The 57,671-nt window shown below is 60.9% G+C and carries 50 protein-coding genes and 1 CRISPR repeat array (1 of these 51 only partly in view); of the genes, 37 read left to right on the top strand and 13 right to left on the bottom strand.

Going from position 1 to position 57,671, the window contains the following annotated elements; genetic code table 11:
• Positions 1 to 179, top strand: the end of a protein-coding gene (locus HMPREF3162_RS01100; RefSeq protein ID WP_070776615.1) for a thioester domain-containing protein. 1,099 nt of this gene lie to the left of the window's left edge; only the last 179 of its 1,278 coding nucleotides appear in the window; the start codon falls outside the window, past its left edge; the stop codon is at positions 177 to 179.
• Between the two features lie 187 nt (positions 180 to 366).
• Here the strand turns inward: HMPREF3162_RS01100 and HMPREF3162_RS01095 are convergent, their stop codons facing one another.
• From HMPREF3162_RS01095 to cas3, 9 genes are all read right to left on the bottom strand, one after another.
• Complete coding sequence (locus HMPREF3162_RS01095; RefSeq protein ID WP_070776614.1) at positions 367 to 609, bottom strand: antitoxin VbhA family protein; 243 nt, start codon at positions 607 to 609, stop codon at positions 367 to 369.
• A 163-nt stretch (positions 610 to 772) separates the two neighbouring features.
• Positions 773 to 3,239: a CRISPR direct-repeat array (repeat unit 28 nt; unit sequence GGCTCATCCCCACGGGCGTGGGGAACAC).
• A 49-nt stretch (positions 3,240 to 3,288) separates the two neighbouring features.
• A complete protein-coding gene (gene cas2e / locus HMPREF3162_RS01090; RefSeq protein ID WP_070776613.1) occupies positions 3,289 to 3,660 on the bottom strand; it encodes a type I-E CRISPR-associated endoribonuclease Cas2e in 372 nt (123 codons plus the stop codon).
• On the bottom strand, positions 3,648 to 4,604 hold the full coding sequence (gene cas1e, locus HMPREF3162_RS01085) for a type I-E CRISPR-associated endonuclease Cas1e (protein WP_070776612.1): 957 nt from the start codon (positions 4,602 to 4,604) through the stop codon (positions 3,648 to 3,650). Before cas1e ends, cas2e begins: the two co-directional genes overlap by 13 nt.
• A complete protein-coding gene (gene cas6e / locus HMPREF3162_RS01080) occupies positions 4,601 to 5,305 on the bottom strand; it encodes a type I-E CRISPR-associated protein Cas6/Cse3/CasE (RefSeq protein ID WP_070776611.1) in 705 nt (234 codons plus the stop codon). Before cas6e ends, cas1e begins: the two co-directional genes overlap by 4 nt.
• A complete protein-coding gene (cas5e, locus tag HMPREF3162_RS01075; protein WP_070776636.1) occupies positions 5,305 to 6,009 on the bottom strand; it encodes a type I-E CRISPR-associated protein Cas5/CasD in 705 nt (234 codons plus the stop codon). Before cas5e ends, cas6e begins: the two co-directional genes overlap by 1 nt.
• Positions 6,010 to 6,016: 7 nt before the next feature.
• Entirely contained in the window at positions 6,017 to 7,138 is a 1,122-nt protein-coding gene (cas7e, locus tag HMPREF3162_RS01070) for a type I-E CRISPR-associated protein Cas7/Cse4/CasC (protein ID WP_070776610.1), read from the bottom strand.
• Between the two features lie 28 nt (positions 7,139 to 7,166).
• The gene (casB, locus tag HMPREF3162_RS01065; RefSeq protein ID WP_070776609.1) at positions 7,167 to 7,772 is read right to left on the bottom strand and encodes a type I-E CRISPR-associated protein Cse2/CasB; all 606 of its coding nucleotides are present in this window, start codon (positions 7,770 to 7,772) and stop codon (positions 7,167 to 7,169) included.
• Positions 7,762 to 9,420 (bottom strand): type I-E CRISPR-associated protein Cse1/CasA, encoded by a 1,659-nt coding sequence (casA, locus tag HMPREF3162_RS01060; RefSeq protein WP_070776608.1) that lies wholly within the window; start codon positions 9,418 to 9,420, stop codon positions 7,762 to 7,764. The genes casB and casA overlap by 11 nt, the downstream gene beginning before the upstream one ends.
• 20 nt (positions 9,421 to 9,440) lie before the next feature.
• Positions 9,441 to 12,311: a CRISPR-associated helicase Cas3' gene (gene cas3, locus HMPREF3162_RS01055; protein ID WP_226829243.1), complete on the bottom strand. Its 2,871-nt coding sequence runs from the start codon at positions 12,309 to 12,311 to the stop codon at positions 9,441 to 9,443.
• A gap of 510 nt (positions 12,312 to 12,821) precedes the next feature.
• Here cas3 and HMPREF3162_RS01050 point away from each other — a divergent pair.
• The 11 genes from HMPREF3162_RS01050 to HMPREF3162_RS01000 all read left to right on the top strand — a co-directional run bounded on the left by HMPREF3162_RS01050 (position 12,822) and on the right by HMPREF3162_RS01000 (position 24,317).
• On the top strand, positions 12,822 to 14,084 hold the full coding sequence (locus tag HMPREF3162_RS01050) for an aspartate aminotransferase family protein (protein ID WP_070776606.1): 1,263 nt from the start codon (positions 12,822 to 12,824) through the stop codon (positions 14,082 to 14,084).
• On the top strand, positions 14,059 to 15,132 hold the full coding sequence (locus HMPREF3162_RS01045) for a phosphotransferase (protein ID WP_070776605.1): 1,074 nt from the start codon (positions 14,059 to 14,061) through the stop codon (positions 15,130 to 15,132). Before HMPREF3162_RS01050 ends, HMPREF3162_RS01045 begins: the two co-directional genes overlap by 26 nt.
• A gap of 212 nt (positions 15,133 to 15,344) precedes the next feature.
• Entirely contained in the window at positions 15,345 to 17,030 is a 1,686-nt protein-coding gene (locus tag HMPREF3162_RS01040; protein WP_070776604.1) for an L-lactate permease, read from the top strand.
• An 83-nt stretch (positions 17,031 to 17,113) separates the two neighbouring features.
• A complete protein-coding gene (gene cls, locus HMPREF3162_RS01035; RefSeq protein ID WP_070776603.1) occupies positions 17,114 to 18,580 on the top strand; it encodes a cardiolipin synthase in 1,467 nt (488 codons plus the stop codon).
• Between the two features lie 59 nt (positions 18,581 to 18,639).
• The gene (locus tag HMPREF3162_RS01030) at positions 18,640 to 19,161 is read left to right on the top strand and encodes a MaoC family dehydratase (protein WP_070573243.1); all 522 of its coding nucleotides are present in this window, start codon (positions 18,640 to 18,642) and stop codon (positions 19,159 to 19,161) included.
• 23 nt (positions 19,162 to 19,184) lie between these two features.
• Positions 19,185 to 20,000, top strand: coding sequence for an HpcH/HpaI aldolase/citrate lyase family protein (locus tag HMPREF3162_RS01025; RefSeq protein WP_070776602.1), 816 nt, complete (start codon positions 19,185 to 19,187; stop codon positions 19,998 to 20,000).
• 48 nt (positions 20,001 to 20,048) lie between these two features.
• Positions 20,049 to 20,705 (top strand): peptide deformylase, encoded by a 657-nt coding sequence (locus HMPREF3162_RS01020; RefSeq protein WP_070776601.1) that lies wholly within the window; start codon positions 20,049 to 20,051, stop codon positions 20,703 to 20,705.
• The gene (locus HMPREF3162_RS01015; RefSeq protein WP_070776600.1) at positions 20,702 to 21,730 is read left to right on the top strand and encodes a hypothetical protein; all 1,029 of its coding nucleotides are present in this window, start codon (positions 20,702 to 20,704) and stop codon (positions 21,728 to 21,730) included. Before HMPREF3162_RS01020 ends, HMPREF3162_RS01015 begins: the two co-directional genes overlap by 4 nt.
• Positions 21,731 to 21,814: 84 nt before the next feature.
• A complete protein-coding gene (gene msrA / locus HMPREF3162_RS01010) occupies positions 21,815 to 22,336 on the top strand; it encodes a peptide-methionine (S)-S-oxide reductase MsrA (protein WP_070776599.1) in 522 nt (173 codons plus the stop codon).
• Between the two features lie 23 nt (positions 22,337 to 22,359).
• Positions 22,360 to 22,998 (top strand): nitroreductase family protein, encoded by a 639-nt coding sequence (locus HMPREF3162_RS01005; protein ID WP_256282508.1) that lies wholly within the window; start codon positions 22,360 to 22,362, stop codon positions 22,996 to 22,998.
• Positions 22,999 to 23,033: 35 nt separating this feature from the next.
• Positions 23,034 to 24,317, top strand: a complete 1,284-nt coding sequence (locus HMPREF3162_RS01000; protein WP_070776635.1) for an MFS transporter — start codon at positions 23,034 to 23,036, stop codon at positions 24,315 to 24,317.
• 11 nt (positions 24,318 to 24,328) lie between these two features.
• Here the strand turns inward: HMPREF3162_RS01000 and HMPREF3162_RS00995 are convergent, their stop codons facing one another.
• Both HMPREF3162_RS00995 and HMPREF3162_RS00990 read right to left on the bottom strand, forming a co-directional pair.
• Positions 24,329 to 24,970 carry a metal-dependent transcriptional regulator gene (locus HMPREF3162_RS00995; RefSeq protein WP_070776598.1) on the bottom strand — a complete coding sequence of 214 codons (642 nt, stop codon included), beginning with the start codon at positions 24,968 to 24,970 and terminating at the stop codon, positions 24,329 to 24,331.
• Positions 24,971 to 25,036: 66 nt separating this feature from the next.
• Positions 25,037 to 26,308: an Nramp family divalent metal transporter gene (locus HMPREF3162_RS00990; protein ID WP_070776597.1), complete on the bottom strand. Its 1,272-nt coding sequence runs from the start codon at positions 26,306 to 26,308 to the stop codon at positions 25,037 to 25,039.
• A 152-nt stretch (positions 26,309 to 26,460) separates the two neighbouring features.
• On the opposite strand from HMPREF3162_RS00990, the gene HMPREF3162_RS00985 reads away from it, so the two are divergent.
• From HMPREF3162_RS00985 to HMPREF3162_RS00935, 13 genes are all read left to right on the top strand, one after another.
• The gene (locus HMPREF3162_RS00985; protein ID WP_070776596.1) at positions 26,461 to 30,714 is read left to right on the top strand and encodes an efflux RND transporter permease subunit; all 4,254 of its coding nucleotides are present in this window, start codon (positions 26,461 to 26,463) and stop codon (positions 30,712 to 30,714) included.
• Positions 30,715 to 30,742: 28 nt separating this feature from the next.
• Positions 30,743 to 31,537, top strand: a complete 795-nt coding sequence (locus tag HMPREF3162_RS00980; protein WP_070776595.1) for a CPBP family intramembrane glutamic endopeptidase — start codon at positions 30,743 to 30,745, stop codon at positions 31,535 to 31,537.
• A gap of 374 nt (positions 31,538 to 31,911) precedes the next feature.
• Entirely contained in the window at positions 31,912 to 32,094 is a 183-nt protein-coding gene (locus tag HMPREF3162_RS11530; protein WP_141750148.1) for a thiocillin family RiPP, read from the top strand.
• Positions 32,095 to 32,185: 91 nt separating this feature from the next.
• Positions 32,186 to 32,362, top strand: coding sequence for a thiocillin family RiPP (locus HMPREF3162_RS11525; protein ID WP_141750149.1), 177 nt, complete (start codon positions 32,186 to 32,188; stop codon positions 32,360 to 32,362).
• A 76-nt stretch (positions 32,363 to 32,438) separates the two neighbouring features.
• On the top strand, positions 32,439 to 32,621 hold the full coding sequence (locus tag HMPREF3162_RS11520) for a thiocillin family RiPP (protein ID WP_141750150.1): 183 nt from the start codon (positions 32,439 to 32,441) through the stop codon (positions 32,619 to 32,621).
• Between the two features lie 137 nt (positions 32,622 to 32,758).
• Entirely contained in the window at positions 32,759 to 33,862 is a 1,104-nt protein-coding gene (locus HMPREF3162_RS00975; RefSeq protein WP_070776594.1) for a M50 family metallopeptidase, read from the top strand.
• Positions 33,862 to 36,324 (top strand): hypothetical protein, encoded by a 2,463-nt coding sequence (locus HMPREF3162_RS00970; protein ID WP_070776593.1) that lies wholly within the window; start codon positions 33,862 to 33,864, stop codon positions 36,322 to 36,324. The genes HMPREF3162_RS00975 and HMPREF3162_RS00970 overlap by 1 nt, the downstream gene beginning before the upstream one ends.
• Positions 36,321 to 37,181 (top strand): lantibiotic dehydratase C-terminal domain-containing protein, encoded by an 861-nt coding sequence (locus tag HMPREF3162_RS00965; protein WP_070573258.1) that lies wholly within the window; start codon positions 36,321 to 36,323, stop codon positions 37,179 to 37,181. Before HMPREF3162_RS00970 ends, HMPREF3162_RS00965 begins: the two co-directional genes overlap by 4 nt.
• Positions 37,182 to 37,455: 274 nt before the next feature.
• Entirely contained in the window at positions 37,456 to 38,541 is a 1,086-nt protein-coding gene (locus tag HMPREF3162_RS00955; protein ID WP_083318853.1) for a YcaO-like family protein, read from the top strand.
• A complete protein-coding gene (locus tag HMPREF3162_RS11515; RefSeq protein ID WP_141750151.1) occupies positions 38,520 to 39,179 on the top strand; it encodes a hypothetical protein in 660 nt (219 codons plus the stop codon). Before HMPREF3162_RS00955 ends, HMPREF3162_RS11515 begins: the two co-directional genes overlap by 22 nt.
• Positions 39,180 to 39,182: 3 nt before the next feature.
• Entirely contained in the window at positions 39,183 to 41,552 is a 2,370-nt protein-coding gene (locus tag HMPREF3162_RS00945; RefSeq protein WP_141750152.1) for a nitroreductase family protein, read from the top strand.
• Positions 41,552 to 42,502 (top strand): ABC transporter ATP-binding protein, encoded by a 951-nt coding sequence (locus HMPREF3162_RS00940; protein WP_070776590.1) that lies wholly within the window; start codon positions 41,552 to 41,554, stop codon positions 42,500 to 42,502. Before HMPREF3162_RS00945 ends, HMPREF3162_RS00940 begins: the two co-directional genes overlap by 1 nt.
• On the top strand, positions 42,495 to 43,277 hold the full coding sequence (locus tag HMPREF3162_RS00935) for an ABC transporter permease (RefSeq protein WP_083304062.1): 783 nt from the start codon (positions 42,495 to 42,497) through the stop codon (positions 43,275 to 43,277). Before HMPREF3162_RS00940 ends, HMPREF3162_RS00935 begins: the two co-directional genes overlap by 8 nt.
• Positions 43,278 to 43,679: 402 nt before the next feature.
• On the opposite strand, the gene HMPREF3162_RS00930 is transcribed toward HMPREF3162_RS00935, so the two are convergent.
• Positions 43,680 to 44,354, bottom strand: coding sequence for a VOC family protein (locus tag HMPREF3162_RS00930; RefSeq protein WP_070776589.1), 675 nt, complete (start codon positions 44,352 to 44,354; stop codon positions 43,680 to 43,682).
• Between the two features lie 213 nt (positions 44,355 to 44,567).
• Positions 44,568 to 45,053 (bottom strand): inorganic diphosphatase, encoded by a 486-nt coding sequence (locus HMPREF3162_RS00925; RefSeq protein WP_019174538.1) that lies wholly within the window; start codon positions 45,051 to 45,053, stop codon positions 44,568 to 44,570.
• 96 nt (positions 45,054 to 45,149) lie between these two features.
• On the opposite strand from HMPREF3162_RS00925, the gene dacB reads away from it, so the two are divergent.
• From dacB to HMPREF3162_RS00865, 12 genes are all read left to right on the top strand, one after another.
• Positions 45,150 to 46,649, top strand: coding sequence for a D-alanyl-D-alanine carboxypeptidase/D-alanyl-D-alanine endopeptidase (gene dacB, locus HMPREF3162_RS00920; protein WP_070776588.1), 1,500 nt, complete (start codon positions 45,150 to 45,152; stop codon positions 46,647 to 46,649).
• A gap of 2 nt (positions 46,650 to 46,651) precedes the next feature.
• Positions 46,652 to 47,755 (top strand): zinc-dependent metalloprotease, encoded by a 1,104-nt coding sequence (locus HMPREF3162_RS00915; protein ID WP_176747321.1) that lies wholly within the window; start codon positions 46,652 to 46,654, stop codon positions 47,753 to 47,755.
• Between the two features lie 29 nt (positions 47,756 to 47,784).
• Positions 47,785 to 48,822 (top strand): tRNA lysidine(34) synthetase TilS, encoded by a 1,038-nt coding sequence (tilS, locus tag HMPREF3162_RS00910; protein WP_176747320.1) that lies wholly within the window; start codon positions 47,785 to 47,787, stop codon positions 48,820 to 48,822.
• A gap of 85 nt (positions 48,823 to 48,907) precedes the next feature.
• Positions 48,908 to 49,459: a hypoxanthine phosphoribosyltransferase gene (gene hpt / locus HMPREF3162_RS00905; RefSeq protein ID WP_070573273.1), complete on the top strand. Its 552-nt coding sequence runs from the start codon at positions 48,908 to 48,910 to the stop codon at positions 49,457 to 49,459.
• A gap of 47 nt (positions 49,460 to 49,506) precedes the next feature.
• Positions 49,507 to 51,660 (top strand): ATP-dependent zinc metalloprotease FtsH, encoded by a 2,154-nt coding sequence (ftsH, locus tag HMPREF3162_RS00900; RefSeq protein WP_070776586.1) that lies wholly within the window; start codon positions 49,507 to 49,509, stop codon positions 51,658 to 51,660.
• Positions 51,660 to 52,223 carry a GTP cyclohydrolase I FolE gene (folE, locus tag HMPREF3162_RS00895; RefSeq protein ID WP_070573277.1) on the top strand — a complete coding sequence of 188 codons (564 nt, stop codon included), beginning with the start codon at positions 51,660 to 51,662 and terminating at the stop codon, positions 52,221 to 52,223. The genes ftsH and folE overlap by 1 nt, the downstream gene beginning before the upstream one ends.
• A gap of 5 nt (positions 52,224 to 52,228) precedes the next feature.
• Positions 52,229 to 53,071, top strand: coding sequence for a dihydropteroate synthase (gene folP / locus HMPREF3162_RS00890; protein WP_070776585.1), 843 nt, complete (start codon positions 52,229 to 52,231; stop codon positions 53,069 to 53,071).
• Positions 53,068 to 54,012: a 2-amino-4-hydroxy-6-hydroxymethyldihydropteridine diphosphokinase gene (folK, locus tag HMPREF3162_RS00885; protein WP_070776584.1), complete on the top strand. Its 945-nt coding sequence runs from the start codon at positions 53,068 to 53,070 to the stop codon at positions 54,010 to 54,012. Before folP ends, folK begins: the two co-directional genes overlap by 4 nt.
• A gap of 1 nt (position 54,013) precedes the next feature.
• Positions 54,014 to 54,472 (top strand): DUF3180 domain-containing protein, encoded by a 459-nt coding sequence (locus HMPREF3162_RS00880; RefSeq protein ID WP_070776583.1) that lies wholly within the window; start codon positions 54,014 to 54,016, stop codon positions 54,470 to 54,472.
• Positions 54,469 to 54,957, top strand: coding sequence for a PH domain-containing protein (locus HMPREF3162_RS00875; protein ID WP_070573284.1), 489 nt, complete (start codon positions 54,469 to 54,471; stop codon positions 54,955 to 54,957). Before HMPREF3162_RS00880 ends, HMPREF3162_RS00875 begins: the two co-directional genes overlap by 4 nt.
• Entirely contained in the window at positions 54,957 to 56,744 is a 1,788-nt protein-coding gene (locus tag HMPREF3162_RS00870) for a PH domain-containing protein (protein ID WP_070776582.1), read from the top strand. The genes HMPREF3162_RS00875 and HMPREF3162_RS00870 overlap by 1 nt, the downstream gene beginning before the upstream one ends.
• A gap of 10 nt (positions 56,745 to 56,754) precedes the next feature.
• On the top strand, positions 56,755 to 57,639 hold the full coding sequence (locus HMPREF3162_RS00865; protein ID WP_070776581.1) for a Rossmann-like and DUF2520 domain-containing protein: 885 nt from the start codon (positions 56,755 to 56,757) through the stop codon (positions 57,637 to 57,639).
• The last annotated feature ends 32 nt before the right edge of the window (positions 57,640 to 57,671 follow it).

Raw genomic sequence — 57,671 nt, 5'->3', positions numbered from 1 at the left:
GCGGTGAGTCTGACGACAAGGACCAGCCGGCGCCTGTTGTTGATGAGTCCAACGACAATGGATCGGGTGCTCTGCCGCGTACCGGTGCTGAGCTTTCTGGTGCACTTGCAGCTGCAGCCGCTCTGATTGCCGGTGGTGCGGCGACTGTGTTCGCTGTCCGTCGTAAGCAGAACAGCTGATGTAATCAGTCGAGCTGAACCTCAGCTCAAGTAGAAAGTGCCCGAGCATCCAAGGATGCTCGGGCACTTTCGTTACCCGCTGCGGCCGAAGCAGATGGGTTGTACGTGCACGAACCTACGATTCATCCCAACGCCCGTGGGGAGCACTTTCGCGGTAGCCGTATGAGGCCCACGTATCGAACAGCCGTCAGCTCACCGGCGGCTCCGTCTTCCGGTGCCGCTCGGCAGCCTCGTCTGAACGACGCAGATACTCGTCAAAATCAATGGCGCCGCGCACGTAATCAGTCAAGTTCTCTACGTCTTCACGATTCGGCTCCCATCCTTCATGCCAGGCAGCCGCAAACGACTGGACAACGTTACGCCGCTGCTTCTCGTCGAGCTGCGCGAACAGCTCCGGCCAGCGTTCCTCAATGTCCAGATGATCACTCATAGCATCCAACCTTCCCGTAGTTGCTTCATCCTATAGAGCACACTCAGGCGCGCCAGCCTGAGAATACAGTTCCTCGTACTCATCGAATCGGGCGATGTCATCGGCTGCACGGTTAACCTCTGCCAGGCCAGCCTGTAGCAGCTTCACAGGCGAAGCATCTCCGGGCTCATCCCCACGGGCGTGGGGAACACAGCCTCGACGCAGACGGCAAGATGCCCGGATGGGGCTCATCCCCACGGGCGTGGGGAACACGAAGCCGATCATTCGGGCGATGTTGCGGCGGTGGGCTCATCCCCACGGGCGTGGGGAACACGGCATCGAGATTATGAGGCGGCTGTCGGGCGTGGGCTCATCCCCACGGGCGTGGGGAACACGCTTCCCGCCGATTGGGTTGTCCGCAGAAAGCAGGCTCATCCCCACGGGCGTGGGGAACACATGAGGTGTACGGGGTCGATTTACACCAGTTAGGGCTCATCCCCACGGGCGTGGGGAACACATATCCGCTAACAGTCAACTGGCCCTGCCGTGGGGCTCATCCCCACGGGCGTGGGGAACACAGAGCCGGAATAACGCCGGATTCCAAGGGAATGGGCTCATCCCCACGGGCGTGGGGAACACGCTTCGATTGCTTCGGCGATGTGCTCACCCGCGGGCTCATCCCCACGGGCGTGGGGAACACCTGGGCGGTTGAGGTGTAGAACGTGCCACCGAGGGCTCATCCCCACGGGCGTGGGGAACACCTTACCCAAAGCGCGGTCGGGCTATCAGTACAGGGCTCATCCCCACGGGCGTGGGGAACACTTGCGGAGTGCGGCAACGTCTACGGTCTGCTTCGGCTCATCCCCACGGGCGTGGGGAACACAGGAGTGTTGATAATGTTGGGCCGGTCAAGAAGGGCTCATCCCCACGGGCGTGGGGAACACGGCAGGTTTTTTGTGGCGCTCATGCTTGCCTCTGGCTCATCCCCACGGGCGTGGGGAACACTCCTGAAACACCAGGGCTGACACGCCCCAGTCGGGCTCATCCCCACGGGCGTGGGGAACACATTAAGTCGGCTATCGGCGTGTTTGTGGAGTGGGGCTCATCCCCACGGGCGTGGGGAACACCCAGCTCGGCAGACAGAACCCTGGCCGTGTAGGGGCTCATCCCCACGGGCGTGGGGAACACCTGAATCTGCTTAATTCGCCTGGCATGCGCCGCGGCTCATCCCCACGGGCGTGGGGAACACGACAACGCGCAGGCTGTGGCGCAGGAACTCCGGGGCTCATCCCCACGGGCGTGGGGAACACACCGGGGGAACCATCTTCTTGTTCTTCGACAACGGCTCATCCCCACGGGCGTGGGGAACACCTACATCAGGGTGGCGTTGTTGCGGCCTTGGAGGGCTCATCCCCACGGGCGTGGGGAACACTCCGGGCTGGTTAGCACCTCTTCGATTTTTTCGGGCTCATCCCCACGGGCGTGGGGAACACTGGCGTCCGCCTGCGTGATTGCCTGGACGATGGGGCTCATCCCCACGGGCGTGGGGAACACGTCGACATAGTGTCGTCCTTTCGGTTGGGTGTGGGCTCATCCCCACGGGCGTGGGGAACACAAGCCCATGCACACACTCACCGACCACGAACTGGGCTCATCCCCACGGGCGTGGGGAACACTCCGAGATTTCACTGTCGGGGACACGATCGCGGGGCTCATCCCCACGGGCGTGGGGAACACCATCCATTAGAGGTGCGTCCGAAAGGCCGCCCAGGCTCATCCCCACGGGCGTGGGGAACACTCAGCTCATGGCGGACAGTGCCACACCGAAGCTGGCTCATCCCCACGGGCGTGGGGAACACCTTCCATGACGGCGCACTCGCCCTGCCTATGGCGGCTCATCCCCACGGGCGTGGGGAACACCGCCGGTAGGTGTCGGCCCAGTGCCGGCGGTCGGGCTCATCCCCACGGGCGTGGGGAACACGGCGGCCTATCCGGTTCAGTAGTGTTGATAATGGGCTCATCCCCACGGGCGTGGGGAACACTCCTTTTCGGGGTATGAAAAAAGACCCCGTTAGGGCTCATCCCCACGGGCGTGGGGAACACCCTGGGTTGCTAGTTTTAAGGACCCCCGAGAAGGGCTCATCCCCACGGGCGTGGGGAACACGCACCCCACAGCTGAGCGCGAGGGTCAGGCATAGGCTCATCCCCACGGGCGTGGGGAACACAACAAATCCGTCTCCGGTTTCTACAGCCGGAAGGGCTCATCCCCACGGGCGTGGGGAACACAGATAGACCTTGCCACCGGTGTAGGGGACGGTGGGCTCATCCCCACGGGCGTGGGGAACACGGTGTGGCACTGTCCGCCATGAGCTGAGCCGCAGGCTCATCCCCACGGGCGTGGGGAACACCGAAGCCTGGGGCCTGGGCGACACAATCACCGGGCTCATCCCCACGGGCGTGGGGAACACCGCATGTCCGCCGATGTGGGCCAGCTGCGTGCCGGCTCATCCCCACGGGCGTGGGGAACACTTGAGTTTCACGCCGACGTCGCCGAAAGCCTTGGGCTCATCCCCACGGGCGTGGGGAACACGAACCCCAGGCTGACGAAACCTACATCTGCGCGGGCTCATCCCCACGGGCGTGGGGAACACACTTGTTGACCAGTGCGAATACCGGCCCGCAAGTTGGTATGGGATCACTTTAGGTGCTTTTGCGCTTATTTCCGAACTTTTGGGCATTCCGCATGGCTCTGGCTTTGCTCCAGCCCGCTTTAAGGGTGGTGTTCCCGTATCCAGATTGTGCAGCTGGCCTGCGCATCAAGGTGACGCCGTCGAGGTCAACGGGCTCCCACTTGTGGTCCTTGACTCGATAGTCAAAGCCCTGTTCGTTGTTGGTGGACCAAATCATCAGCGCTTGACCTGTAGCGGAAGATTCGTCAATGCGCTCCCAAAGAAGCTCCCTGATTCGGGCGCTGATATTTCCAACGAACACTCCTGCCGAAATCTCAACGAGCCATTTGGTGACGTCTCCCCGCAGGCCTGCTGGGCAGCTCGACAAGACTACGATGACCATGATCCGTGATCTGCATGATTGAGTCCGCTGGAAAGCCGGCGTTCGCCCCGGCCAGCCCATACTGACAATTCATCGAGATACGCAACTTCCGGTTCAGCCGACGCATCCGCCGGGTTCAAGAACAGTCTGCGCAGTGTTTCCACAAGCTTCTCTACAGTCCCCTGCTGGAAGAAGCGCTCCCGCAGCAGCGCCCTAACAGCCCGTTCCGGTTCTTCATGATTGTCCGCAACAGCATCGAAAGCCGCCGGAATGCTGGTTTCGGCCTTCACAAGATCAGCCACATCGTAGGTGAAACTCTGATCGTGACCGACGTGCACAAAACCCAAACCCGGCGTCATGCCAAGCGCGTTGATGACCGCAGTTGACACTCCGTACAAGCAGGCGTTGGCCGCTGATAGAGCCTGATTAATCGCATCAGCGTCTGCAAAATTCGCCGGATCGTATGTCCGACCACTCCATGAAACCCCGGTCCTTTCTGATTCACTCCGGTAAATCCTGCGGACACGCGCTCCTTCACGGCCTCGCAGCTGCTGCATTGTCAGGCCCGATACGTCTTCTCCGGGGAAGCGCACCTCGTACATAGCCCGGGCCACTCGCAGACGTTCCGACTGGTTGGCGAAAGCCCGAGCCTGTGCTTCTAAAAGCCTGCTTGAACGAGCCATGGGCCTTCCAGTGGCATAGCAGCGCACCGCGCCATCACCAACCCACGCAACGGTCACACCGCATGTTCCCAAGAGCGCTATCGCAGCATGAGAGGCGCGCACACCCGGGCCAATAAGCAGGGTGCTGACCATAGCTGCCGGAATATGGATTGTGCCCCTGCTGTCGGTCGCGGTAACTGCATTGGAATCACGATGGAGCACGCACCTTTCAACATAGACAAACGAAAGTCTGTCAGTTGTTCGTCCGAGTTCCTGCGAACGAGGCGGAGCCTGGGAACTCATGGTTCCCCCAGTCGGGCCAAAGTCAGCAGACCACACCCGTGTGCTTTCCCACTGCCGATCCCGAAAGCAAGCGAACGCCGCAGAAGGTTGGGGTTCGTGACTTCTAAAACACCATCAAAAACAGCAATCCTGTGGGCTACCCGGTGCCTGCTGCCAGCCGCATCTGGTTTAGAAAATCGACTGTCTTCGCGTCGCACAACACAGAGTCCGTCCAGCTGACTTTCATCCCTGCTGGTGTCGGTTGACTCAGCGTGCCCCGGCTCATAGTCGGCATTGGAGGGAATCGCAAACCCCCACCCGTCAGCGCGGTCCAAGAACCAGCGCATTTGCTGCTTGACCGTAACGTGCGGCAAACGCTTGCCGTCTTTCTTTTTAACCGGGTTCAGCGCCGCACGAAACGCATACTGCTGCCCGCGCTGAAGCGAATCAAGAAGCCGACCGTAATCAGTTGTTTGAGCAGGTGCGCTCTGCCAGCCCAATTGTTCGACCACATGTTCAAACCGCGGCTGAACCGGGGTCACCGCGTATAACACCGTTTCGTGGTGCCCGCGGTCCACCCGCCACAGCAGTCGGCCCTCGTCTGTTGCCTGCTGATCCGGCGGAACAGTCTTCGTGATCATCCCGTGGATCAGATGAGGGCTTGCCAGCGCGGCTTTGGTCTTCCTCAGTGCAGGGTTGAGCTGGATTCGACTGAAGAACATCAAGCCTCCTGAGCCAAGTTGAGGTAGCGGTCGGTGTTTTCTGCCCCCAGATCGTTTTCGACCCGAACGGGGTCAGGACGGACAACAAGCCGCACCCGATATTGACGATGTTCAGGATTGAAGCTGACAGGGACGTCATACGCTGCTTCCCCGATTTCTCCGGGCTGAGCATCGCGTGCTAAGGGTAAGAACACCGTCCTTCCGAGCGACTTTCTGTAGTCCTCTGCGGCCTGCCAGGGGGCAGCATCGAGATCCCGCAGAACGTCCTCCGGCGCTACGCCATTGAATACCCCGCCAAAAAGATTCGGAGGGGCTGGACAACTGCGCCGCCCTAAATACAGCGGAAATTCAGGCTGCACAACGGCGTGGCTAAGCGCATCGATGAGGGCGTCCTCTCCAGCCACAGCGGCGGTATAGGCGGCGTCAGCTCTGTAATGTCGGTACGAAAGAACAGAATGCTTGGCCCCAGGCCGTCGTGCAGTATGGAAATCCTCAAGAAGCTGACCGGGACGGTCAACACGGACGGCCATAACCAGCTCCGCCAGGTCATCAACTTCTGCTGTTCGCGACCTGCCCTGCGCCGCGGCAAGCAGACCTATGACACCGGACTTACTGGGCTCAGTTTCTGTCGACCGTCGGCTAAAGCGAGAAGAAACACCCCAAGACTGCATCGGCCCCGAAAGATTGAGGACCATGGTCTTCATCAGCGGCTCACCTCTCATCCTCGGTGATCTGCGCGCGCACATGCTCTTCAAGTTGAGATACAAGTTCAGCAAAGCCCGTCTTCTGGCCGAGCGAATCGACGTCAGCTTCCAGGGCGTCAGAGGCAATCAACCACGAACGTTCGGGCGCAAGTCCATAGAGTTCTGTCACCTTGGATGCTTCATCTGCCATGGCCTCAGAAGCTGCTGCGATGGTCCCGCGTTCGTCTGGGGCAACAGCTTTTTCAAAGGCGTTGACATAGCTGACGGGACGCTTGCGCACTGCAACGTTTATGAGATCCGGCAGTGTGTGAGCGGCAAACGAGTTCTGGTACCCCGTGGGCAGAGAAAGGATGAAAGTTCTGGCGTAGGCGTCAATCGCCCGCACCAACGCCTCTTCCGAGCCGAGGTTCTCAAGCAGCTGATCTACGTTGAGGGTGGCGTAGCGGTAAAAGGTCGATGACATCATTTCGATGGTGCCCATCATCCCGGCCCCAGTTTCTTCCTCGGCCTTCGTGAAGTCATCAACAGCGGTGTAGAAGTCAAAATCGGGTGCAGCCTCCGACACCCCGATTGCATGAGCGGTTTGGACGGCAGCATCAACATTGAGCGCAGCGTCGTCGGCAATCATGCGGCCAAACAGCGAAACATCAACTGCGTGTTCAGTGTCGATGATTTCAAGAACTTCTTTCTTGGTGAACGCCTGATCCCGCTTTTCCACAATCGCCGCAGCCAGCCGGTCCAGCTGGTGGTTGCCCAAGAACACCAGGTAACCAGCCTGCTCGGGTTTGGGCTCTTCGTCCTTCTTAGCTTTGGGCTTGGCAACTTTGATCCCTGCTTTCCCGAAGGCAGCAGAAGACCACTTTTCAGCTTCGGTAGGGGAAACCTCTGGGTCGGCGGCGCATACCCGCGCCGCAGTCTCAGCAACGATCTGCTTGGTGCGAACGCCAAGCTCGTCGCGATTCAACATGTGTGCAAAATCCCGCCGCTGCGCGGCTTTCAACGCCTGCGATGAAATGCGCTGACGACGAGTGCCTCCGAACGCAGCTGTTTTCGGTGCTCCGTCTTCCCCGCGGTTGATGTTGGACGGTGGGAGCGTTTGGAGTGCATGGAAGTCGATGAACGTAGCCATTGGGAGTCCTTTCAAAGATGAGAGTGAATCAGTTGTTGGAAGGCTTAAAGCTGTAACCGTGATAGAAATCACGTCCCCACCCGCGCTGGACACTGCTGCGCTTGGCAGGGTTCTGCAACTGGAGGATGTCAGAAGCGAACTGACCGTAATCGAACGCCGTGCTCCGCTGTGGGGTGTTCTTGCTGCTGAGAAGTCCGATCAAAGACCTCAGATGATGGCGTTGCCCAGCGAAGCTAGTCGCTGTGATGATTGCGTCATAACGTCCTTTCAGAGACGCGCTGCCATCGCGCACCACCTTGCCGACGACCTGCGCGAACGGCACATCCGTTGTATGCATGGGGGCACTATTGCCGCGCTGATGCACTGCATACAGCGTCAGCGCCGTAAAAGCGGCCCATTCTCCGCGCGAGGCTTCATCCGTTTTCCCCTGCGCGTACTCCGGGAGGCTTTCAAGAACCATTGCCCAGACGCGGGGGTTCACCCCTGGTTCTTCGTCAACAGCTCTCCGAAGCTCTGCGAGGCTGCCGCGAGCGGCGGGCACTTCGTTGAGGAACTGCTGCTGAAGTGACTGGATATAACGGCCGACTGACGACCACACCGTCACCTTTTCTGTTTCTACACCTTCAGCGGTCATCAGATCCTCCTTTCTGTTCATTGTCCGAGGGGAGGGGAGCTGCTTGTTTGAGTTTCGCGAGCATCCACGATTCGTAGCGGGCAGAACTGTGGAAGTGCACGGTCCCGTTGGGATCGTGTTCAAGCCACCCGGCTGCGGCGTGCGGTCCGGCCTGGTCAACGGCTTCTATGACTGTTCGGTATGTGACCCGGCGCAGGGTTCGGAGCCAGTTCAGCTGCGACTCTTCAGCGGACTGCTCTGCAGACAGCTGGGCCAGCCACTGCGTAAATCCTTGTTCGAGTTCGGCAAGCCACGCCTGGGTTGGTGCTTCAGGTGCTTCTTCGGGTGATCCGCCTTGGCTGACTTCCAGCTGTTTGAAAAACCATCGCAGCTGACCGCGGAGGGTGAATATCCGGTCAATGGCGTCCAGAACCGTCTTCCTCATCTGAAAGCCGGCCTCAGTCATCAGACTGAGGTGTATGGGCAAGACTTCAGACATTTCATCTGCAAATGAGGACTGTTGCGGACCGTATTCAATCCCGCAGAGCCAAACGCCAACGTGTTTGCCTGCGTACGCGGTCTGTCTTTCCCGCCCGACAGGACCGGTGAACTGCTCAAGGACAGGAGCTCGCCGATTTTTGGTTTCGGCGATGGAGCCGTCAGCAAACATTGCCTGCACTCCACGCCAAACGGTCAGCGTGGGATCGAGTTCTTGCGCAAAGAACACACTGGTTTTTGCTTTTTTAGACTGAACGTCGGAATAACGCTGCGGAGAGTACGGTTCGGCAAACTGATTGCGCTCGTTGATTCTATCGCCGTTGCCGATCAGTACGTGCGTAACCGTTTCGGCGTCTTCTGACCAGAAAAGCCTGATCCGTCTCTGTTGCCATGTCAGTAGATCGACGATGCCGTTTGGCTCAACAGCGTCTGCGCTTCGGGGCATGGCAGTGTCGGGTTGCCGTTCCCACGGAGGCAGGTCTTCGTCATCGAACATGAGCTCTTCGGGAATCAGTTCCAGCATGGGCAGGCTGAGCATAAAAGTGTCTCGCAGCGTAGGCCCGGTGACCACGGTGTGTCCGAGCCGGCCCGCCCAGCCAGGTCCGGTCGGATACCCCTTCCCGCCCTTCACTCGGGGGTCTCCGACAATGCCGGATTTGATGCCCGAATAGTCATAGGCCTGGCGGTGGATCAGATATCTGGCTGCAACTGCTGGCTCAAGTTCAGACGCTGACGCTTCGGTCTGCGTGGAGAACAGTCCAGGGCCGGTGTCAGGGACCAAAGCCGCCGCTGACTCGTACACTTCTTTGCTTGTGTGGAGGTCTGCCACCTGGAAGAACGGAACCGCGTCTGAGGCAAGGTCGAAGCGATCATGGTGCGTTTCGAGGTAGTTGGCGATCAGCTCGGGGAAGTCGCCTGCCGCGTAGATTTCTCGCCACAGTTCGCCTTCGTCGTCGATGAATCCCCATTCGGGGTGCAGGCGGACTGTTCTGACCACTATCGCCATCAGCACGCGAAAGACCGCGGCGTTCTGTGTGGGAGTCTCACCGTCAAGCGTTGCGAACCTGTCCCATTGAGAAAAGAAGTCTCTGAGTCCCACTTCCGCAGGCTCTCCGTCGATCGTCTGGACTTTAATCCACGGACGATCGACCAGGTTGAAACCGTCAGACATGCTTTGTCACCATCCTTTCGTCACAGATCCTCATAGAGTTCTTCCTCCTGTTCATCCGCAGATGGACTTTCGCGCATTTCCTGCAGCTTGTATTGACTGAACTGTTCCTCTCTGAGGAACCCGTAGCAGGGGTGGAATCGGAAATGCGTGCCCAACACCTGCCCCCGAAAGTCACTGTCGATTGCGAGGACAAGCTGTCCCTTCAAGCGGAAATCTGATTGCCAGGCGCCTATCCGAGTTGCTTCAAGAGAGTCGATTGCCTCATCGACTTGGTAGGGCGGAACCAACCACCGGGGCAGGCGAACGGTTGAGTCCGCCAAAAGCTTCGACAGCCATGTGGGCGGAGCCTGGGTTTCGCTGATAGCGCTCGTCTGGCCGGGGGCCAGCCACGGCAGTGGGTATAGAAGGCCGTCGCACTGCATGACGAGAATCGCTTCGAGGCTGGGCTCAATGTCTCTGACGCTGGCCGCAACAATCTCTTCGCTGCGGTCGGCATCAAGCGTGTCTGCGCCGTCAAGTGCGCGTCCGAGGTTGTTGTTCGCTTTCCCGGGTGGGCTGATCTGGTGGGCTGATGCCCTCCGGCATGCGTTTCTCACAGCCTGCTTGTGGTCTCTTTGGGCCTGCCGGAATTCACTTTCCCACTCACTGGGAACAGCGATTGAGCCCGTTCCAACAGCTTCGACTTTCGGGTAGAGGTCGTGGCGAATACACCATGTCCCTCCATTGAAGTTCTCGCTCAGAGCTGCCGCGCTGGCCAACAGTATGTAGCTGCCGTAGATGGATTCGGAGCCGGGATCGAATAGAGGCGGTTGCGGTCCGCGCCGCGTGATGCCGCGCAGGAGCATGCGTGCGCAGCGCAATTGGCTTGGGCGGTCGCTGTCTGGTCGGTCGTGGCGGTGCAGGCGACCGGCTCGCTGGGCGAGAGCATCGACCGGCGCAAAGTCGGAAACCAGCAAATCGAAATCAACGTCGAGCGACTGTTCAAGCACCTGTGTGCCAACGACAATCCGACGGTAGGGCCGCTGCGACGCAGGATCATCAGAACTGCGTGCTGACTTCTTACCCAACTGGTCAGTCAGGCGAGCTTCGATCTGCGCGCGCTGCGCAGCTGTGAGCTGTGAATGCAGAAGCACAGTTTCCTCTGGCCAGAGATCGGAGAGAGTGCAGTAGGCATCCTGAGCGCGCTGGACGGTATTGCATACGATGCCAACAACGCCGCCGTCGTCCGTCAGCTGCTCAACTTTTCTTCGCAAGAACGCGAGGTTGTCATCAATGATGTCGAGGTGAACCTGACGGTGTTCGTCTACAACCTCTACGTCGTAGCGCTGTGTGCCTTCTGCGGTTGTCACTGACACCTGGGGATAGCTCGGCGACTGTGCCGCAGCGGCTGGGCGTCGGGGCCTCAGCCCGTGAGCGTAAGCGCGTTCCAGTCTGTCATGGACAGCGGAATCGAGGGTTGCGGAAAGCAATATGACGCTGGTTTGGTGGGCGGCCAGCCACATCAGCGTACGTTCCAGATACGCGGTCGAATAAGGGTCGAGGGAGTGCACCTCGTCGAAGATGATGACCTTGCCCGAAACACCCAGATGGCGGAGCGTGACGTAGCGGGATTTCAGTGCAGTCATGAGGATCTGGTCAACTGTCGAAACACTGAAATCTGACAGAAGGCTCTTGCGTCCGCTGAACCATGCGTGAGCAATGACGCCGTCGTCTGCAGTGTCATTCTGCTCAGCATTGACTGCTCTCGTGTGCCGAACGAGCCTTTCGAACTCGGAACTTAGGTGTGCACGTCCGTGAGTAAGCCGAAGGGAGTGCTGGTTCTCGGCTGTGCTGAACGATCGCAGCCAATCGGATATGCGCGGAAGCATGGCATTGGCTGTGACCTGTGTGGGCAATCCGAAAGCCAAGCCTCCGGCACCGCGGGCTTTCGCGATCTCTTCTGCGGCAAGGAGAGCGGCTTCTGTCTTCCCACGGCCCATTTCTTCGCTGATCACAACCAGTGCTGGTTCATTAAGGCCTTTAACAGCCGCCTGAGCGGTGCGCTGGCAAGCCCGAAGCGCAGCGCTGTCCGGCCAGCCGAAGCGTTTGCTGAAGGGGATCGGGCGGTCTGGTTCTGGCGACCACGACTGAGTGAGGTTGAGCTGATCGAGAGCCGCAGCAGCACGGGACTCGCTGCTGGAGTGTGCTCCGCTTTCCGTCAGCGGAAACAATTCCTGATTCGAGGCGATCCAGTCGGACATGCTGACGAAGCCGGCAATTGTCAGCTGGTCCGTAATTGTCAGCCCACCGGCACCGATGATCTTTTCAAGAGCGCTGTGAGCTCCGGTGCGATCGAGGATGTCGCGGGTCAAAGCTGCCCAGACTCGCGCGCATGAAGCGCCATGATTGTCGAGGTGCCGGTTGAGCGGCGGCAGTTCTGAGTCGTCACGCAGCAGTTCATGATAGGGAAGGTTGCTTGGAACTCCGTGGTGGCAGCCTGCCGATGCCGTGAGGGTGCAGATTGCGGTGTAGTCGGCCCCGGGAAAAAGCAGTGGTAACTGTCTGCGAAGAATCACGTCAGACGTCACGGAATGCTGCGGCTTGTAGGTGGGATCGCAGTGTTTCTGCGCTTCGTCGAACAGGCCGGACGACAGTGCCTTATCTGCCAGCCATGCTGCTGTCGGGGAATGCTCAAGTCTGCTTTGCCATGACGATTCTGCCTTGCCCAGGTCATGCGTTCCTGCAAGGAACCCCAGCAAGGCACAGACTTCGTCGTTGCACAGCGAATATCGGTTTGCAAGGCGTTCACTGATGGAACGGGGAAGCCAATCCTCCGCAAGTGCCATGCCCACATCCGCACTGTCGCGGAGATGTTGAGGCAAGGCGAGCCATAGCACTTCCTGTAAATGCATGAGTGCCGGGTCTTGTGTCCTGAAGCTTTTGGCTGGCAGGAGAAAGGCTGGCGCCAGATCGTCTGCACATTCTTCCGTCATGTTCCCGCCTCGAAGGTTGTGTCAGTGCCTCGCGGCACGATGTGGAGTGCCATGTTGGTATGAGTTTAACCACATAACGACAGTAAGGCAAACTAGTTCAAGACGACTACTATGACTGATTCTGCAACTTTTCTGGCGGCTGGAGGTGATCAGGCAGTCAAAAGGGCCGAGCCCTTGCAGAGCTCGGCCCCGGACATCCCCGCTGCTGCGGGGAACACATGTGCTCTAAGGCGAACTACGGCTCATACCCACAAAGCGTCCTGCGCGGCAGGGTGGTGGGTAGGCAGGCGTACATGTCTGCGAGCCGTCTAGGTCCAGGTTTGCAAAGCTTCGCTGCGTTTTACAAACCGCAGGATAGGGGGTGCCCCGGATAGCCGCCCGTTCCCGGGAACCATTCCCGCCCACACCCTTCTGTGACACAGTGACCTCATGCACGGTTTTCGCACATCGGGTTTCTTCGGGCCGAACTATCGGAGCTTCTATTCCCCGCCCTTGCACGTGGCTTCTGCACAGGGTGCGGTCATCACCGCCGATGACGGCACCGAGTATTTGGACGCCTATAACAACGTGCCGGTGGTCGGGCACTCCAATCCGGCTGTTGCAGTTGCGGTGCACACCGCACTCACTAGGGCAAACACCCACACCCGATACGCCGATGCCACTGTTGATGCCTATGCCGACAAACTCGGCGCACTTATGCCAGGCGGTCTTGGGCGGTTGATCTTCACCTGCTCTGGCTCCGAAGCCAACGACCTCGCACTCCAAATAGCCCGCAATGCCACAGGCAAAACGGGCGTCATTGTGACTGACGGCGCCTATCACGGCACCACAACAACAGCGGCTGCGATTTCGCCAAGCCTGATAGGCCTCGACGCGATTCCCGACTGGGTTGAAACCGTGCCCGTGCCGAACCTCGCCAGCTCAACCTTTGACGCCGAACTTGCAGCTTCCGTTGCTCAAGCTGCCGCGAAGCTCGACCAGCGCGGCCACGGGGCAGCCGCCCTCGTCCTCGACTCCGCGTTCACCAGCGACGGAATCCTGGCCGGAACATCCACATTCAGTCCCGGCCGCGACCAACCCCAAACCTCGGCCGCCAATCCCACCCTCACTCAGACAGCCGCTGCAATCCGCCAGGCGGGCGGACTGTTCATTGCCGACGAAGTCCAGGCAGGCTTCTGTCGCACCGGCACCTGGTGGGCAATCAGCGCCTTGGGCGTTGAACCCGACCTGCTAACCATGGGCAAACCCATGGCCAACGGCCTCCCACTGGCCGGACTTGCAGGTCGAGCCGACCTCATTGACGCCTTCGGCAGCAAACAGCGCTACTTCAACACGTTCGCCGCAGGCCCCGCAGTCTGTGCCGCAGGTGCCGCGGTGCTGGATGAACTCGACCGCATCGGCATGCCCGAACGCATCGGTCAGCTCGAAGAAGAGCTGCTGGGCCACCTCGCCCAGGCGCTGAGAGAGTGCCGCCGCCCCATCACGGTGCGCACTTTCGGGCTCATGATCGGCATTGACCTCAGCGCCGCAGACGTCACCGGTGCGGACATCAAACAGGCCATGTACGAAAACGGCGTGCTGGTCGGCACCACCGGCCCTGGCGGCAACACCCTCAAACTGCGCCCACCGCTTGCCATCACCCCTGGCCAACTGGAAAGGATAGCCAATGTACTGGCTGGGACGCTCGCCTGATCGCACACCGGTCACACAGGCTGATCTCGAATCCGTCTTCTCCGCTCTCGAGGTGCCGCTGGGCTGTTCTCTCACTGACCGAACACAGTTCCTAGGGGAGCGGGACCTCATCTTCCGCGCCCGAGCAGGCCAGGTGAGCCCCACCTCGGCAATTGAGGCGCAACAGAAGATCATGGTGAAGATCCTCGACCCCGGCTGGCAGCAGGGAGACCTCGACCTGCAAGATCAGATTGCGATAAAGCTCACCCGCGCACAATCAGATCTGCCCTTCCAGGTGCCGGGTGCCCTCGCTTTGCCCACAGGCGAGCCCGCCGGGGAAGCCGGCAGAATGCGCGTGGAAACGACAGGCGAGCAGTTCTGGGTGCGCATAGCCCCGTGGCTCGACGGTGAGCCCATGGCTTCCGCCGGTGTGCACAGCGAGGACATCCTCGTCCAGCTGGGCAGGGCGACCGCACAGCTTCACCAGGCCCTCAGCGGTGTCGACCCGCAGCTGTGCCCAACCGAACACGACTGGACGATGTACGGCTCCGATCGCCGCATTGAACGCAACCTCGAAGAACTGGGTGACCACGTCGACACTGAGGACCGGAATACCATCCACAGCTTCGTGCAGCACTTTCGGCAAACGGTTATCCCCGCGTGGAACGCACTGCCGACAGCCGTCATCCACCAGGACCTCCACGACGGCAACACCCTGTTGGATGCCAAAGGCAACCTCGCAGGAATCATCGACTTCGGGGACATTGCAACAGCGCCGCGGATTGTCGACTTGGGCATCACCGCATCAGCCGCAACAACACCGCGCACTCCGGGAACCCAGGTCCCACAGCTGCAGGATGTCATTGAGAACCTGTGCCGCGGATTCGAAGAAGTCCAGGCGCTGCGCGCAGACGAAAAGAACCTCATCTGGCCGCTAGCCGTTATGCGCCACTGCCTGGTGTGGACCAACTGGGCTCGAGTCCTGGTGCACGAAGACAGCCAGTACTCCCGCACCCGCTCCGAAAACCTGCTCGAAGTCGTCCGAAAGACAATTGCGGAAACACGCTGAGTGCAGATCGCCTTTGGCGTTGACACACCTGATGTTGACCTGGCGTTAAGGCGTGAGTTGCTTCACAATATGCTTGAACTCTGCGACTGAAAAAACAGCCGCAGGCTTGGGACAATTCGGCCCACGGTCGCTGCACCGCGGATGCGTCTTTCCCAGCATTCCGCCAGTGCCACCGCCAAGCGCGGCGCGCACCCTGACAGGTAAGAGACAAAATGGAGAAGTACACGCCCGCCGTTGACGCTGTCGCCGGCTCGGTTACTGCATCGGCCCTCGTGGGGCTCATTCCGCTGCTGGTGTTCTTTGCAGCGCTCGTCGTTCTCAAGCGCTCAGCCCACACATCGGGCCTCATCGCTCTGATCACCGCAATCGTGGTGGCAGTCGCCGGATTCAAAATGCCGGTCGGCTACGCACTCCTGTCCGCCCTGCAAGGTGCAGCGTTCGGCGTCATGCCGATTGCGCTCATCGTCATCTTCGCCATCTGGCTCTACCAGCTGACCGTCATCAACGGCCGCTTTGAAGATCTGCGCAATATCTTCGACCGCGTGGGCCACGGCGACATCCGCGTCCAGGCACTCCTGATCGCCTTCTGCTTCGGCGGTCTGCTCGAAGCGCTCGCCGGATTCGGCGCACCCGTCGCAATCACCGCAACCATGGTCATGGCCCTGGGCATCAAACCCCTGCGCGCAGCCGCCGCGGTCCTCGTCGCCAACACCGCCCCCGTCGCCTACGGCGCAATCGGCACGCCCATCACCACTGCGGGCAAGCTCACCAACATCGACCCCAACGTCATCGGTGCGATCATCGGCCGCCAATCACCCATCCTGGCGCTCATCGTGCCGCTGATCCTGCTGTTCATCATCGACGGCCGCCGCGGTATCAAAGACCTGTGGCCGATCGCGCTGTGCACCGGCTTCACCTTCGCCGTCTTCCAGTTCCTGTCGTCAAACTTCTTCAGCTACGAACTGACCGACATCGTCGCAGCACTCGGCGGACTGGGCGGCACCATCCTGTTCATGAAGATCTACGAACCCAAAGGCTCGATCGAGGCACGTGAGCGCCTGGGCGTGGCAGAACCGCCGAAGGCCGAAAAGATCAGCGGCGAACGCACCTTCTTCGCCCTGTTTCCCTACCTTGCGCTCATCGTGGTGTTCGGCATCGCCAAACTGGTTCCGCCGGTCACGGCCTTTCTCGCATCGACCGATGTCAAGATTCCCTGGCCGGTCATCCACGAAGCTCTAGTCGACGAAACGGGTGCCGTTCGCGACTCCACAGTCTTCAACTTCTCCTGGCTGTCCTCACCCGGTTCACTGCTGCTGATCACCGGCATAATCGTGGCGATCGTCTACCGCTTCTGCACCTCCGGCGGGAAGTTCCCCTCACCCCTGGGCGGAGCAGCCAAGGAGCTTGGCAACACGTTCTACCGCATGCGCTGGGCGGGTCTGACGATTGTGCTGGTGCTGTCGCTGGCCTACGTTATGAACTTCTCGGGACAGACCATTTCAATCGGCGTGTGGCTGGCCGGCACGGGTGCAGCCTACGCCTTCATTTCCCCGATTCTGGGGTGGGTGGGAACAGCTGTCACCGGTTCGGACACATCGGCCAACGCGCTGTTTGCCAAACTGCAGCAGACCGCGGCAGTGGAACTCAACCTGCACCCCGAACTCACGGTTGCGGCAAACACCTCCGGCGGTGTGGTCGGCAAGCTCATCAGCCCCCAGAACCTCGCGATTGCGGCCACCGCAGCCAATATGCCCGGCCAGGAGTCGGTCATCTTCCGCAAGGTGCTCGGCTGGTCCGTTGTGCTCGTTCTGTTCCTGTGCCTGCTCATCGGCCTGCAGTCCACCCCGATTCTCGGCTGGATGCTCGCAGGCCTCGACCTCGCTCCGATCGGCGGCTGACCGCTGAGGCACACAAGGGACGGCGCGGCCAACGCGCCGTCCCTTGTGTTTGAAATGTAAACTCGCGGTGGAAGGGAGGGCGTATGAGCATCTGGACGATCCTCTGGGTGATCTGGCTCGTGGTGTCCTACACCATCAAAATCATCGCCGTCGGCGTTGTGCCGGAAAACCGCCGCCCGGGAGCGTCAATGGGGTGGCTCATGGCCATCCTCTTCATTCCGCTGATCGGCGTGCCGATGTTCATCATGTTCGGCAGCCCCTACGTCAACGACCGCCGTCAGCGCATCCAAGCTGAAGTCAACAAGCTTCTCGACCAGGGAACGAAAGACGTTCCCGACTGGCCTGACGGCTACGAACCGCCCAGGGACTTCGCGCAGATCATTCAGCTCAACCGCCACCTGACCGGACTGCCGATGGTCGATGCGCGCAAGCTGAGCATGTCGACCGACTACAAGCAGGCCTTTCACGACATGGCCGACGCTGTTGACGCCGCCGAATCCTATGTGCACGTCGAGATCTACATCATGGCGCGTGACGCCCACACGGAGCCGTTCTTCCAAGCGCTCGGCCGGGCCGCACAGCGCGGAGTCAGCGTCCGCGTTCTCCTCGACCACCTCGGTTCGCGCAAGTATGAAGGCTTCCGCGACCTGCAGAAGTGGTTCGACAGCGTGGGCATCGACTGGGAGCTGATGCTGCCCTTCCTGCCGCTGCAGGGGAAGATGCGCCGCATAGACCTGCGCAATCACCGCAAGCTCGTGGTGGTCGACGGAAAGGTCGGCTTCATGGGCTCCCAGAACTGCATCGAGTCCGCCTACGGATCCCAGAAGAACCGAGACGCAGGCCGCCACTGGAACGACATCTGGGTCAAAGTCTCCGGCGAGGTCGTCGCTGAGCTCGAAGCGGTGTTCGCAACTGACTGGTACTCCGAAAGGGAAGAGGCCATCGACATCCGCCCCTACGACTACGAAGGTCGAGAGATTCCGGAATTCGAAGGCAAAGACGCGGCAGTCCAGCTGGTCCCGTCGGGCCCGGGCTTCAAAACCGAACCGAACCTGCGCTGCTTCACATCGCTGATGTACCTGGCCGAAAAGCGCCTGTCGATTGTCAGCCCCTACTTCGTGCCGGACGAAACGATCAAAGCCGCAATCATCACCGCCGCCCACCGCGGGGTCGAAGTCGAACTGTTCGTCAGCGAAAAAGCTGACCAGTTCATGGTCGAATACGCCCAGTCGTCCTACTACGACAGTCTCCTGGAAGCCGGTGTGCGCATCCACCGCCTGCCGAAACCGCAGATTTTGCACACCAAGTGCTTCATAGTCGACGACGACTACGCGGTCTTCGGCTCTTCAAACATGGACATGCGCTCTTTCAGCCTCAACTACGAAATCAGCCTCATGTGCGCCGAAGGTGACTTCGTGTCCGGCATTTCCGATGTTGTCGAGGAGTACCGGACCAGGTGCACCGAGCTGACCTTGGAAGAGTGGCGAGAGCGCGGATTCTTCCGCCGCTACCTGGAGTCGGTGTTCCGGCTGACGTCAGCACTGCAGTAACGCAGATCACCAGGACGCGATAGATTGAGGGCACTTCACATGCAAAGGAGCACAGAAACGTGAGCGAAGAAAACGCCCCAGTCATTCAGCAGCGCGGCCTCTACCTGGACGAAATGGAAGTCGGTGCGGTCTACAGACACGCCCCCGGACGCACCATGACGGAAGCCGACAACACGTGGTTCACCGCCGTCACCATGAACACGCAGGCACTGCACCTGGACGCCGCCTGGTCGGAACAGCAGCCTTTCGGACAGCGCCTGGTGAACTCGATGTTCACACTCGCAACCCTCGTGGGCCTGTCGGTTTCCCAGCTGACTCAGGGCACCATCGTCGGCAACCTGGGCTTCTCCGAAGTGTCGTTTCCCCACCCGATGTTCCACGGCGACACGCTGTACGCCGAAACGAAGATCCTGGACAAGCGCAATTCGAAGTCCAGGCCGGGCCAGGGCATCGTCACGCTTGAACACATCGGCCGCAACCAGGACGGCACAGTCGTCGCCCGGGCTGTGCGGCAGACGCTCATGTTCACCTCTGACCCCAACACGCAGGCGGGCAGCAGCGACAAAACCTCTGCCGACTGACCAAACAACCGAGGAGACCAAGCATGTCGACCATGAAACCCGCCTGGCTTTTTGTCCCCGGCGACCGTCCCGACCGCTACACCAAGGCCGCAGAACGCTCCGACATCGTCATTGTGGACTTCGAAGACGCGGTGGCACCCGATGACAAGGCGGCTGCCCGCCGAGCGTTCCTCGAATTCCAAAACGGTCCTGACCCCCTGGCGCCGGAGCGCACCGTCATACGCGTCAATCCTGCCGGTACGCAGGCCTTTGCCGAGGACCGCAAGCTCATCGGCGAACTGTCCGGCAGCTACAGCTGCATGCTGCCCAAGGTCGAAAGCGCCGAAGACGCCGACAAGCTCGCAGGCCTGAATGTGATTGCGCTGATCGAAACCGCGAAGGGCGCTCTCAACGTCAGCGACATCGCCGCGGCGCCTAATGTGACGGCCCTTATGTGGGGTGCCGAAGACCTCACCGCTGACCTCGGCGGAGGGTCATCCCGCAAGGCCGATGGAACCTATCGCGACTTTGCTCGCCTGGCGCGGGCCAACATGCTTCTGGCAGCCAAGGCTCACGGCAAATACGCGCTTGATTCGATCTGGGCGGACATTCCCAACCTCGAGGGTCTGCGCGCCGAAGCCGAAGACGCCGTGGAATCCGGCTTCGACGGCAAAGTGTCCATTCACCCCAGCCACATCGAGGTGGTGCGCTCTGCTTTCGCTCCAACCTCCGAGCAGATCCACTGGGCCCTCGGTGTGCTGAAAGAAGCTGAAACCTCCAATGGCGTCTTCCAGTACGAAGGGCAGATGATCGACGAGCCCCTGCTGCGCCAGGCTCGCCGCATACGCTCACGCGCCTGAGTCTTTGTGCCCCGTCCCATGTCAGCCGGATGGGGCACAATTGTGCATATGAACCCAATTGTCGAGCAGGTGGAAGCTGTTCTGCATGCAGCACAGGACAACAGCGGTGTGGCCCCCATCGTCCAAGCCGGCCACCCTGTGCTGCGCCGCCCAGCTGTCGCCTACTCCGGGCAGCTGTCAGACGAACAGCTTTTCGGCTTGCTGGAAGTCATGCGGGCAACCATGCACGCAGCCCCCGGCGTGGGTCTTGCCGCACCGCAGATCGGCATCGGGGTGCGCATTGCGGTGATAGAAGACCGGGTGCGACTGCCCGAAGACCAAGCCCGGGAAAGGGGACGCACGCCTCTGCCGTTCATGCCGCTGATCAATCCCAGCTGGCAGCCGCTGAGCAATGAGCGCGCGGCCTTCTTCGAAGGCTGCCTGTCCGTACGCGGCTATCAGGCCGTGACTGCGCGTTTTGCCCACGTGCGCCTGCGCTCAGAAGATCCCGACGGCAACGCGCACAGCCGCGATTTCCGCGGTTGGCCGGCGCGCATCATCCAACACGAACTCGACCACTTAGACGGCGCGCTCTACCTGGACCGCGCTGAAATCCGCTCACTGACAGCTGACGACAACCGAGGACTCACCCAGGGCGATCCCGTATCCGCAGCGCAGATGCTCGGATTCAGCCTTCCGCCCCACACACCACAGGAGAAACCATGAGCTCATTCATTTCTTCGCTGCGCCGCAGGGCAGCAGATTCTCTCGCCGGAACCGCCAGTTCGATTTCGCCGAGTCTTGGTCCGGTCGGCAGCCTGCGCACACTCGGCGCCGATGTCCTCTACAGTGTGGCCGCGGGACTGCGCCCGCGTCACGTGGGCGGCAGCGGTCTTGCCGGTGCGACCGTCTTCGGCGGTCTGCTGGCAGCCTCGGTCGCTTTGGAAGTACAGCAGATCCGCAAAGACACGGGGTTGGAAGTCTCCGACGATGACTTCGCCGTCATCGGATCCGCGGAGGAAATCGGCGTCGCCAAGTTCGACACCATCCTCAAGTGGGCCGCGCCCGTGGCTGGTGTGGCTTCTGCCGCCTTGTGGCCGGTCAATGCAAAAGCCAATGACTGGGTCGATGCCCGCCTTAGCCGCTGGGGTGTTGCTTCGCCAGCACTCGTCACGGGTCTTGCAACCTTCGCCCTCTTCAGAGCCCTGAGCGCTGTTGAAAGCGTTCTCGAAGACACGCAGTACCCGCTGCCTGACGGTGAACCGACCGTCGTGACTTTGCCGCCGGAAATTCTCGACCTTCTGCAGAGGATCGCCGACCCTGCGATCTCACCCCTGCCGCAGGTGGCTCGGGACATCCAAAAACAGCTGCGCACCGCCTCGTTTACCGTCTGGGCTGATGACGATGAGGGTGCCGCAGACGGCGTGCTCACAGGAGAGGCCCTGCTGAACCGCGAACTGGACTTCGTCACGGTGGAAAACGGCGACGACACCGCAGGCCCGATCGTTCCTCGCACGCACACCTACCCCGTGCGCGGCCGCGTTGCGGTTGACGGGACGGACTACTTGGTCGAGCTGCTCATCGAGGACGGCTGGCTGCGCGAAATCATATTCTTCATCGACTGGGACGAAGAAGGCGACGACTTCGAAGACGCCGAATCTGCGTACAGCCCTGACGACGAACCACAGCTGCTGACCGCCGCGCAGTGGGCAAAGGTCGCTGAGGACGTGCTGATCGAAGTCGAACAGTAGGCGAAGGCCGGGCAGCATCAGTGCCCCCCACCCTCGGCCGACTGATTGCGGAATAGCCGAAGCAGGTGCGAGGTTATGGGCAGTATGAAGACGCTGACGCTCGCCGCCGGATGCTTTTGGTGCTTGGAAGCCGTCTACAGTCGGACTCGCGGGGTCAGTCGCGTCGAATCCGGCTACATCGGCGGAGATATTCTCGATCCCACCTATGCGCAGGTGGCGTCGGGTATGTCAGGGCACGCAGAAGCAGTGCGAGTGACCTTTGACCCGGCTGTCGTACCCGAAGACGTCATCCTCGGCATGTTCTTCACAAGCCACGACCCCACGAGCCTCAACCGGCAGGGCAATGACGTCGGCACGCAGTACCGTTCGGCCATGTTCTACGAGGACGCAGAACGCAAGCAGCAGTTCCAAGACGCCATCGCACATTGGCAGGAGCTTTTCCCACGGCCGATCGTCACCACCCTGGAGCCCATGAGCCGCTTCTATGTGGCAGAAGACGTCCACCAGAACTTCTACGGGCGCAATCCGGGCAACGGCTACTGCATGTTCGTCATCGACCCCAAGCTGGCACAGGCTCGCGCTCGGTACGCCGAATACATGTATTGACAACACGCAAACGAACGGAAGCTATGACCACCCCACAAGAACCAACAGCGGCAACCCCTCGCCGCCTCGACCCCGTCGAATTCACCGACCCGGTCCTCACCGCGATGAAGAATCGCCGCTCGGTGTCCAAGGTCGGACCCGAAACGCCGACAGACGCACAGCTGCGCGATCTGCTGGCCGCAGTCACACCGGTGGCAGACCACAAAGCGCTGCGGCCGTGGCGGCTGATGACCCTGCGCGGCGATGACCGCCAAGGCCTTGCAGCAGCACTTGACGAAGCCGAAGGAACAGTCCGCCCGGCAGGGGAAGTCAACCCCAAGCCGTTTCGGGCCGAACTGCTCATTGCTGTCATCGCCGACCACATTGAGCACCCGAAAGTCCCCCAGTGGGAACAGCACGCAACAGCCGCCGGTGCTGCACACCTGCTGGAACTGGCCCTGTGGCAAGCAGGCTGGGGTGTTATGTGGCGCACCGGCCCGAATGCCAACGCCGAACCCATCCGCCGCTTCCACGGTCTGAAGGACAGCGAGCTCATGATGGGCTGGCTGTACGTGGGCAGCGTGGACGCGGAGTTCCACGAACGCCTGGCCTCGTCACACCGCCGGCCGCTGGATCCTGACGTCTTCCTCGACACCCGGCAGGGGTGGTCTTCACGTCTGTGAAGAAGAGAGCCAAGTGGCGCGGGCCGAAAGTCGCAATGCCCGCGGACATCTGGGTGCTCATCTGCGCTGCGTTCATCGTGGCGATCGGCTTTGGCATCATCGCTCCCGTTCTGCCGCAGTTTGCGCACTCCTTTGACCTGGGAGTCACTGCCACGACAATCGTCGTGAGCTCTTTCGCGTTCTTCCGCCTGCTCACAGCACCCGCCGGGGGTCGCCTGGTCAACAGGTTCGGCGAGCGGCCCATCTACGTTGTGGGGCTGCTGATCGTGGCCGCCTCGACCTTTGCCGTGGCCTTCGCCCAGTCCTATGAACAGCTGCTGGTGTTCCGTTCGCTCGGCGGCATCGGCTCGACCCTGTTCACTGTTTCTGCGATGGCACTGATTGTGCGGATCGCCCCGTACAATGCGCGGGCTCGGGCCACCGGCATGTACGCCACCGCGTTTCTGGTGGGCAATATTGCAGGTCCCGTGGTCGGCGGCCTCATGGCGGGCTTGGGAATGCGGGTGCCGTTCCTCATCTACGGCATCGGTCTGGTCATTGCCGCCCTGGTTGTGCACGTCAAGCTGACCACCGGGCGCAATGACGAGGTGGAGAGCTCGGATTCGCAGGAGGTTCACGAACCCGCCGGGGTCGGCTGTGACGATGCCGCCGATGGCCCCGTGTCACGGCAGGCAGCCGAAGCCGTGACCGCGAAAGAAAGCGCCGATCCGCTTCCGCCCATGCGCTTTCGCGAAGCGTGGGCCTTCAAGTCTTATCGTGCGGCACTTGTCGGCGCGATGGCCAACGGGTGGGGTGCTATGGGTGTGCGCACCGCCATATACCCGCTGTTTGCGATCTACGCCCTGCAGGCCGATGCCGCCGCAGCAGGCTGGGCGCTGGCCCTGTTCGCCGCAGGCACCGCTCTGTCGGTCAACACTCTGGGCAGGGCTGCCGATGTGTACGGCCGCAAACCGTTCATCATTGCGGGACTGCTGGTGTTGGGCGGCTCCACGATTGTGCTGGGCCTGTGGCAGTCGTTCCCCGTCTTTCTAGTTCTGTCGGTCATTGCCGGCATCGGGGCGGGAACTGTCAACGCACCCCAGCAGGCTGTTATAGCCGACATCATCGGGCCCGAAAGGGCAGGCGGCAAAGTGCTGTCGCGCTACCAGATGGGGATGGACGTCGGCGCTATCTTCGGGCCGATTGTCTCCGGCTGGCTGGCTGACGCCTACGGCTACGGAGTGGCCTTTGCCGCTGCTGGGGCTGTTGTTGTGCTTGCCGGAATCCAGTGGGTCTTTGCTGAGGAGACCATGCCTGCCCGGCAGAAGGACAACGCTTAGGCTGTGCGGGCTCAGCTGTCGTGCAGCGGAGTGACCCACACCGCCTCGGCAAGGTCGGGGGCTTGGTCCAGCAGGTCGCCGGGGACAATGTGCGCTCCGGGCACGCAACCGTGCTCTTCCGCTGCCGTGAGCACGTCGTTTTCGCTGTCGTCCACCCGATCTACCCGGTGCGGGGCATCAGCCTGGGCTTGAAGCAGCACAACAGCACGGTCGGGGTGATCCATGCGGCCTTCGGCGTCGGGAATCGGATCGCCGTGCGGGTCTGCCGTGGGGTGGCCCATGAGCGCATCGATGCGGGACACGAAAAGATCAGAGACAGCGTGTTCCAGCCGCTCCGCCTCGTCATGGACCTCGGTCCACGAATAGTCGAGCATGCTGACCAGATACATTTCGAGCAGGCGGTGCCTGCGAACCATCTGAACGGCGTGCCGACGGCCGACGTCTGTGAGTCTGACCGGCTTGTACGGGGTGTAGGTGACAAGGTCCGCGGCAGCTAAGCGCTTGACGGTGTCTGTCACACTCGCGGAGGACGTGCCGAACCTTTCGGCCAGAGCCTTCGTCGAAATGGGCCCGCCGCCCCACTCTTCGGCGCTCCAAATGGCTTTGAGGAAGTCCTGGGTGACAGGTGACAGGTGTTCCAGCTCAGTGCTCACGCTTTCACCCTATGCGCACGGGTGCATATGTTGAAAGGGTTGCAGGCTCACTGACGCGCGTGAGCTTCACACGTCGTAGCCCAAGCAGACCAGAACAATGAGCACCGCGTTGAGCGTGACGATGAGGGCTGTTGTCAGCCATGCCGCAGCCTGCAGCGGCAGGGGATTGGCAAACCGGCCCATGATGCTGCGCCTGCCGGTGTAGAACACCAGCGGAATGAGCGCGGCGGGAATGCCGATGGACAGCAGCACCTGCGATACGACCAGCGCGAAGGTGGGATCGATGCCAAGGGCTAGAATGATCAGAGCGGGAATGAGGGTTGTGAGTCTGCGCCACAGGAGGGGAATCTGCACGTGCAGCAGCCCCTTCATGATGGAAGCGCCCGCATAAGAGCCCACCGAGGTCGACGCAAGGCCCGAAGCCAGCAGACCGATGCCGAAGAGCACGCCTATGAACGGACCCATGGCAGTCGTGATGGCAGCGTGTGCGCCTTCTATGGTCTCGGTTCCCTCCACACCGGGCAGTGCTGCCGCCGCCAAGAGCAGCATGGCGAGGTTGACCCCACCGGCCAGGATCAGTGACAAGAAAACGTCCCAGCGACTGGCTTTGAGCAGCCGGGCAACAGTGCGTTCGGGGATGTCTGTGCCGAAGCGGTCGCGAATGAGGTCCGAGTGCAGGTAGATGGCGTGCGGCATGACGGTCGCCCCCAAAACGGCCGCAGCCAGCATGAGGGAGCGAGTGTCTTCAAAGCGGGGAATCATGCCCTGTGCCATGCCAGCGGGATCGAGGTCGCTGATGAGCAGGCCTGCGGTGAAGCCGATCGTGATGATCACCAGCAGCGCGGTCACCAGCAGCTCAAACAAGCGCTGGCCTGCGCGGTCGGCGGTCGCCAACAGCAGCATCGAGACTGCGCCGATGATCAGCCCGCCCCACACCAGCGGAATGTCAAACAGGATGTACAGGGCGATTGCGCCGCCGACGACTTCTGCGAGGTCGGTCGCCGCGGCAACGAGTTCAGCCTGCACCCAGAAGGTCAGGCGGGCGGGCTTCTTCAGCCTTCCGCCCAGCATGCTCGGCAGGCTTTCGCCGGTGACCAAGCCGAGCTTGGCAGACAGGTACTGCACGATCATCGCGGTGAGGTTGGCCGCAATGAGAACCCACACCAGCAGATAGCCGTATTCTGCGCCCGCGCTGAGGTTGGCAGCGACATTGCCGGGGTCCACATAGGCAATTGCCGCAACAAAGGCCGGCCCCAGCAGCCACACCAGGCGCTTGCGGTGAACGTGCTGGTGACGCGGATCGCTGCTTTCGCCGTTGCGACGGGTCGGTTCTGCCATGAAATTAAGTTAGCTTAACTTTCCTCGGCGGCCAAATTCATTCGCTGACTCTGCTTGGACGGGAAGCGGTGGGTGACTCCCGGAGATTCGCCTGCGCCCGGTGTTAATACGACCGTATTGTTGGGTTGAGGTGAATACGCTAGTCTTGCCGGGTGAAAACTCTGACCCGCCTGAGCCTGAAGCACCGTGCCCTCATCGGACTGATCACCGTAGTGGCGGTGATGTTCGGCTTCATTGCCACAGCCCAACTCAAAAGGGAGCTCTTCCCTTCCTTCGAGCTGCCGCAGGCGGTCATATCCGCTCAATACCCCGGCGCTTCACCCGAAGCCGTGGAGAGCGAAGTCACCGAAGTCATCGAAGAGGCGGTAAGCGCCTCCGAATCAGTCGAGTCAGTCAGCTCCACCTCGGCCTCCGGCAAATCCGATGTGACAGCCGAAGTTTCCTACGGAACGTCCTCAGACGACATCGTTCGCGAACTCGAAGGCGCGATTGCCAAAGTCAAAGACCAGCTGCCCGACGGGGTCGACCCCGTGGTCTTCAGCGGTTCAGTAGACGAGTTCCCCGTGGTGGTCATTTCAGCCTCGTCCGACGGCAGCAAAGAAAAGCTGGCCGATGACCTCAATTCGGTTGTGGTTCCAGAACTGAAGAAGCTGCCCGGTGTCAGAGCAGCCGCGGTATCCGGCGCCGACGTCAAACAGGTCAACATCACCGTCGACAAGAAGAAAGTCGAAGACAAAGGTGTCACCGTCGACGAGATCGTCGGAGTCCTTCAGTCCAACGGAGTGGCCGCCTCAGCCGGTGAAATAGAAGGCGACAACGGCGAAGCACCTGTCGAAGTCGGTGTGCGCATCACGAAACTCGACCAGATCCGCGATCTGCGCGTCACGGGCAAAGACGGCCCGGTCAAACTGTCCGAGGTCGCTGAAATCGAACAGGTGCCCGCTCCGGTTGAGAGCATTTCGCGCACCAATGGCAAAGAGTCGCTCACCCTGGCGGTGACGAAGACCCCCGATGCCAACACGGTCGATGTTGCGAACGCGGTTCACGACGCACTGCCGAAAACGCAGGAGAAGCTGCGGGGCAACCCCGAATTCACCACCGTGTTCGACCAGGCTCCGTTCATTCAGCAGTCCATTGACGACCTCGTCCACGAGGGTGTCCTCGGCCTGGTATTCGCGGTGCTGGTCATCCTGGTGTTCCTGTTGAGCGTGCGGGCGACGATCATCACCGCGATCTCCATTCCACTGTCGCTGTTGATCACAATGCTCGGTCTGTGGCTGACAGGCTATTCCCTCAACATGCTCACGCTGTCGGCCCTGACCATTTCGATTGGCCGCGTGGTCGACGACTCGATTGTCGTGATCGAGGCCATTCGAAGGCGTCACTCGATGGGCGGGACGAAGTTCAGCAATATTCTCGCAGCCGTGAGCGAAGTTGCCGGCGCAATCACCGCGTCGACACTGACAACCGTCGCGGTGTTCCTGCCGCTGGTGTTCGTCACCGGCCAGACGGGTGAGCTGTTCCGCCCGTTCGCGCTGACCACCTCGATTGCCCTGCTGGCATCGCTGTTGGTGGCGCTGACGATTGTGCCGGTTCTGGCGTTCTGGTTCCTGCGCTCGCGCGAATCGAGAGTTCGACTCAGCCGCGAACAGAAGAAGGAAATCGCCGCCCGCCGCAAAGCAGGGCTGCGCGGTCTGCGGGCAAGGCGCAAGAAGCGCCGTCAAGCGGCGAAAGAGAACCCGGCGGCAGTATCCGGTGCTGACGAGTCGGGCACTGCCGACGCTCAGCCGGTTGCTGAAGAAGATTCGGCTGGCGAGGTGGAGCCCGCTTCCGCGGAGAGCTCGGCAGCCGGGGCAGAAAAGGGTGCCGAGGTGAGTTCGGCTGTCGATGAGGGTCAGGCTTCTGAGGCGGGGCCCGCGTCCGAAGCTGGACACAGTGGTACCGACCAGGAAATCGACGAGCTCGAAAGCCTGCGATCACCGGTCACCCGGCTGCAGAAAACGTACACCCCGGTTATCGGCTGGACGGTGCGCCACCCCGTGATCACGCTGGTCGCAAGCGTTCTCGTGCTGGTGCTCACGCTGGGCATGGTGCCAATGCTCAAAACTGACTTCCTCGGTGACATGGGCGCCGACACGCTGGAGGCTCGGCAGCAGTTCCCCGCCGGTGTGGGGCTGGAAGAAGCCGGGGAGATCGCCGAACCGGTTGAGAAGGACATCCTCGCCACAGAGGGAGTCGATGATCTGAGCTTCTCTGTCGGTTCAAGCCAATTCGACTTCGGGGAGGTCTCCGGTTCCGGTCAGCTCAGCGGCATGTACTTCATCAACCTGTCCGAAGGGGCGAGTGCCGACGAAGTCTCGGAGCGCCTGACAGAGAAGTTCAAAGACATGGACCCGGACGAATCCGGAAACTTTGAAGTCGTCGACAGCGCCGCTCCTGGTGGGTCAACCATTGACATCAAACTGACCTCAAATGACACTGCAGCACTGAAGAAATCCGCAGAAAAGCTCACCAAACAGCTTGAGAAGACCGACGGGGTCAAGAAGGTCGACAACAGCCTGCGCGACGTCGGCAACGTCATCCACATTGACGTCAAACGCAAAAAGGCCGCCGAGTACGGCTTGTCAGAAGTGCAGCTGGGCCAAATCGTCACGCGCGCCATCAACGGCCAGATGATCGGCCAGGTGGTTCTCGACGACGTGACCAACAGCGTCTATGTGTTCGACGGTGACGCAGAGAGCATCAGCGACCTCGAAGACATGGAACTGACCGTCACGGTCATGCCCGATGGCTCTCCCGTCACCGGCGGAGCTGGTGGTGCCGGAGGAGCCGGCGGAACAGGAGGGCCCGGAGAGTCCGGTGGTCCGAAGGGTGGCGGAAACGTTGCGCTGCCGACCCCGAAGCCTCCGGAGAGCCCGGGGCTTGGATCGGATTCAACGCGGACCGACAAGCCAACCAAAAAGCCTAAGTCTTCGGACCGCGGCGGAAAAGACGAGAAACCGCAGGCACCTCGTGGACCTGGACAGGAAGGCGGCCAGAAGCCGAAGGCCCCAGGTGACGGTGGACAGCAGCCCCAGGCACCGCGCGGTCAGCAGCCGCAGGTACCCGGCGCACCCGGACAAGGCGGAGGTCAGCAGCCGCAGGCCCCCGGTGACGGTGGCCAGCCGCAGGCCCCCGGTGACGGTGGCCAGCAGCCGCAGGGCCCCGGTGACGGTGGTCAAATGCCCGGCGGACCTGGCGAGATGCCCGGTGGGCCCGGCCAGATGCCTGACGGACAGATGCCCGGTGGGCCCGGCCAAATGCCCGACGGTCAGATGCCTGACGGTCAGATGCCCGGAATGCCGCAGATGCCTGACGGGCAGATGCCGGAGTCCCAGCAGCCGAAAGAGAAGAAGATCAAGCTCAGCGAGGTTGCAAATATCACGCAGGTGAAGACTGCTCCGGTCATCAGCCACTCTGACGGACTGCGCTCGGTGACGGTGTCGGCCACCCCTGACGGCGATGACCTCGGAGCGATTGCTGCCGCTGTGCAGAAGACCGTCGACTCCACGCAGCTGGAACCCGGTGTCGCCCAGGACACCGGCGGTGTGTCGGCCGAACAGGCCGATGCGTTCAAACAGCTGGGCCTGGCGATGCTCGCGGCGATCCTCATTGTGTTCATCATCCTGGTGGCCACGTTCCGGTCGCTGCTGCAGCCGTTTATCCTGCTGGTGTCCATCCCGTTTGCCGCGACCGGTTCGATTCTGGCGCTGCTCATCACTGACACACCCATGGGGCTGACAGCCATGATCGGCATGCTCATGCTGATCGGCATTGTGGTGACCAACGCGATCGTTCTGATCGACTTGATCAACCGCTTCCGCGAACACGGCGCAGACCTCAAAACAGCGGTGTTCCATGGAGCCCGCCTGCGCTACCGGCCTATCATCATGACCGCTTTGGCAACGATCTTCGCGCTCGTGCCCATGGCCATGGGGCTCACCGGCGGTGGTGTGTTCGTATCGCAGCCGCTGGCTCTGGCAGTCATCGGCGGCCTGGTGTCGTCGACGCTGCTGACGCTCATCCTGGTGCCGGTTCTGTATGAACTGCTCGAAGGGCACAAGGAGCGCCGCGCAGAAAAGCGGGCGGTCAAGGAAGATGCTCGCGGCGCCGTCATCGACAAAGCTGAGAAAGAAGCTGAAGCGCGCGACGGGGCCGATGCAGAGGACCAGCCCGAGGGTGACGCTGAAGCTGACGCCGGCGCTGGTGAGCAGACTGAGGATGAAGCTGACAGCCAGGCTGAGGACGAGGCGGACGCCAGCGACGAAGACCCGTCGGCTGCAGCAGGGGAGCCCTCGGGCGGCAAACTGACGACGGAGCCCATGCCGTCAGTCAAGCCCGAACGCGGAGGCGACGATCAGCAGTGAGCTCAGCGGCGCCTGGTACCCGGAGAGGATGACAAGCCCCACTCGCTGGCGCGCTGAGGTGCTGCTGGTGGCGGGAGTTTCGCTGGGGCAGTCGGCGGTGTATGCCGCTGTGCGGCTGGCGGACATGCTCACGCGCGGTCCGCTTCAAGACAGCACTGCTTCGCTCAATAACAGCCAGTCGACGCGGCCGGTGTTCGACCTCGTGTACCAGCTTCTGGGCATTGGGTTCACGCTCGTGCCGGTGGCGCTTGCGCTGTACCTGCTGTGGCTTGACGGGCAGGGCTCGGTGCTGGAGCGCTTGGGGCTGGGACGCGGGCGAGGTTCGGTCAGTGCCGGTCCTGACGCTGTTGGCGGCAGTCGGCGCGATGCCTGGGGCGATGCGTGGCGTGCCGTAGCGCTGTTTGTGCTGATAGGCGCGGGGACGCTCGCTGTTTATGCCGCTGGGCGGGCGCTGGGTGTCACGGCGCAGATTTCGACAAACAACCTAAACGCGGCGTGGTGGACCGTGCCTGTTCTGCTGCTGCAGGCGGTGAAGAACGGCGTGCTGGAAGAAGTGCTGCTGTTCGGGTTCTTCTGGGATCGGCTGGAGAAGCTGCGGTGGTCGCCGTGGGCCATCATTGTGGGGCTCGCGGTTTTCCGTGGAAGCTATCACCTGTATCAGGGATTCGGCCCTTTTGTTGGCAATGTGCTCATGGGACTGATTTTCGGCTGGCTGTATATGCGCCGCCGGAGAGTCATGCCATTCGTGGGTGCGCATACCGCCATCGATATAGCTGGTTTCTTCGCGCCCGGGGTGCTCACAAGTGTTGATCCTCTGTTCTGAGGCAACCGCCAGGGGGCAGGAATTGAACACTCCGCTGTGTGCTGGCCCGACATTTCCTTAGTTCTTCACCACCACAGAGGCTCCGCACTGGCTCCATACCAGCTCTGTCGTCGATTAATGCCGCTGGTGCAGGCCAATGGTGCTTATCACAATGTGAGCCTCGAGGTTTGCTGCACGGAAAATTTTGGCGAATTTGACGCAAGGGGTTGACTGTGTGATGTGTCTCTCATAGCGTTGAAGATACCTGAAGAGACAGGGAGTGATAAAAGAAATCAGAAAATCCGCTAATGATCAGATGTCCGTAGCTGGGTATTTTATACAGCTTATTTGCTTTATGCTCCGCGCCCAGGATCCACGAGGAGGTGCATTTTGTCATGAATACTGAAATGAAGATAAACAATGACCTAACCACTATCGACCTCGCTGCAATCGATCAGGATTTCAACTTTGAGCCGCTGCAAGATGTGGCATCCCCGTCGAATACGGCCGCATGTTTCGGCACTGCAGCGTCTTTCGGTGGTAGCGCCGGCACGGTCGGTTGCTTCGGAACCTTTTGATAGCTGGCTTATCTATCGAGCTGGTAACCACGAGATGTCTGTCAACATTGCCGTTGTGTGACGTCTTGCCTAATAATCGTTAGGAATTTCAATGATGAAAACAGATGTGACCATCGACCTTTTTGCACGTGAAGACGACGTAATGACTGTTGAGGCGCTCCCGGATGCGACGGCGGCGTTCAACACTTATGGCACCGCTTCTACTTTCGGTTGCGCTTCATCCTCAACGAAGGGCAGTGCTGCCACCGCAGGAAGTATGGGCGGATAGCTGGATTTGAATTTCAAGAAAATCACCCGCGATGTAGAAAATCGCGACATGTGATTTATTAGAAAGGTTTATAACAATGCAGACAGAAAACATCGATCTTTTTGCTTCAGAGTCCGACAGCTCACCGGCTGATATTCAGGTCGAAGCGCTGAACGATCAGGCTGCCCCCTCGGGCACCATCGGCAGTGTTGGTTCCTTGGGTAGCGCTTCGTCGTCTAGCAAGGGATCTCTATCAACCGCTGGTTGTATCTCCGGCTGAGTCCGCGCTCGCGGTTCTCCTTCGACAGGCAGATAAAAAACTGTGGCTTGCGGAGCGGCGCGTCGATATCACACGCCGCTCCGTAAGCCGACTACAGCAAGGCAGTCGCGGCATCCTCCAGGAAGGGTGACAAGGCAATGAACAACACGCGAGGCGTCGCCGAACTAACAGCATCTCGAGCGAAGCTGCACGGCGACGTGGAGATGTTTACAGGAATGGACGGAGCTTCCCTTCTTTTTGACTCGCGCAACAGAAAGTACACCCGGCTCGGCACCACAGCTGCGAAGATCATTACCCTTGCGTCAGAGCTTCCCAAGGACACAACGATCGAGGATCTGACCGAGATTCTGGCAAAGCAGAATTCGACGACAGCTGATGTCGTGTGGACCAAAGTAGGTCCTCTGTTTGAAGACTTAGACGCACGCGGGTGTCTCATCGATTCGGAAGCACCGGGCAAAGATGGGCAGGACGTAGAGGGCTTTCAGCTCATCCGACGTTACCCCTTAGTGAAGAACCCTGCCCGGGTACTCGGCCCCATCAACCGCGTATTCGTAGGAGTTCCAAGTGCGGTCGTCGCGGTGACTGGGGCTATCCTCCTCGTTGCTGCCGTGATCAGCCTCGCAACATGGTTGCCATCGGTGTGGGCGGAGGGGCTCAGACGCGATACCTTTATCGCCGCTGCAATTGCCCTGATCTTTACGACGGCCGTACATGAAAGTGCTCACGCGGTTCTGATGGTGCGCTACGGAACTCCACCGCGTGAAGCTGGTGTGGGTATGCTCTTCGGTTTTCTGCCGATCGCCTATGTCGATCGCTCCGACACCTATCGCATTGTCGAACGACGAAAACGGGTGCTTGTATCGTTGGCCGGGCCCTTGAGCGATCTATTCTTAGCCGGTTGTGCGGCGTTCGCCGCAAGATTCGCTGCTGGACCTGAGCAGCAGTTTCTCAGCAGCCTAGCCATACTTCTGATCCTTGCTGTCATTGTGAACCTGAACCCGATTCTGCCTACTGACGGTGCTCATGCGCTGGAAGCTGCGACAGGGCGGCTTAATGTCCATTCGAAGGCGTTCACTTATGTGTTCGGGCGTTTTGTCAATAGCCGCGCCCATCATCGCCTGAAGAAAGAGCCTCGCAAGGTCAGGGTCTGGTACGCCCTTGTGGCTGTCCTGAGCATCGGCTGGCTGCTGCTAATCATCGCAATGATGGTGCAGACCGTGATCGGACTGGAGATCGTGTAATGACTCGAACCGTCGGCAAGGACGAGGTTGCGGTGAATCGCACTGTTTTCGATTATTCTGTCAGCCGGACTTCCGTCGTTGGGATTCACCGGTTCGCGGAATTACGTGATGCAGATCTGGTGGCAAACTTCTCGCGACTGCTTACCGAGGAGTCCCGTGCTCGTGAACTTGAGTTGCGAGTTTCAGACGCACTCCATTCTCTCGTATCTCGTGCATCTTCCGAGATGCGTATACCGATCATTCGTTTTCGTCGGGATGTGTTCAACCGCAGGATGAAGTGGTTGCAAGCGCAAGCGGTTCGAGACCTTGTTTCCAACATGAACCCGTCTGCAGCACAGGATCTTGCTGAGTTGGAAGAGATCCTCGCGCGCCTAAGCGAACGCCATCGTGAAATTGACGACGCATTGACTGCCCGGCTTGAAACGGAGTCCAGTCTGCTGTCACAGATTGCCGAAGTTCCCGAGCTGGCCTCTGCTGTCTCGCTTTCCAGCCCATCCGTATGGCAAGCGCGTCAGCGCCTGACGCGAAAATCCAAGCAGTCGTTCCCATCAAACCTTAACCGAGCCTTATTTACATACGCTCAACGCGGTGCTCTGAAGCCGTCCCCTCTGTCGACTTTCTCCCGGCTGGACATCATGGGGCCCAATTGCGCTGATGTTGCTCCAGAGGCGGCCAGTCATTTGTCAGTGGCGGTCGTGCGCGCACTGGCTAGCGCTCTTTCTACCCACCCAGACTGGATGCACGCATTTGAGTTCCAACCCAATCTAACTCTGAGATCAATGAGCGACACAATGGCGCAGGTCATGGTTCCGATGTATCAGCGCATTGAGGGGCAGTACAACTGGAGGCGGGATGACATCCTCTATGCGAATGTGGGCGCGAAGCTAGCGGATAAAGTCCGCTCATTGCCCGCCGGGTCTTCAGCCACTGCCGTTGAAGCGCACTTTGAGGGAACGCTACCCATAAGGTTCCTGGTTGATTCTGGACTCGTCCTGCCCATTCTGCCCTGGAACACATCTGAAGGAGATGCTCTCAAAGGGCTTGTCGACGCTCTGCCTCCGGAAGCACAGCTGACCCGATCCTTAAGCAACCTGGCCGAAGGCATCGATAGTCTCTCGGAAGCCATTCCCGATCGCCGTATCGCCCTGCAAAGAGAGGCACATCAGCGTCTCAAGGATGCCTTCAATGACATCGGCCGTGTCCCGCCTGTTTTCAGTCGAGTACGCGATATCGTGCGCGAGAACTACGTAGGCGCTGCTTCAAGCCAGAGTGACCGAGAGTATTCCTCGCTTGCGGCCACAGCAGATCAGGTCTACAGCGAGGGACTTTTCCGGGGAGTCCTTCACGATCGGCTACTGCGGCAAGCACGGGAGCTGTTCGACCGGCCCACAGGAACGCTCGTGATTCGTGATGTGCCGGGCTATCTCACGCAGATCTCCTATGGTGCCGACAATGTGCGCCGATATCAGGACACTCAGCTGGAGGAGGCGCGACTTGCGCAGACGAACGGCCGCAGTGCTCTGGCGGCTAGCCGACCAGTTTTCCGCACTGCCTCGACGGCCCCTCCGATCGGCATGGCCATCATCCATCACGGTCTCGAACCAGAGAGTGGAGTGCTCGATTCGATCGGCGCTTATGGACCAGGTCAGCTGACGCGTTACCTGCGTGAACCGACGCGGACGACAGTGGGAAGCGATCTGCGCTCATGGGTCGCTGCGATGACGCCCGACACAACTATGCAAGTCGAAGTCAGCGTTGCCAATGATCAGAACGATCTGCAGAGAGATGCGTCGGGGATATGGCCTCGTCTCCAGTGGCCGGTCGATTCGTGCAAGGACTCGGGTGCCGTGGATGTATTTGATTTGTCAATTGAGATCGATTCGGATGACGCGGTATCGGTGACAGTGGATGATGGCCAGCCGGTGCAGCTGATCTATGTCGGAGTGGTCCCACAATCACTCATTTCAGGACCGATTCGAAATCTGCTGGCACTGACATCACCTTGGTCATACGCACCGCTCGATCCGTACGAGCTTGCCCCGTTGCCGCCCGTGCTGGAAGGGTCGATGCTAAGGGAACGGCAGGAACGCGACGGCTTAGTGCTTTCACGCAGAACACTCATCTGCGAGGCCAGTGAGATGCCAGCTGCACTCTTCGACGGCGTAAGCTCGAACTCAGTCCTGGACTTCTGCGCCATGCTCGCCGGCTGGGGGTTCGGCGAGGAGGTCTTTGTACAGTTTGTGCCGAAGCAGCTGTCATTCGCAGCTGATCCGAAACCGTTCTGGGTTTCATGCGGATCGGTGTCATCTCTGGAGTTTCTGCGCCACAGTCTCGTGATGAGCAGAAACCAGCACCACCTGAAGATCACGGAGGCTCTGCCAGCTGTGGGTGAGGCCGTCGCATCCGGAGCAGAATTTGCAGAACAGACGATGCATCTGCTGCCGGGTGGAGGTGTTCTATGATGTTCGAGCCCTCACGGTTCGTGTATTGGCAAGTGATCCATCAGGACTTTTCCCTGGACGATGCCGCTATTACCCAGGTAGTCAAGCCCGCAGTGAGCAACTGGTGTCCAAGAGCTGAATGGCACTTCCTCCGCTACTTCGACGAACGAGGACCGCATCTGCGTTTGAGAGTCGTCCCACCTGACCCAGACAAAGTAGGAGACCTCATTAACGGTTTGACTCGCGAACTGGAAGACAGGCTGTCGGCTCTGCTCGTTGGAGCTTCCGCCTCAGACCATCGGCAGACAAGTCTGTTCGACCAGTCAGATGTTCCGTTGCCGTTGACAAGGGATTCCGGTGTTCATCTGGCTCTTTATGAGCCGGAAATATCAAAGTACGGCGGCGAGGATGGGCTGTCCAAAGCAGTGCAAATATGGGCTTCCTCGACTAAAGAAGCGCTGCGGTACCTTTCGCCTCAGTGGAAACCCGAACAGCGCCTTTCTATGGCCGCCGGACATTGCTACCTCGCTACGAAGACCTTCTTTGGTGACGACACCAACATGATGAGGAGATTCTGGACTCGTTACGCACTGTTCTGGTCTGGAGGAAACCAGGAGCGGCTTAACCAACTTTCAAGTGACAGCGTGCTCAGTGAGCTGCTATCGAGCTCGGCAGCTGCGGCGCGCGTGGACAGCAACGATTCTGAAGCTCTATGGCCTGGAAACTTGGCTGAGCTTTGTGATGGCGATGTGAACCAGCTCAATCACCAGGTGCACCTGCACAATAACCGACTGGGCTTACCGCCAGTGGACGAGGCTCCGCTAGCAGTCCTCGTGTTGTTGTTGCTTCGAGCACATGTATCGGGAGCGTTCGAATGAGAAACATCATTCAAAACAGAGGGGGCACGATGGCAAGGACTGAAGCTGCCGACATCACAGCTGTTCGTCAGTTGGTGTCGAGGCGCGGGGGCCTCATAGGACAATGTGTGCCCCTCGAAGCATTCGAGGGGTCACACGACTGGCATGTATACGCTTCGAACCTTGGTGACCTTACGGATGTGGTGCCAAGCATCGGCGTCGCAGGCGCCGCGGGGGGGGTGACGTCCAGCTCGGCGGGGCCGGCACATCCCAAGATGAGCTCCTCGCATCAGATATTGCAGCCGTGGAAGGTCTAGAGCGCTACTCGTCATGCGTGTGGGAGGACCTGCCTGTTCGGTGGGCAACCGAACGGCAGATGCGAGAGAAGGGTGAGCCTCATCTTGACATCATGACGTTGCCCACCATCGGCAAAATGGAACAGGAGCAGAGCTCGAAGTACCTTGCGCGCCCTCACCTAGACCGACCTCTGCGCTGGATCCGTGGGGTGGACCTAGACGGATTCACCCCGGCGTGGGTCCCGCTCATCTGCACGTATCTGTTTGTTTCCCCAGTGGCTCTCGGGGAGCGGATCTGGAATCCAATCTCCACCGGCTGCGCAAGTCATACGAGCAAAGACGCGGCGTTGCTGGCAGGAGTCCTGGAATGCATCGAGCGCGAGTCGATTGCAGTGGTGTGGTTACAGCGGCTCTCCCTCCCAGTCATCGATCCGGACAGCTTGCCGGCAGCGCACCATGCCTACGTCAATGACTTTGAGCAGCACGGTGCACAGGTGTCCCTCATCGATGCCACGACTGACCTCCGGGTCCCCACGGTGTACTGCCTTGTTCGTCGGCCTGGTCGACTTGTGGCACAGCTGGTGACTTGTGCGTCTGACACCAGCGGTGAAGGGGCGGCGCTGAAGGCGTTGCGCGAAGCGCAGTCAACGCTTGTCGCTTTGGAAACGAACACTGCAGCGCTCCCGGAAAATGTCATGGATTTTCACGATACTATCCACGGGGCCGTCTACATGGCCGACCCCGAGCGTACAACAGCTTTTGACTTCGTGGATGCCTCCAACGACAGAGTCAGTCTGTCCAGTTTTCCGGACCTGGGTGAAGATCCGACAGAAGCGCTCTTTTCCACTCTGGCAGTTTTACGGGAACGTGGGCTCAAAGCGTACGCGGTCGATATGACGACTGACGAAGGAGCGCGGAGTGGTTTCATCTCAGTCAAGGCGATAATTCCCGGACTCGTGCCTCTCTCATTCATCCACTCCAGCCGATTTCTGGGAACGTCGCGACTATATGAGCTGCCGGAGTTTTTCAATCAGCCAACCTCACCCGAGGAGGAAATAAATCCATGGCCACAGCCTTTCGCTTGAGCTCAGGGGTCTTTCTATCGGCACTCGATTCGAATGCGAAGCACATCGCAGACGAATTCGAAGCAAAGCTGGCGGAACTGCCACATTCTATTCCTGTGACCAGATCAGATGCTATCGGGCGGCACGGCGGGCCGACGTGGGCCGAAAGTGGAGTTGCCAACATTCTGATTGCGACGTCCCCGCGGCCCCAACTGGAAGCGCGCGCACACCGAATGTCACGGATTGACGGATCTGTCACCGTCCCGATTACCATCGATCATCCGTTTGTCAGATTCGGCCCGATCGCAGATGGCATTGGAGGATGTTCTGAGTGCTTGCGCGTCAGGTTGAAACAACACGGACTGAGCGATGATTTCGAACGAATGCGCATATCTGCATTCGGCGATCAACATGGAGGGCCCAATCTCCTGCTTCCCCACGAGACTGAGCATCTTTTCGCACGTGCTCTTGCTGTTCTGGAGCAATTGGAGCACGGCAACCATAGTCACGATCCGGGCCGCGTGATCTGGTTCGATCTGATGAACATTTCCTCCACCTCAGGCACCGTGTCCGGTATTCACGGCTGCAGTATTTGCGGCGGACAGGCAGGATCGCCAGAAACCCGAACATGGAAATATCTTGCGGAAAGGGAGGTTTGAGCAATGGTCAAACAGTCCACGCCAGATGATCGAGGAAAAATGAGCGCCGCCGATATTCGGATTGCGGCGATCAATGACATCACAATGCAGCCTCCAGAGAACCCCTGTGCTGTTGATGGCCTTCTGATATCTCGTGTCGATAATGGGGTCTTGATTGTTGGTGGACCGAAACCGGTGTTCCTCACAGGTGAGTTCGCCAGGTCACGCCTGATACCGTTGTTGGACCAGCTCGACGGTCAGCGAGATTCTGCAGACCTCAGCCAGGCGACCGGATTGACGATTCCGGAGCTGAGTTCAGCCTTAGCTCTTCTCCACGCCAAGAGATTGTTGCAGTGGGGGCCAACGTTCACCGGAAGCGAAGCTCCCGAGACGGCTGCCGCGCTTTCTTCGCGACTGGCGAACTCCCGATACTTCAAAAACCCGGCAGAAGCCATGGCTCACGCAACGCGCAATCCCGTTCGGATCATGGGTGATGATCCGGCGATCGATTGTTCCGCGCTGTCGGAACAGATGAGTCTACTGGGTATCAACCTGGCGGACCGAGAAGAGGATCTCGGGCCGCGGTCCCTTACTCTCATTCTCGGCGCAACGGTACCGCAGGAAGCACTGGAGTCGGATACTGCCGGTGCGGTGATACACGCTTATACCCTCCAGGGCCATCTCGTGGTCTCATCACTCCTTCGCGACGACCTCCCCTGCCATTCATGTTTCGAATATGCGATCGCCGAGTATCGAGATTCCGAGCTCTATGATTCCTCCGGAGCTCAGTGGTCTGCTGACTCTGCGTACGCCGGTAGGCTGGCAACGTCTGCGCTTGCAGGCAATATTGCGTCAATCGTCCTTCGGACCGCACAGATCAAACTGATCAGGCGGGCACTAGTTGTCCGACTGCATGACGGCGAAGAATTTGCTGTTCAAGTGTATTCACAGCCGAGCTGCTCCACCTGCGGAATCGGCGAGGCGTTCAGTGACGACAGTGTGCTGATGTATGAGGATCAAATTGCGTTCCCACCCGCAGACCTGCTGGACCCTGCTACCCACCTAGCGCACTACCAACCGGCGAATGTCGAGTTGCAGAAACCGGTGACCGCTTGGGACAGCCAGCAGTTTTCAATTGGGCCCGGCGATGTTGACGACGAGAATGTCTTGCGACTGCTTCAGACCCTCCACAAGACGTTCGGATTCAAAACCGACGCTGGCAACGGACAGTATCAGCGGTATGCGGCCACCGGCGGAAATCTGGGCTCGCCACAATGCGACGTGCTTGTCGGCAAAGGTGCCCCCGGTGTGCCCCCGGGGCATTATCGCTATGACGGTGTCAACCAGCGTCTCGTGAGCTTCTCGGAGTCAGTCCTTGAGATCCCTGATGGTGCGGTGCAGGTGGTGCTCAGCGCTGGAATGTCACGTATGGCTTCGAAATATGGAACCAGCGCGCTGCGACTCGTGCATCTTGACGCGGGAGTTACACGCTGTCACCTGATAGCAGCCGCGATCGGTGAGGGTCTCCGACCGCGTCTGCATCTGCGAAGTGACAGTGAGGAGCTCCAACGCCAGATCAACCGACCGCGTATGAGCGACCCCGTCACATGTTCGATCACTTTCGACCTCGTGCAGGGGCACGATTCCGACGACGCCGGTCGGTACCCCGAATCTGTTGCGGGAAGTCGACCGTCTCGCAGAGTTCAAGAGGGCGTCGGCAGTGAGTTGCGGACTAACTCTAAGGGCACACTAAAAACGTTTCTCGGCTTTGCCGATAGCAACGCCGACCTCGCTGCCTCGCGGACGATCGGCTCCTCATTTGCGAATCTCCATGAGGGAATCACTGGCAGAGTCTCTCACCGAGCGTGGGACGACCGGCCCGTTTCACTTGACACGGTCCAGCAAGTCGCCGCACGAATCGTCACTGTTCTTGCAGACGTCTCGAGCGGACTGTTCGGGGTGACCACTGACTTCTCCATCGTTGGACAGAACATCGAAGGTCTCAGTCCTCGCAGTTGGAACATCGGACCGGGAGGGGAACTGGATCCCCTGACGACTCTGGAAGAGAAACCGCTTTCCCACGCGGTCATTCAGCCCGAGTACGTGCTTGCACCGGTTCTCGCTGTTGCCACGGTTCGTATGGCAGATATCGCACGTACTGGGAAGCCCCGGGCATATTTGGATGCACTCATGGATGCAGGTACGGGTCTCTATGCAGGATGGCTGGAGATGCGGAGAATCGGCCTTGAAGGCGGTGTGTTCGCCGGAATCCTTCCCGACAAATCCGTGCCGAAGCTTCTGCAGGGCACGCTGTGGGACCGGAGGCCAGTGCTCGCTCTCGCGATGGGGCATCCGCTCAAGGACCAACCGCTAGATGTTCCGGAGGTGCACTGATGGGTGAGTTGGCGGTTGTTGCGCAATCTCTGAAGAAAACCTACCAACGGGGAGGAGAACCGTTCTGGGCCGTTGACGACATCAGCTTCGAAATCCCCGCTGCCGGGATCTATGGCCTGCTGGGTCCGAACGGGGCTGGCAAATCGACCACGCTAGAGATGATCGCCGGGTTGCGCAAGCCCGACGGGGGCGCGGTTCGCGTGCATGGCCTGGATCCATTCCGCGACCGGGCGGCGATTACTCATCGTCTGTCCATTCAGCCGCAGAAAGCCGCCGTGTTTCAACATCAGACGGTGATTGAGCTCCTCAGTACCTGGGCGTTGTTCTATCCGCAGGCTCGGACTGCCCGCGACATCATCGATGCCCTCGCATTGGGTCCGTCGGCCTCTGCTCGGGTCGCGAAGCTGTCCGGTGGCCAGCTTCAGCGATTGCTGATCGGGACTGCCATCATTTCGTCGCCCGATGTGCTGATTTTAGACGAGCCGTCTGCCGGACTGGATCCGAACTCCCGAGACGATCTCTGGAGCGCGATCCGCGCGGAAGGCGAACGCGGGGCAACAGTGATCCTCTCCACCCATTCGATGGAAGAGGCTGAAGCGCTCTGTGAGTCACTCACCATACTCAACGAGGGCAAGATCGTGGCGAATGGCTCTCCGCATGCACTGATCAGCGAACATGCGTCGGGTAATGTGATCTCCTTCGATATGTCCAGCTCTCGGCTAGACGCTTTCGAAGCCAACACGGAGTTGCGCGAACTAATGGCCTCCTGCTCTCGGAAGGATCAGGGGGCTTTCTCCGAGGTTACTGTCGAGACGACACAGGCGGAGCGTTTCCTGAAATGCCTTATGAGCTCGAACTTGGCCGCGGACGTGCAGAACCTTACGACCACCAATGCCGGGCTCGACAGCGTGTTTAAGAAAGTTACCGGAAGGGCGCTAGAAGATGACTGACACTGCTGTGCGCACCCGTCAAAAAGTATCCTGGTCGCGCATGCGCGCCCTCTTGGTCCTTCAGCGGCGCGAGCTGCTGAGGGACAAACGGAACTTCTGGTTCGCATTCCTTTTCCCCTTCGCGATTCTGGGCATGTTCCTGGTCATCTTCGGAGCGGTGGGCTCGTATGCAGACGGCACGAGCGCAACCGATCAGGTGATCGCCATGACACTGTTCATGGGAGTCACATCAGTTGCCTTTCTCGCCACCGCATCTCCGCTGGCGACCGTTCGCCGTGATGGTGTCCTCCGACTGCTGAGCACGACGCCTGTCACGAGACTGGAGTTTCTTCTCACGCACATGCCGGTCCGCCTGGCGGTCGTCGTCGTTCAGGTGCTGATTATCCTGGCGATTGGCGCTGCGCTGGGCGCCGTTGAGGTGAGCCAGATCTTGCCCGCTTTGGGCGTCAGCCTGTTGGGGCTGTCAATGTTCGGGGCGCTGGGCTACCTTTTGGGTGGCGTGATGCCCGGCCCTGATTCTGCATCCAATGTGGGAACCTTTGTTCAGCTTGCCGCTTTCTTCCTCTCGGGTCTGGTATTCCCACTCGAAGTCTTCCCGGACGCTGTCGAAGTGTTCCTCACCTATATGCCCTTCACCTTCTTCGCCGAGCTCCTATCTGGAGTTCTGATGAATGTGGATACTAGCCATGCTTGGTGGTTGTCGGCGATTGTGATCGTGGTGACTGCGATCGTGATCAGTATGATTGCAGCGCGGGTCTTCAAATGGGAAGAATGACCATTTGAACTTGTGGGTATTCCTCGCTAGAGCCGTGCCGATGTGGCTGAGCTTCGGGCGGTGCCGGTTCTACTGTTGCAGGCGATGAAGAACGGCGTGCTGGAAGAAATGCTGCAGTTGGGTTTTTGGTGCCAGGCATTCTGCGCGGCTGAATCTCCGCGGCGGGCTGGCTGAACTCACGCGGAGGTCGGGCCAAAGTTGCGCGCAAATGCAGATGCACGCTTTAATGCAGCGCATTTGCGCGCAAAGCTGCATTAAAGCGTGGATCTGCGTTTGAACGGCGGCGCAGTGACAGCGCTGAGCAGCACATTAAAGCGTGAAACTGCGTTTGGAGCGCGGCAGAGAGCCGAGGCGGCAGGGCTCGCAGCGCGCCTCCGCCCGCAACCGCAGGCTCCGCACCCCTTACAGGACTACGCGGCCATTCGGTGTGGTGAACGTGACGGACATGATGCCCGGTTCGCCGTGCGGGGCCACCCAGTCAATGCCGATTTCAGGAATGGGCTTGTGGGCGTCGGTGCCCAGCCAGTCGCGCACGCGGTCGCGGCTGCCTGCAATCTGCAGCGATTCAATCGCCACGGCGTCTTCGCCGGTGAGTTCGCCGCTGCCGTCGAGTTTGCGCTGTGGGCGGGCCGACGGGTGCATTTCAGCCGGGGAGATCCAGTGGATGAAGTACGGCAGCTGCCCGTCGGCAATGACGCCCTTCACACCGATCTGCTTCCAGTGGATTTCCTCTGACCCCTCCGGGGTGCGGTTGCCGTCGACGGCTTTGCGCTCCAGGCGCTGTTCGACCTTGGCCAGGTTGTTGACGCTTATGCACCACGCCATCCAGCCGCCGCCCTTGGCGGACCGTGCCCTTGCGGCCTGCCCGAACGGCGTTGCAAGCGCTGCCGGGTGTTCGAGGGCTTCGACGACTTCGAGGTAGTGCCCGTTTGCCAGCGGGAAGATCAGGTTCCGCGTTCCGAACCGCGGGTGGATTCCGCCGTCGTAGTAGGTGATTCCGAGTTGTTCCGCCAGGCGGTCGGCTGTGGCCTGCAGGCCGTCCTGCTGAGCGGCGAACGAAACATGGTCCAGATTCATACCTTTGAGCGTGGCACAGATCTCATTTAAGCGAGACTTAGGTATACCTAACTTAGGTGGTTTGCGTGCCTTCTCAGCAGTCTCCACCTGACGAGGCGCCGCCTGTCATCGCGCTGATCTTCGGGTGTTCGCCGGGTGGGGAGGGCATGAAAAAGCGGGTGGGCGCGGCAGTCCGCTCCCACCCGCTTTCAGCTGTGTGCGTGAAGACAGCTGTCAGGCTTCGGCCTTGAACCGGTCAATCGATTCCTGAACGATCTTTTCGGCGACTTCGCGGCCAGCCCATTCGGAGCCCTTGACGAACTTGTTCGGTTCGAGGTCCTTGTAGTGGACGAAGAAGTGCTCGATCGCGTCCAGCTGGAACTTGTCGACGTCCTTGACGTCCTGAATGGCGTCAAAGCGCGGGTCGTCAGCGAGGACTGCGAGGACCTTGTCGTCACCGCCGGCTTCGTCTTCCATGCGGAAAACGCCGATGGGGCGTGCATCCAGCTGGCAGCCGGGGAACACGGATTCGTGCAGCAGGACAAGAACGTCGAGCGGGTCGCCGTCTTCGCCGAGCGTGTCCTCGAAGAAGCCGTAGTCAGTGGGGTAGGCCATCGAGGTGAACAGGTAGCGGTCAAGTTTGACGCGTCCGGTTTCGTGGTCCACTTCGTACTTGTTGCGCGAACCCTGCGGGATTTCGATGGTGGCGAGAAGTTCCAAGAGATTTCCTCCTGCGGATGGATGATTCGGAAAGGATTCCGTGATTTGTAGGCGTCACAATTAGCATAGTGAAGGCCAGAAAGAGGTGAGTAATCGGTGAGCAGTTCAGGTGCCCCCAAAGACGAGCAGGGCGGTGCGCGCGGGCGTCTCAAAGTCACCGCAGGTGTCGCCTCTATTCTTGCTGCACTGCTGACCGGATACGCCGCGCTCGATGCCCTGGACGCGGTTCCCGGCGTGCTCACCGTTGTGCCGACCTCCGGCGGCACCCCGCCTCCGTCGCTTTCGGGAACTGCGCCTCGGGCACTTGACATTTCGGGACTCGACACGAGAGCGCCCGTGCCGAAGAAGATCGCACCGGTTGTCGACAAGGCGTTCAAGGACAGCGGCTTCAAGGGAAAGATCGGCACTGACATTCGGGATGCCGCCACGGGTGAAGTCCTCTACGCCAAAGGCGAAAACACCGGCCGCACACCGGCTTCGGTGACGAAGGTGCTGACATCGGCGGCGGCACTCGGCGCCCTCGGGGCTGATCACACGTTCACAACCGCTGCTCGCCTGGACTCTGCCGAAGACGGCAGCGGGTCGCTGGCGCTTGTGGGCGGCGGTGATGTCATGCTCGGCAAGGGCGAATCCAAGCCCGGTGCCGTCAACGGGCGCGCAGGCCTTGGCACGCTGGCTGAGAACACCGCGCGGGAACTCAAGCACCGTGGTGTCGAAAAGGTCGAGGTCTACGCCGATGTGTCCCGCTACACCGGCCCGCGGTTCAGCAAAGACTGGGATCGCTCCGACATTGAGCTGGGCTTCATCACGAACCTTGACCCCCTCATGGTGCACATGGGTTCGAAGACCGGTGAACTCAAAGCGCCTCGCACACCTGAGCCTGCCCGCGATGCCCTTCGGGACTTTGCAGATGCGCTGACCAAGAACGGCATCGAGGTCAGTGTCCGAAACCCGGACGCGCAGACCGATCCACCGCAGGAAGAAGCCGCGCCGCTGCATCCGGAAGACGCCGAAGGCGACGGCGCTGAACAGCAGGATCAGACCCCGGCAGTGCTTGCCGAAGTACAGTCAGCACCCGTGTCCAGCCTGGTTCGGCACGCCCTGCAGCACTCGGACAACATCGTGTCTGAAGTGCTCGGGCGCGAAGTTGCGCTGGCCCGGGGTGCGGAAGCCTCCGAAAGCTCCGCACCGGCCGAGGTGCTGCGCCAGCTGGGCGACATGGACATCGACACCGGGGACATCCGCCTGTTTGACACATCCGGCCTGTCGTACAAGAACCGCATTTCACCGCACGACCTGACCGGGGTCATTGTAGCTGCCGCACAGTCCGACGACAGCCTGTCGCAGCTCATCCCCGGCATGCCGGTGGGCGGACTCAACGGCACGCTCATCCACCGCTACGGCGAAGGGGGTGCGGCGGGCAGCGTCTCGGCAAAGACCGGCACGCTGGCAACTGTCGCAAGCCTCTCAGGAACCGTCGTCACGGCTGATGGTCGCCTGCTGGCATTTTCGATGATGACCGAAGGCGCAGTGGGCGGGGCGCGTGAAGCAATCGATGCCGCCGTTACCGGTCTGGCCAAGTGCGGGTGCCGTTGACCGTGCGCATTCACGTCCCATCCGCGCTGGCCGCGGCCCGCGAATCCACTCCTGCCGGTCCGAAGGTGACCGCAGCTGATGGCGAAGACCTCGTTCTGGAAATGCGCGATGCGGCCGAAACCTCGTTCGATTTGCTGCTGGACGCCATGTGCCTAAGCCGCGAGGTCGAAGATGCCGCCCGGCAGCGCGCAGCCTCTGACCGAGTGCTCGTAGTCGATCGGATGGGCTGGGTGAAGGCCAACGCGCTCATGCTCACAGAGCTGCTGGAACACCTCGATGGCCCAGGAAGCGGCACGGACGGTGACCGCAGGACACACTCCCGAGGCGGACTCGGCACAGTTCTCGGTGCGGCACGGCAGAAACTCAGCTCGGCCCGTTCCGGTGCCGAAGCACGGTCTGCCGGAGTGCAGCTGGGCACGGTTCTTGGGATCCTGTCGCGCAGGGTGCTCGGGCAGTACGAACCCATGCGCAGGCCCGGTGCGCTGATCCTCAACGCCCCGACCATCCTCGCGATGGAGCAGCGCCTGCAGCTCAATTCCCGCGACTTCCGCCTGTGGGTTGCCTTCCACGAAACAACGCACCGCGTGCAGCTGGCGCTGGCACCGTGGATTCGCGGCGAGGTGATCGACCGCATCGGCCGTCTTCTCAACACAGAAGAATCGCTGGGCGACCTCCTGGCGCAGCTTCCGGCAGCCCTGCGCGGTGAAGTATCCTTGGCACACGCCGCACTCAGCGTCGAGGGTCAGCGGGCAATGGAAGACATCACCGCAATCATGACACTGTTAGAAGGGCACGCCGACGTCATGATGGACTGGGCGGGCAAACGGGTCATTCCCAGTGTCAGCCGTATTCGGCGCGTGTTCGATGCCAGCCGCAGGTCGGACACCGGGCTGCGGGCGGCCGCTATGCGGCTAATAGGTTCAGAAGAGAAACTCGCTCAGTACGAAGACGGCGCGCAGTTTGTGCGAACTGTCATCAGACAGGCGGGAATGGACGGATTCAACAGGGTGTGGTCATCACCGAGTGCACTGCCGAGCAGCTCGGAACTCCAGCACCCAGAAAGCTGGGTGTCCAGGGTTGTGCCAGACACCCCGGGCACAGTGTAGGAGCTATGGGAACCAGTAAGGACAGGAAAGTGAAACGCGCCAGCGGCGGCAGAGCGCGGGCAGCTGGAAACAGCCCCGCGCCGCAGCACCGTCGGCCGAGCCTTGACCCTGATTCAGCTGCCATTCGCCAGGCCGTGGTCGACTGCCTGCCCGCCAAGCCGGGCCGGTTCATCGTCGCCGTCTCCGGGGGACCGGACTCTGCTGCGTTGGCGGCAGCGTGCGCGTATCTGAACGTGAAGACGGAACACTCATTCACCGCCGTCGTTGTAGACCACGGCCTGCAGTCGGGGTCGGCGCACACGGCCGTGCGCGCAGCCGGAATGGTGCTGGGTCTTGGCCTGCCGGCAGTCGTGCGCACTGTCAACGTCGAGCGCACCGCCAGCGGACTGGAAGCCGATGCCCGCAAAGCCCGCTACCGGGTTCTTGAAAAAGCGCGCATCGCAGCTGGCGCACAGGCTGTTCTCACCGGTCACACGCGCGATGACCAGGCCGAAACTGTGCTGCTGGGACTGCTGCGCGGCTCGGGAAGTCGAGCAGTTGCCGGTATGCGCTCTAAGAAGGGCACGCTGTGGCGGCCCCTGCTCGGCATTGAGCGCAGACAGACCGTGAACTCCGCTTATGCACAGCGGATCCCCGCGTGGCACGATCCCATGAACACCGACCCCGACTACACGCGGGTGCGAGTGAGACAGGAGGTGCTGCCCGCCCTGGCCGACCACCTGGGCGAGGGTGTGAAGGGCAACCTCGCCCGCACGGCCGAACTGGCGGCCTTCGACGCCGACTACCTGGACGAACGGGCAGCCCGCATGGCAGAAAGCCTGATAAAGGCCGATCAGCTCAGCGCACGGACCGCAATGCTGCCGCCGGCGCTGGGCACCCGGGTCGCGCGGACGTGGCTTGCAGCTCAGCTGAAAGAACCGGACCAGCTCACAGCAGAACACATCCTCGGGGCGTGGCGGGCGCTGACCGGCGGAGCCCAGCCGCTGTCCATGCCCGGTGGCATGAGCCTTGTGCGAAACGACCGAGGTGACCTCCACCTCGTGCGCGGTGACGGCAAAACGCCCTGATCTGGCAAAGGTTTCACACACCGGTCGGATGGTCAGCGGGTATGCTGATGGGCGTCTCGGCTGGTGCGAGCAGAAAGGACACCGAGTGGACCAGAACGACCTCGGATCTGATATCGAGAAGATCCTCGTGACGGAAGAGCAGATCAAAACCCGGCTGCGGGAAATGGCTGCCGAAATCGACCGCGACTACGAGGGCAAGGATCTGCTGATCGTCGGTGTCCTCAAAGGCGCTGTCATGGTCATGGCAGACCTGGCGCGCGCTCTGCACTCCCACGTTTCCATGGACTGGATGGCGGTGTCCTCCTACGGATCCGGCACCAAGTCCTCCGGCGTTGTGCGCATCCTCAAAGACCTCGACGAAGACCTCACGGGCCGTCACGTGCTCATTGTCGAAGACATCATCGACTCCGGCCTGACCCTGTCATGGCTGCTGTCAAACCTGAAATCCCGCGGTGCTGCGAGCGTGGAGATCTGCACCATGCTGCGCAAGCCCGAAGCGATCAAGGTCGACATCGACGTCCGCTACACCGGCTTCGATGTGCCCAATGAGTTCGTCATCGGATACGGCCTCGACTACGCGGAGAAATACCGCAACCTGCCGTTCGTCGCCACACTGGCGCCGCACGTCTACAGCTGACCCGAACCACCCGACCACCGCGACTGAAACCGCACAGAGAAGAGCCAATGGCAGACAAGAAAACGAGCAAGCCCACCGTCAGAAAATGGGCCCGCGGCCCGTTTGTATGGGTTGTTCTTGCCCTCATCATCGTGTCGATCGGAGCTTCGCTCCTGGCTGGCGGCGGCTTCAAGCGCATCGACACCAACCAGGGGCTGCAGCTTCTCAAAGACAAAAAGGTCGAACAGGTCAAGGTCGTCGACGGTGATCAGCGCGTCGACATGGTCTTGAAGGACGACTTCAAGGTCGACGACCGCGAATACGGCAAGCGGGTGCAGTTCTTCTACGTTGAGCCCCGCGGCGAACAGGTGGTCAAAGCCGTTGACTCCGCTGATGCTTCCAAGGGCTTCACGGACGAGGTTCCCAAGCGGTCGTTCCTGACCACCCTGCTGCTGAACCTGGTTCCGTTCATTCTGATCGGACTGGTGTTCTGGTTCCTGCTCACGCGCATGTCTGCCGGTGCGGGCGGAATCATGAACTTCGGCAAGTCCAAGGCGAAGATGATTCAGAAGGAAGAACCTGATGTCACCTTCGCCGATGTCGCCGGTGTTGACGAAGCCCTCGAAGAACTTGAGGAAATCAAGGAGTTCCTGTCTGAACCGAAGAAGTTCACCGATGTCGGGGCGAAGATCCCCAAGGGCGTGCTCCTGTACGGTTCGCCCGGCACGGGTAAGACCCTGCTTGCCCGTGCGGTAGCGGGCGAGGCGGGGGTTCCGTTCTTCTCAATGTCCGGGTCGGACTTTGTGGAGATGTATGTGGGTGTGGGCGCCAGCCGTGTGCGCGACCTCTTCGAACAGGCGAAAGACAATTCGCCCTGCATCATCTTCATCGACGAAATCGACGCCGTCGGCCGCCAGCGCGGTGCCGGCATGGGCGGCGGCAATGACGAACGCGAACAGACGCTCAACCAGCTGCTGGTCGAAATGGACGGCTTCGACCCCACGAAGAACATCATTCTCATGGCGGCCACCAACCGCCCGGACGTCCTTGACCCCGCTCTGCTGCGACCGGGCCGCTTTGACCGGCAGATCGCCGTCGAAGTTCCCGACATGAAGGGCCGCGAACACATTCTCAAGGTCCACGCGCAGGGCAAGCCCCTGGCCGAAGAAGTCGACTTGGGTGCGGTGGCCAAGCGCACGCCGGGATTCTCCGGTGCTGACCTTGCCAACGTCATGAACGAAGCCGCGCTGCTGACAGCGCGCTCGAACCAGACCGTCATCGACAACACGATCATGGACGAAGCCATCGACCGTGTCATCGCCGGCCCGCAGAAGCGAACCCGGCTGATGAACGACAAGGAGCGCATGGTCACCGCCTATCACGAAGGCGGGCACGCTCTCGTCGCCGCGGCCATGAACCACACCGACCCGGTCACGAAGATCACCATTCTTCCCCGCGGCAAGGCGCTCGGCTACACCATGGTCATGCCGACAGAAGACAAGTACTCGGTCACCCGCAACGAACTTCTGGACCAGCTTGCCTACGCCATCGGCGGCCGTGCAGCAGAGGAGATCGTCTTCCACGATCCTTCGACCGGTGCGTCCAACGACATCGAAAAGGCCACGAGCACAGCTCGCAAAATGGTCACCCAGTACGGCATGAGCGACAAGATCGGCATGGTCAAGCTCGGTGATGAAGGCGGCGACCCCTTTGCCGGCCGCGCGGGCACGGGTGAGGTCGGCACGGCCGAAGCCACCAAGCTCATCATCGACGAAGAAGTGCGCACGCTCATCGACGCCGCGCACGCCGATGCCCACTGGGCGCTCAACACCAACCGGGCGATCCTCGACCAGCTGGCCTATGAGCTGCTGGAACGCGAAACCCTGGACGAAGCTGACCTCAAGCGCATCTTTGCGGACGTGCAGAAAGCCCCGAAGCGCGAAGTGTGGCTGACCAGCCAAGACCGTCCTGTCTCTGACATCCCACCGGTCACACCGCCGGAGCGCCGCGACAACACGGGTGATTGGCGTGACGCGATCGCCCGCCGGGCAGAAGAGCTCAAGCACCACGAGGACGGTTCGCAGGAATCGGCTGAAGCGACCAGTCCGCCTGAACAGTCCAGCCAGCCTGAACAGTCTGGTCCAGAGCCCAGCCGGGATGAGCCCGAACAGCCCGGGCCCGGCCGGGAAGAGCCGCCGCACGGCACCGAGGGCGACCGCTGATGGCGGACCTGCCGAAAATCGAGGCTGCCGTGCGCAGCATCCTCGAAGCCATTGGCGAAGACCCCGACCGCGACGGTCTGAAAGACACACCGCAGCGCGTGGCGAAATCCTACGCCGATCTGTGCAGGGGCCTGCACCAGAGCGCAGACGAACTGCTCGAAGTCAGCTTCGACATCGGCTATGACGAAATGGTGCTCGTCAAAGACATTGAAATGTTCTCCATGTGCGAGCACCACCTGCTGCCCTTTCACGGCAAAGCGCACGTCGGCTACATCCCGGGACCGGAAGGCCGGGTGACGGGCCTGTCGAAACTCGCCCGCCTGGTCGAGGTCTACGCCCGCCGCCCACAGGTGCAAGAACGGCTCACCACTCAGATAGCGGACGCGCTGGTGGACAACCTCAACCCGCGCGGCGTGATCGTCGTAGTGGAAGCGGAGCATCTGTGCATGTCCATGCGCGGGGTGCACAAGCCCGGTGCGAAGACCATGACCTCAGCGGTTCGCGGACAGCTGCGCGATCCCGCCAGCCGCGCAGAGGCCATCAGCCTCATTCAGGGAAGGTGACACATATGCGCACCAAAATCATGGGCGTGCTCAATGTGACTGCCGATTCCTTTTCCGATGGCGGTCGCTATCTGGACTACACAGCAGCGGTCGAACACGCACTGGAACTCGTTGAGCAGGGCGCGGACATCATCGATGTCGGCGGTGAATCCACCCGGCCCGGTTCCACCAGGGTGCCGGAAGACGAAGAGATTGCACGAGTAGTGCCGGTCGTCGACAAGCTCGTTTCCGAAGGCGTCACAGTCAGTGTCGACACTATGCGAGCTTCGACAATGGAGCGCGCGCTCGATGTCGGAGCGCACATCATCAACGATGTTTCGGCTGGAAAAATGGACAGCCGCATGTTCGACGTCGCAGCGAAATCCGATGCGCAGCTCATCGTCATGCACTGGCGGGGACTGCTGACCGATGCGCGTGCCACTCACACCTATGACGATGTTGTCGCCGAGGTTCGCGACGAACTTCTGGAACGTACGGACGCGGCTTTGGCCGCAGGGGTGAAGAACGAGCGAATCATCCTGGACCCGGGCTTGGGCTTTGCAAAAGACGCTGAGCACAACTGGCAGCTGATGGCCGGAATCGACGAGTTCAGCCAGCTGGGCTACCGGCTGCTGGTGGCCGGTTCGCGCAAGCGCTTTCTGGCCTCGCTCATCAACCCCGACAACCCGGCAGAGGCCAGCGAAGCAGACCGCGATGCCGCAACTGCCGCGATCACCGCGGTATCTGCACGCGCTGGAGCGTGGGCGGTGCGCGTGCATGACGCACGGACCTCCTATGTGGCCGCTGCCGTGTGCGATGCGATCGACAAAGCCGGACACGACTACCAGCTGAAGAAGCAGCGGCAATGACGGATGAAATCCACCTGACGGGCCTGCGGGCCTACGGCCACCACGGAGTTTTTGACTTCGAAAAGGCAGACGGCCAGGAATTCAGTGTGGACGTGCTGCTGACAGGCGACTTCAGCCAAGCAGCCCAGACCGACCGCCTGGATGACACGGTGGACTACGGGGCGGTGGCCGAGCTCGCCGCGAAGATTGTCAGCACCGAGCGCTACGACCTCATAGAAGCTCTCGCTGCCCGCATCGCAGGGGCCATTGCAGGGACCATCACTATTCCCTGCACGGTCTCAGTCACGGTGCACAAGCCGTCGGCGCCGATCGCCCACGATTTCGCCGATGTCACCGTGCGGGCATCCGCCATAAGCCACGGTAAGGCGAACACGCCCACCCGAGCGGGCGGCACCTCGTCAGAGCAGCGCATCACAGCAATCCTGTCGTTGGGAGCCAACAAGGCCAATCCGCGCGGACAGCTGGAAGACGCCCTGCACGCGATTGACCGCCTGCCGCGGGTGGAAGTCGTGCACGCTTCCGGCTTCTATGCGACAGCGCCCGTTGGGGGAGTGGAGCAGGACGATTTCGTCAACTGCGCGGCCGTCGTTGAGGCTGCCTGCAGTCCGCGTGAGCTCCTGGCTGCGCTGCAGGGAATCGAAGCGGCACAGGGTCGCGTGCGCGATGTCCGCTGGGGCCCGCGCACATTGGACATCGACATCATTCGGCTGACTGCCGCCGACAGCGACATCGACAGTCCCGATGCGCAGACCACCAGCAGCGATCCTATTCTCACCCTGCCCCACCCGCGGGCCCACGAACGCGCGTTCGTGCTGGTGCCGTGGGCAGAAATCAGGCCGCACGCCCGGATCAGCCACGGTGGGGCGCAGATTCTCGTGAGCGAAGCCGGCAGCCGCGTGCAGGCGGCTGAACCAGCGCAGACTGTTCGACGATTGGACTGATATGCGCCCAACCAAAGCATCGAACCTTCTGACCGGCGGAGCTATTGGATTCATTGTCGGATCAGCCGGGTCCTGGGTTCTGGAAAGCTGGGGCAATCCGCTTCCCGATGTTCCGTGGCCGGCGATCGTCGGGATGCTTCTGCTGGGCGGAACACTCCTTGTGCTCGGCATTCCGATCAAGAAGTGGAACGACGGCGAGCGCAAACAGCCGATCGACCCGCTGCAGGCCGCCCGGGTGGCGATGATGGCCAAAGCCTGTTCGCTGACCGGAGCGGCACTGTCCGGGTGGTACCTGGGTTCGGGCGTCTACATTCTGCTGTCTGCAGGATTCCTTCGCACTGGCTCGGCAATGGCCATGTTCGGTACTTTTATTGTGGCCGCGGGACTGATGACGGTTGGAATCGTGGTCGAACGCTTCTGTCAACTGCCGCCAGACGATCCTTCAGGAGCCGCCGCATGAGCATTCCCCTGCGCGAACCCGAACTCATCCCCGTTGACAAGCGGCTTGCCGTCGTGCGGCTGCTGAGTACGTTCATCAGCGCAGTGTTGAGCACGGTGATCGTCATCGTGATCTACACCGCATTCGACTTCGCCAAGCCGTGGATGCTCGTGATCGCCCTGCTGTTGACACTGGGCATCCCCCTTCTGCGGTGCATCTTCATCTTCCGTCAGGTCAGTGCTCTGGGCTATAAGGTCAGGCCCACAGACCTGCTGATCGAACGCGGCATCATGTACCGGGAAACCGTCGTAGTGCCCTATGCGCGCATGCAGTACGTCGATGTCACCGCCGGCCCCCTCGAACGGGTCTTCGGGATTGCCACCGTCACGCTGCACACCGCTTCAGCAGGATCGGATGCAACCGTTCCCGGCCTGAAGCGCGCTGACGCTGACCGTCTGCGCGAACTGCTGTCTGAACGCGGCCAGAGCGGCCTGGCTGGTCTGTGATGACCGCTGCGAGCAAACGCCTGGAGCCCGGAGTCTGGCACAGGGTTCACCCGATCACGCCGGTCATGCAGATGGGCGGCGCTCTGGTTGCGGCGGTTATTGCGGTCATCGTCTTCGGCGCCAATCTGCTGCAGGGGATGTTCGGCGAAATCCTCAGAGGAGAAGCCGATCTTCGCAAGGGTTCCGAACTGGCCGACGATGTGCCGGTGATGTTCGTTCTGCTGCTGTTGCTGGCCGTCTTCGTAATCATTGCCGCCGGTGTCGGTCTGCTGTTCTGGCAGTGGAAGATGACGGCCTACCGCTATGACGATCGAGTGGTGGAATACAAACACGGCATAGTGTCCAAAGCGCACCGCCACGCGAATTTCCTCCGCATTCAGTCAGTCGATGTCCAACAGCCGTTCCTGGCGCGCATCTTCGGTTTGGCAACACTTGTTTTCGATGTTGCCGGCGGCAGCGATTCCAACATCACCATCCTGTACCTGAAAAAGACACAGGCCGAACAGCTGCGCGACATCATCCTGGCAAATGTCCGCCGGGCCAAAGCCGCCGCAGCGCCGACCGGCGCCGCCCCGGAGGCCGCACCAACCGGACCCAACCCGACCGGCCCCACAGCCGACGGCGGCAGCGAGCAGTTCAGCGGCGCCTCGGCAGAGGTTGGTCAGCCGGGACTGCAGAACCAGGCGGGTCGCCCAGGCCGTGACGCCAGCGGCACCCAGCACAATCCCAACGCACCGGGTATGCCGGCCGGAGCCCGGATCGTGTCGGCGCTCAGCGGGCGCGGCGCAGGCGTCGGAAGTGATCTGGCGGGGTCGTTTCAGGAGCTCATTGCGCCGTACACGCGCAGCGGCCGAATCAAGCCCGATGGCGAACTCGTCCGCGTGCCGCTGCACCGGACCATCCTGTCGGCTTTTCTTACGACCGGCGTTGTCGTATCACTCGCCCTGATTCTGCTTGCTATTGCTGCTGTCGGCGTGTGCATCGGATTGGCTGCGGCTGGCTACATGGACTTCGGAGCCCTCGGGGCGATTCTCACCACAATGGCGCCCATGGCGTTCGGCTTTGCGGTTGCGGCCTTTCAAACGTTCACCAGCAACTTCACCTACGGGAACTTCTCTGCCAAACTCACCGGCGATGGCGTGCAGATCAGCCAGGGTGTTTTCTCCACTGAGCGGGTGCTGGTGCCGCTTGACCGTCTGCAGGCGGTCGAGATTCGCCAGCCGTTCATGTGGCGCATTGCCGGGTGGTACCGGGTGATGTTCAACACCGCCGGAGAATCCGGCAAGGAAGGAAAGACGCTCCTGCCGGTGGGCTCACTGACCGATGTGCAGACGCTCATGGGCTTAGTCCTGCCGGACGGTGTGGGCGAACTCAATTCGGGTCACTCTGTTGCGCCCGGCGATGTCATTCACGAGGCGGTCGCAGGCACCTTCGCCAAACCCTCCGGCCTACCGGGCCTGTTTGCCCAGCAGCCCGAGCGAACCCGCTGGCTCGATCCGCTCAACCGGGGTCGCAGCGGATGGGCTGTCACAAGGGCGGTTATGGCTGTGCGCACCGGCCGATTCACCCGCCGGGCAATATTCGTTCCACACGCTCGCGTGCAGTCCCTCGGGTGGAATCAGGGGCCCATTCAGAGGTCCTTCAAAGTAGCGACCGTGTACTTGCACTCCACCCGCGGGCCCGTGAAGCCGTACATCGAACACCTGGATGAGCACACCGCACGGAAGCTTCTGTTCGACTACGCGCAGCACACCCAGCGTGCGCGTGCTGCCATGGACGCCGCCTGAGAGGACCCACGTGAACCTGGACGATCAGACCCGCTTGGGAGTCGGGATCATCGGCACTGGAAAAGTCGGTGCGGTCATCGGGGCCGCCCTGCGCAGTGCCGGGCACGCGATCGTCGGCGTCACAGGAGGCTCCGAGGCCACCTTGGACCGGGCCGAGGCAATGCTGCCGGACATCCCCATTCTCGAGGTGGAGGAAATCCTCGAACGGGCCGAACTGGTCATCTTCACGGTGCCGGACGACCAGCTGGGTGACCTGGTGTCAGGGCTTGCCGAGCTGGGGCGGTTCTCGCCTGGGCAGATCGTCATGCACTTTTCGGGCAGGTACGGTGCAGATATTCTGGCGCCAGCCGCTGCCCGCGGGGCGATCACACTGGCGCTGCACCCGGCCCTGTCGTTTACGGGAACGTCAATGGACCTCGAGAGGCTGCGCCGCACCTCGATCGCTGTGACCGGACCGAAGACGTTCCTGGCCATCGGCCAGGCGCTCGCGGTGGAAATCGGCGGAGAGCCGTTTGTCGTAGCCGAAGCCGATCGTGCGCTCTACCACGCCGCGTGTTCACACGCTTCAAACCACGTGGCCGTCGTCATTGCCCAGGCCATGGAGATGCTCGAATCAATCGGCATAGAAGATCCGGGGCAGGTGCTGGAAGAGCTGGTGGCTGCAAGCACATCGAATGTGCTGCGCAGTGGAGTGCGCACTCTCACCGGGCCGGTATCCCGCGGTGACGCATCGACAGTGCGGGCACACCTGGCAGCACTTGACGAAACAGCCGCGGAACTGGCTGACACGGGCCACTCATACCGGGCCGTGGCACGCGCGACGGTCCAGCGGGCGCTTGCCAACGGCACTATCAGCGACAAACAGGCGCAGAACATTCTCGACCTTCTGGGCTGAGCTTTTCCGACCTGAGCCGCGGTGGTGAACGG

The organism is Brevibacterium sp. HMSC07C04, assembly GCF_001815905.1.
Classification (GTDB): domain Bacteria; phylum Actinomycetota; class Actinomycetes; order Actinomycetales; family Brevibacteriaceae; genus Brevibacterium.
This window is presented reverse-complemented; position numbering and strand designations above follow the sequence as displayed.

Coding starts and splice junctions, on each gene's coding strand:
- HMPREF3162_RS11530 (WP_141750148.1), top strand. CDS start 31,912: ATGAATACTGAAATGAAGATAAACAATGACCTAACCACTATCGACCTC.
- cas2e (WP_070776613.1), bottom strand. CDS start 3,660: ATGGTCATCGTAGTCTTGTCGAGCTGCCCAGCAGGCCTGCGGGGAGAC.
- folK (WP_070776584.1), top strand. CDS start 53,068: ATGACGGATGAAATCCACCTGACGGGCCTGCGGGCCTACGGCCACCAC.
- HMPREF3162_RS00880 (WP_070776583.1), top strand. CDS start 54,014: ATGCGCCCAACCAAAGCATCGAACCTTCTGACCGGCGGAGCTATTGGA.
- cas3 (WP_226829243.1), bottom strand. CDS start 12,311: ATGCATTTACAGGAAGTGCTATGGCTCGCCTTGCCTCAACATCTCCGC.
- HMPREF3162_RS01020 (WP_070776601.1), top strand. CDS start 20,049: ATGAACCCAATTGTCGAGCAGGTGGAAGCTGTTCTGCATGCAGCACAG.
- HMPREF3162_RS00870 (WP_070776582.1), top strand. CDS start 54,957: ATGACCGCTGCGAGCAAACGCCTGGAGCCCGGAGTCTGGCACAGGGTT.
- cas7e (WP_070776610.1), bottom strand. CDS start 7,138: ATGGCTACGTTCATCGACTTCCATGCACTCCAAACGCTCCCACCGTCC.
- casB (WP_070776609.1), bottom strand. CDS start 7,772: ATGACCGCTGAAGGTGTAGAAACAGAAAAGGTGACGGTGTGGTCGTCA.
- HMPREF3162_RS00970 (WP_070776593.1), top strand. CDS start 33,862: ATGACTCGAACCGTCGGCAAGGACGAGGTTGCGGTGAATCGCACTGTT.
- cls (WP_070776603.1), top strand. CDS start 17,114: ATGAGCATCTGGACGATCCTCTGGGTGATCTGGCTCGTGGTGTCCTAC.
- cas6e (WP_070776611.1), bottom strand. CDS start 5,305: ATGTTCTTCAGTCGAATCCAGCTCAACCCTGCACTGAGGAAGACCAAA.
- HMPREF3162_RS00945 (WP_141750152.1), top strand. CDS start 39,183: ATGGTCAAACAGTCCACGCCAGATGATCGAGGAAAAATGAGCGCCGCC.
- HMPREF3162_RS01095 (WP_070776614.1), bottom strand. CDS start 609: ATGAGTGATCATCTGGACATTGAGGAACGCTGGCCGGAGCTGTTCGCG.
- HMPREF3162_RS00940 (WP_070776590.1), top strand. CDS start 41,552: ATGGGTGAGTTGGCGGTTGTTGCGCAATCTCTGAAGAAAACCTACCAA.
- cas1e (WP_070776612.1), bottom strand. CDS start 4,604: ATGAGTTCCCAGGCTCCGCCTCGTTCGCAGGAACTCGGACGAACAACT.
- HMPREF3162_RS01000 (WP_070776635.1), top strand. CDS start 23,034: ATGCCCGCGGACATCTGGGTGCTCATCTGCGCTGCGTTCATCGTGGCG.
- HMPREF3162_RS11515 (WP_141750151.1), top strand. CDS start 38,520: ATGGCCACAGCCTTTCGCTTGAGCTCAGGGGTCTTTCTATCGGCACTC.
- HMPREF3162_RS00980 (WP_070776595.1), top strand. CDS start 30,743: ATGACAAGCCCCACTCGCTGGCGCGCTGAGGTGCTGCTGGTGGCGGGA.
- HMPREF3162_RS00935 (WP_083304062.1), top strand. CDS start 42,495: ATGACTGACACTGCTGTGCGCACCCGTCAAAAAGTATCCTGGTCGCGC.
- HMPREF3162_RS01025 (WP_070776602.1), top strand. CDS start 19,185: ATGTCGACCATGAAACCCGCCTGGCTTTTTGTCCCCGGCGACCGTCCC.
- HMPREF3162_RS01040 (WP_070776604.1), top strand. CDS start 15,345: ATGGAGAAGTACACGCCCGCCGTTGACGCTGTCGCCGGCTCGGTTACT.
- msrA (WP_070776599.1), top strand. CDS start 21,815: ATGAAGACGCTGACGCTCGCCGCCGGATGCTTTTGGTGCTTGGAAGCC.
- cas5e (WP_070776636.1), bottom strand. CDS start 6,009: ATGAAGACCATGGTCCTCAATCTTTCGGGGCCGATGCAGTCTTGGGGT.
- HMPREF3162_RS00930 (WP_070776589.1), bottom strand. CDS start 44,354: ATGAATCTGGACCATGTTTCGTTCGCCGCTCAGCAGGACGGCCTGCAG.
- HMPREF3162_RS00975 (WP_070776594.1), top strand. CDS start 32,759: ATGAACAACACGCGAGGCGTCGCCGAACTAACAGCATCTCGAGCGAAG.
- HMPREF3162_RS11520 (WP_141750150.1), top strand. CDS start 32,439: ATGCAGACAGAAAACATCGATCTTTTTGCTTCAGAGTCCGACAGCTCA.
- HMPREF3162_RS00875 (WP_070573284.1), top strand. CDS start 54,469: ATGAGCATTCCCCTGCGCGAACCCGAACTCATCCCCGTTGACAAGCGG.
- casA (WP_070776608.1), bottom strand. CDS start 9,420: ATGTCTGACGGTTTCAACCTGGTCGATCGTCCGTGGATTAAAGTCCAG.
- folE (WP_070573277.1), top strand. CDS start 51,660: ATGGCGGACCTGCCGAAAATCGAGGCTGCCGTGCGCAGCATCCTCGAA.
- HMPREF3162_RS01005 (WP_256282508.1), top strand. CDS start 22,360: ATGACCACCCCACAAGAACCAACAGCGGCAACCCCTCGCCGCCTCGAC.
- HMPREF3162_RS01015 (WP_070776600.1), top strand. CDS start 20,702: ATGAGCTCATTCATTTCTTCGCTGCGCCGCAGGGCAGCAGATTCTCTC.
- HMPREF3162_RS11525 (WP_141750149.1), top strand. CDS start 32,186: ATGATGAAAACAGATGTGACCATCGACCTTTTTGCACGTGAAGACGAC.
- HMPREF3162_RS00990 (WP_070776597.1), bottom strand. CDS start 26,308: ATGGCAGAACCGACCCGTCGCAACGGCGAAAGCAGCGATCCGCGTCAC.
- folP (WP_070776585.1), top strand. CDS start 52,229: ATGCGCACCAAAATCATGGGCGTGCTCAATGTGACTGCCGATTCCTTT.
- HMPREF3162_RS00965 (WP_070573258.1), top strand. CDS start 36,321: ATGATGTTCGAGCCCTCACGGTTCGTGTATTGGCAAGTGATCCATCAG.
- ftsH (WP_070776586.1), top strand. CDS start 49,507: ATGGCAGACAAGAAAACGAGCAAGCCCACCGTCAGAAAATGGGCCCGC.
- HMPREF3162_RS01050 (WP_070776606.1), top strand. CDS start 12,822: ATGCACGGTTTTCGCACATCGGGTTTCTTCGGGCCGAACTATCGGAGC.
- HMPREF3162_RS01045 (WP_070776605.1), top strand. CDS start 14,059: ATGTACTGGCTGGGACGCTCGCCTGATCGCACACCGGTCACACAGGCT.